At 39.3% G+C, this 53,748-nt stretch carries 66 protein-coding genes, 7 tRNA genes, 3 rRNA genes and 1 pseudogene (1 of these 77 cut by a window edge); 47 read left to right on the forward strand and 30 right to left on the reverse strand.

The window, feature by feature from the left end; translation table 11 throughout:
- The first annotated feature begins 303 nt into the window (after window positions 1-303).
- The 6 genes from HSM_RS04320 to HSM_RS04340 all read left to right on the forward strand — a co-directional run bounded on the left by HSM_RS04320 (window position 304) and on the right by HSM_RS04340 (window position 3,923).
- Entirely contained in the window at window positions 304-930 is a 627-nt protein-coding gene (locus HSM_RS04320) for a YchE family NAAT transporter (protein WP_011609388.1), read from the forward strand.
- 115 nt (window positions 931-1,045) lie between these two features.
- Window positions 1,046-1,954, forward strand: a complete 909-nt coding sequence (glyQ, locus tag HSM_RS04325; RefSeq protein ID WP_157857773.1) for a glycine--tRNA ligase subunit alpha — start codon at window positions 1,046-1,048, stop codon at window positions 1,952-1,954.
- Window positions 1,954-2,223, forward strand: a complete 270-nt coding sequence (locus HSM_RS04330) for a hypothetical protein (RefSeq protein WP_012341655.1) — start codon at window positions 1,954-1,956, stop codon at window positions 2,221-2,223. Before glyQ ends, HSM_RS04330 begins: the two co-directional genes overlap by 1 nt.
- 699 nt (window positions 2,224-2,922) lie before the next feature.
- Window positions 2,923-3,183 (forward strand): hypothetical protein, encoded by a 261-nt coding sequence (locus HSM_RS10800; RefSeq protein WP_143432548.1) that lies wholly within the window; start codon window positions 2,923-2,925, stop codon window positions 3,181-3,183.
- Entirely contained in the window at window positions 3,173-3,469 is a 297-nt protein-coding gene (locus HSM_RS04335; protein WP_143432549.1) for a hypothetical protein, read from the forward strand. Before HSM_RS10800 ends, HSM_RS04335 begins: the two co-directional genes overlap by 11 nt.
- A gap of 211 nt (window positions 3,470-3,680) precedes the next feature.
- Complete coding sequence (locus HSM_RS04340; RefSeq protein WP_143432684.1) at window positions 3,681-3,923, forward strand: hypothetical protein; 243 nt, start codon at window positions 3,681-3,683, stop codon at window positions 3,921-3,923.
- 163 nt (window positions 3,924-4,086) lie between these two features.
- Here the strand turns inward: HSM_RS04340 and hemL are convergent, their stop codons facing one another.
- Window positions 4,087-5,385 (reverse strand): glutamate-1-semialdehyde 2,1-aminomutase, encoded by a 1,299-nt coding sequence (gene hemL / locus HSM_RS04345; protein WP_012341659.1) that lies wholly within the window; start codon window positions 5,383-5,385, stop codon window positions 4,087-4,089.
- Window positions 5,386-5,787: 402 nt separating this feature from the next.
- Between hemL and HSM_RS04350 the strand changes: the two genes are divergently transcribed.
- From HSM_RS04350 to HSM_RS10565, 9 genes are all read left to right on the forward strand, one after another.
- Window positions 5,788-5,864: transfer RNA gene (locus HSM_RS04350), tRNA-Arg, on the forward strand.
- A gap of 21 nt (window positions 5,865-5,885) precedes the next feature.
- Window positions 5,886-5,961, forward strand: a tRNA-His gene (locus HSM_RS04355).
- Window positions 5,962-5,967: 6 nt separating this feature from the next.
- Window positions 5,968-6,044: transfer RNA gene (locus HSM_RS04360), tRNA-Pro, on the forward strand.
- Window positions 6,045-6,197: 153 nt separating this feature from the next.
- A 16S ribosomal RNA gene (locus HSM_RS04365) occupies window positions 6,198-7,738 on the forward strand.
- Window positions 7,739-7,813: 75 nt separating this feature from the next.
- Window positions 7,814-7,889: transfer RNA gene (locus HSM_RS04370), tRNA-Glu, on the forward strand.
- A gap of 185 nt (window positions 7,890-8,074) precedes the next feature.
- A 23S ribosomal RNA gene (locus HSM_RS04375) occupies window positions 8,075-11,067 on the forward strand.
- Window positions 11,068-11,191: 124 nt separating this feature from the next.
- A 5S ribosomal RNA gene (gene rrf, locus HSM_RS04380) occupies window positions 11,192-11,307 on the forward strand.
- Together the 16S, 23S and 5S rRNA genes with 5 tRNA genes alongside form the textbook arrangement of a ribosomal RNA operon.
- 61 nt (window positions 11,308-11,368) lie before the next feature.
- Window positions 11,369-11,445: transfer RNA gene (locus HSM_RS04385), tRNA-Val, on the forward strand.
- 165 nt (window positions 11,446-11,610) lie between these two features.
- Window positions 11,611-11,868 carry an Arm DNA-binding domain-containing protein gene (locus tag HSM_RS10565; RefSeq protein WP_075482039.1) on the forward strand — a complete coding sequence of 86 codons (258 nt, stop codon included), beginning with the start codon at window positions 11,611-11,613 and terminating at the stop codon, window positions 11,866-11,868.
- A gap of 180 nt (window positions 11,869-12,048) precedes the next feature.
- On the opposite strand, the gene HSM_RS04390 is transcribed toward HSM_RS10565, so the two are convergent.
- On the reverse strand, window positions 12,049-12,702 hold the full coding sequence (locus HSM_RS04390) for an IS1595-like element IS1016C2 family transposase (RefSeq protein WP_011608478.1): 654 nt from the start codon (window positions 12,700-12,702) through the stop codon (window positions 12,049-12,051).
- A gap of 40 nt (window positions 12,703-12,742) precedes the next feature.
- Here HSM_RS04390 and HSM_RS11150 point away from each other — a divergent pair.
- The 4 genes and pseudogenes from HSM_RS11150 to HSM_RS04410 form a co-directional block, all read left to right on the forward strand.
- A pseudogene (locus HSM_RS11150) lies at window positions 12,743-13,581 on the forward strand (tyrosine-type recombinase/integrase); the annotation flags it as partial.
- 233 nt (window positions 13,582-13,814) lie between these two features.
- Window positions 13,815-14,795: a putative oxygenase MesX gene (locus HSM_RS04400; protein ID WP_041605045.1), complete on the forward strand. Its 981-nt coding sequence runs from the start codon at window positions 13,815-13,817 to the stop codon at window positions 14,793-14,795.
- Window positions 14,796-14,874: 79 nt separating this feature from the next.
- Window positions 14,875-15,906 carry a methionine synthase gene (locus HSM_RS04405; RefSeq protein WP_012341662.1) on the forward strand — a complete coding sequence of 344 codons (1,032 nt, stop codon included), beginning with the start codon at window positions 14,875-14,877 and terminating at the stop codon, window positions 15,904-15,906.
- Between the two features lie 6 nt (window positions 15,907-15,912).
- Window positions 15,913-16,389, forward strand: coding sequence for a flavin reductase (locus HSM_RS04410; protein WP_012341663.1), 477 nt, complete (start codon window positions 15,913-15,915; stop codon window positions 16,387-16,389).
- Window positions 16,390-16,464: 75 nt separating this feature from the next.
- Here the strand turns inward: HSM_RS04410 and HSM_RS04415 are convergent, their stop codons facing one another.
- Genes HSM_RS04415 through aspS form a run of 3 tightly spaced genes read right to left on the reverse strand, consistent with a single transcriptional unit; the run spans window position 16,465 to window position 19,425 of the window.
- On the reverse strand, window positions 16,465-17,409 hold the full coding sequence (locus HSM_RS04415; protein WP_012341664.1) for a hypothetical protein: 945 nt from the start codon (window positions 17,407-17,409) through the stop codon (window positions 16,465-16,467).
- 8 nt (window positions 17,410-17,417) lie between these two features.
- The gene (locus tag HSM_RS10570; protein WP_157857764.1) at window positions 17,418-17,666 is read right to left on the reverse strand and encodes a hypothetical protein; all 249 of its coding nucleotides are present in this window, start codon (window positions 17,664-17,666) and stop codon (window positions 17,418-17,420) included.
- Window positions 17,659-19,425 (reverse strand): aspartate--tRNA ligase, encoded by a 1,767-nt coding sequence (aspS, locus tag HSM_RS04420; protein ID WP_012341665.1) that lies wholly within the window; start codon window positions 19,423-19,425, stop codon window positions 17,659-17,661. The genes HSM_RS10570 and aspS overlap by 8 nt, the downstream gene beginning before the upstream one ends.
- Window positions 19,426-19,585: 160 nt before the next feature.
- On the opposite strand from aspS, the gene cmoA reads away from it, so the two are divergent.
- A complete protein-coding gene (cmoA, locus tag HSM_RS04425; protein WP_041605047.1) occupies window positions 19,586-20,311 on the forward strand; it encodes a carboxy-S-adenosyl-L-methionine synthase CmoA in 726 nt (241 codons plus the stop codon).
- 37 nt (window positions 20,312-20,348) lie between these two features.
- Here cmoA and folD read toward each other — a convergent pair whose 3' ends face one another.
- Window positions 20,349-21,197, reverse strand: coding sequence for a bifunctional methylenetetrahydrofolate dehydrogenase/methenyltetrahydrofolate cyclohydrolase FolD (folD, locus tag HSM_RS04430; protein ID WP_012341667.1), 849 nt, complete (start codon window positions 21,195-21,197; stop codon window positions 20,349-20,351).
- A 192-nt stretch (window positions 21,198-21,389) separates the two neighbouring features.
- Between folD and HSM_RS04435 the strand changes: the two genes are divergently transcribed.
- Window positions 21,390-21,466, forward strand: a tRNA-Pro gene (locus HSM_RS04435).
- A 25-nt stretch (window positions 21,467-21,491) separates the two neighbouring features.
- A tRNA-Arg gene (locus tag HSM_RS04440) sits at window positions 21,492-21,568 on the forward strand.
- Between the two features lie 31 nt (window positions 21,569-21,599).
- On the opposite strand, the gene HSM_RS04445 is transcribed toward HSM_RS04440, so the two are convergent.
- The 11 genes from HSM_RS04445 to HSM_RS04490 form a co-directional block, all read right to left on the reverse strand.
- On the reverse strand, window positions 21,600-22,655 hold the full coding sequence (locus tag HSM_RS04445; protein WP_012341669.1) for a tyrosine-type recombinase/integrase: 1,056 nt from the start codon (window positions 22,653-22,655) through the stop codon (window positions 21,600-21,602).
- Window positions 22,559-22,858 carry a helix-turn-helix domain-containing protein gene (locus tag HSM_RS10575; RefSeq protein WP_075290674.1) on the reverse strand — a complete coding sequence of 100 codons (300 nt, stop codon included), beginning with the start codon at window positions 22,856-22,858 and terminating at the stop codon, window positions 22,559-22,561. The genes HSM_RS04445 and HSM_RS10575 overlap by 97 nt, the downstream gene beginning before the upstream one ends.
- A gap of 31 nt (window positions 22,859-22,889) precedes the next feature.
- Entirely contained in the window at window positions 22,890-23,987 is a 1,098-nt protein-coding gene (locus tag HSM_RS04450) for a DNA cytosine methyltransferase (RefSeq protein ID WP_012341670.1), read from the reverse strand.
- 44 nt (window positions 23,988-24,031) lie between these two features.
- Window positions 24,032-24,301 (reverse strand): hypothetical protein, encoded by a 270-nt coding sequence (locus HSM_RS04455; RefSeq protein WP_041605049.1) that lies wholly within the window; start codon window positions 24,299-24,301, stop codon window positions 24,032-24,034.
- Window positions 24,294-24,794, reverse strand: a complete 501-nt coding sequence (locus HSM_RS04460) for a DUF551 domain-containing protein (RefSeq protein ID WP_012341671.1) — start codon at window positions 24,792-24,794, stop codon at window positions 24,294-24,296. The genes HSM_RS04455 and HSM_RS04460 overlap by 8 nt, the downstream gene beginning before the upstream one ends.
- A 60-nt stretch (window positions 24,795-24,854) precedes the next feature.
- On the reverse strand, window positions 24,855-25,283 hold the full coding sequence (locus HSM_RS11265) for an LbetaH domain-containing protein (protein WP_012341672.1): 429 nt from the start codon (window positions 25,281-25,283) through the stop codon (window positions 24,855-24,857).
- A 318-nt stretch (window positions 25,284-25,601) separates the two neighbouring features.
- Window positions 25,602-26,240, reverse strand: coding sequence for a ribonuclease H-like domain-containing protein (locus HSM_RS04470; protein ID WP_012341673.1), 639 nt, complete (start codon window positions 26,238-26,240; stop codon window positions 25,602-25,604).
- A gap of 152 nt (window positions 26,241-26,392) precedes the next feature.
- Window positions 26,393-26,719 carry a hypothetical protein gene (locus HSM_RS04475; RefSeq protein WP_012341674.1) on the reverse strand — a complete coding sequence of 109 codons (327 nt, stop codon included), beginning with the start codon at window positions 26,717-26,719 and terminating at the stop codon, window positions 26,393-26,395.
- On the reverse strand, window positions 26,716-27,153 hold the full coding sequence (locus HSM_RS04480) for a hypothetical protein (RefSeq protein ID WP_012341675.1): 438 nt from the start codon (window positions 27,151-27,153) through the stop codon (window positions 26,716-26,718). The genes HSM_RS04475 and HSM_RS04480 overlap by 4 nt, the downstream gene beginning before the upstream one ends.
- Entirely contained in the window at window positions 27,150-27,434 is a 285-nt protein-coding gene (locus HSM_RS04485) for a hypothetical protein (protein ID WP_012341676.1), read from the reverse strand. Before HSM_RS04485 ends, HSM_RS04480 begins: the two co-directional genes overlap by 4 nt.
- A gap of 86 nt (window positions 27,435-27,520) precedes the next feature.
- Window positions 27,521-28,360 (reverse strand): phage antirepressor N-terminal domain-containing protein, encoded by an 840-nt coding sequence (locus HSM_RS04490; protein ID WP_012341677.1) that lies wholly within the window; start codon window positions 28,358-28,360, stop codon window positions 27,521-27,523.
- A gap of 533 nt (window positions 28,361-28,893) precedes the next feature.
- Between HSM_RS04490 and HSM_RS04495 the strand changes: the two genes are divergently transcribed.
- The gene (locus tag HSM_RS04495) at window positions 28,894-29,082 is read left to right on the forward strand and encodes a hypothetical protein (RefSeq protein WP_041605051.1); all 189 of its coding nucleotides are present in this window, start codon (window positions 28,894-28,896) and stop codon (window positions 29,080-29,082) included.
- A gap of 69 nt (window positions 29,083-29,151) precedes the next feature.
- On the opposite strand, the gene HSM_RS04500 is transcribed toward HSM_RS04495, so the two are convergent.
- Window positions 29,152-29,949 (reverse strand): hypothetical protein, encoded by a 798-nt coding sequence (locus HSM_RS04500; RefSeq protein WP_012341678.1) that lies wholly within the window; start codon window positions 29,947-29,949, stop codon window positions 29,152-29,154.
- A 400-nt stretch (window positions 29,950-30,349) separates the two neighbouring features.
- Between HSM_RS04500 and HSM_RS04505 the strand changes: the two genes are divergently transcribed.
- Complete coding sequence (locus HSM_RS04505; RefSeq protein WP_012341680.1) at window positions 30,350-30,535, forward strand: hypothetical protein; 186 nt, start codon at window positions 30,350-30,352, stop codon at window positions 30,533-30,535.
- Window positions 30,536-30,713: 178 nt separating this feature from the next.
- On the forward strand, window positions 30,714-31,079 hold the full coding sequence (locus HSM_RS04510) for a hypothetical protein (protein ID WP_012341681.1): 366 nt from the start codon (window positions 30,714-30,716) through the stop codon (window positions 31,077-31,079).
- A gap of 101 nt (window positions 31,080-31,180) precedes the next feature.
- Here HSM_RS04510 and HSM_RS04515 read toward each other — a convergent pair whose 3' ends face one another.
- The 4 genes from HSM_RS04515 to HSM_RS04530 form a co-directional block, all read right to left on the reverse strand.
- Window positions 31,181-31,810, reverse strand: a complete 630-nt coding sequence (locus HSM_RS04515) for a hypothetical protein (RefSeq protein WP_012341682.1) — start codon at window positions 31,808-31,810, stop codon at window positions 31,181-31,183.
- Entirely contained in the window at window positions 31,807-32,469 is a 663-nt protein-coding gene (locus HSM_RS04520) for an AAA family ATPase (RefSeq protein ID WP_012341683.1), read from the reverse strand. Before HSM_RS04520 ends, HSM_RS04515 begins: the two co-directional genes overlap by 4 nt.
- 63 nt (window positions 32,470-32,532) lie before the next feature.
- Complete coding sequence (locus HSM_RS10455) at window positions 32,533-33,165, reverse strand: KilA-N domain-containing protein (protein WP_012341684.1); 633 nt, start codon at window positions 33,163-33,165, stop codon at window positions 32,533-32,535.
- A gap of 277 nt (window positions 33,166-33,442) precedes the next feature.
- A complete protein-coding gene (locus HSM_RS04530; RefSeq protein WP_012341685.1) occupies window positions 33,443-34,270 on the reverse strand; it encodes a BRO family protein in 828 nt (275 codons plus the stop codon).
- 354 nt (window positions 34,271-34,624) lie between these two features.
- Here HSM_RS04530 and HSM_RS04535 point away from each other — a divergent pair, with 354 nt between their 5' ends.
- On the forward strand, window positions 34,625-34,840 hold the full coding sequence (locus tag HSM_RS04535; RefSeq protein WP_041605053.1) for a hypothetical protein: 216 nt from the start codon (window positions 34,625-34,627) through the stop codon (window positions 34,838-34,840).
- 488 nt (window positions 34,841-35,328) lie between these two features.
- Here the strand turns inward: HSM_RS04535 and HSM_RS04540 are convergent, their stop codons facing one another.
- Window positions 35,329-35,550, reverse strand: a complete 222-nt coding sequence (locus HSM_RS04540; RefSeq protein WP_012341686.1) for a hypothetical protein — start codon at window positions 35,548-35,550, stop codon at window positions 35,329-35,331.
- A gap of 11 nt (window positions 35,551-35,561) precedes the next feature.
- On the opposite strand from HSM_RS04540, the gene HSM_RS04545 reads away from it, so the two are divergent.
- The 3 genes from HSM_RS04545 to HSM_RS04555 all read left to right on the forward strand — a co-directional run bounded on the left by HSM_RS04545 (window position 35,562) and on the right by HSM_RS04555 (window position 36,761).
- The gene (locus tag HSM_RS04545) at window positions 35,562-35,750 is read left to right on the forward strand and encodes a YegP family protein (protein ID WP_012341687.1); all 189 of its coding nucleotides are present in this window, start codon (window positions 35,562-35,564) and stop codon (window positions 35,748-35,750) included.
- A gap of 416 nt (window positions 35,751-36,166) precedes the next feature.
- Window positions 36,167-36,463 (forward strand): type II toxin-antitoxin system RelE/ParE family toxin, encoded by a 297-nt coding sequence (locus HSM_RS04550; RefSeq protein WP_012341688.1) that lies wholly within the window; start codon window positions 36,167-36,169, stop codon window positions 36,461-36,463.
- 1 nt (window position 36,464) lies between these two features.
- The gene (locus HSM_RS04555) at window positions 36,465-36,761 is read left to right on the forward strand and encodes an addiction module antidote protein (RefSeq protein ID WP_012341689.1); all 297 of its coding nucleotides are present in this window, start codon (window positions 36,465-36,467) and stop codon (window positions 36,759-36,761) included.
- 27 nt (window positions 36,762-36,788) lie between these two features.
- Here the strand turns inward: HSM_RS04555 and HSM_RS04560 are convergent, their stop codons facing one another.
- Window positions 36,789-37,793 (reverse strand): hypothetical protein, encoded by a 1,005-nt coding sequence (locus HSM_RS04560; protein ID WP_012341691.1) that lies wholly within the window; start codon window positions 37,791-37,793, stop codon window positions 36,789-36,791.
- Between the two features lie 96 nt (window positions 37,794-37,889).
- The gene (locus tag HSM_RS04565; protein WP_012341692.1) at window positions 37,890-38,576 is read right to left on the reverse strand and encodes a LexA family protein; all 687 of its coding nucleotides are present in this window, start codon (window positions 38,574-38,576) and stop codon (window positions 37,890-37,892) included.
- A gap of 102 nt (window positions 38,577-38,678) precedes the next feature.
- On the opposite strand from HSM_RS04565, the gene HSM_RS04570 reads away from it, so the two are divergent.
- The 6 genes from HSM_RS04570 (at window position 38,679) to HSM_RS04595 (ending at window position 41,814) form a co-directional block, all read left to right on the forward strand.
- Window positions 38,679-38,906, forward strand: coding sequence for a helix-turn-helix domain-containing protein (locus HSM_RS04570; RefSeq protein WP_012341693.1), 228 nt, complete (start codon window positions 38,679-38,681; stop codon window positions 38,904-38,906).
- A 152-nt stretch (window positions 38,907-39,058) separates the two neighbouring features.
- Window positions 39,059-39,298, forward strand: a complete 240-nt coding sequence (locus tag HSM_RS04575; RefSeq protein ID WP_012341694.1) for a helix-turn-helix domain-containing protein — start codon at window positions 39,059-39,061, stop codon at window positions 39,296-39,298.
- The gene (locus HSM_RS04580; RefSeq protein WP_012341695.1) at window positions 39,288-40,112 is read left to right on the forward strand and encodes a hypothetical protein; all 825 of its coding nucleotides are present in this window, start codon (window positions 39,288-39,290) and stop codon (window positions 40,110-40,112) included. The genes HSM_RS04575 and HSM_RS04580 overlap by 11 nt, the downstream gene beginning before the upstream one ends.
- Entirely contained in the window at window positions 40,109-40,801 is a 693-nt protein-coding gene (locus HSM_RS04585; protein ID WP_011609555.1) for a replication protein P, read from the forward strand. The genes HSM_RS04580 and HSM_RS04585 overlap by 4 nt, the downstream gene beginning before the upstream one ends.
- Before the next feature lie 14 nt (window positions 40,802-40,815).
- Window positions 40,816-41,349, forward strand: a complete 534-nt coding sequence (locus HSM_RS04590; RefSeq protein WP_012341696.1) for a phage N-6-adenine-methyltransferase — start codon at window positions 40,816-40,818, stop codon at window positions 41,347-41,349.
- A 12-nt stretch (window positions 41,350-41,361) separates the two neighbouring features.
- On the forward strand, window positions 41,362-41,814 hold the full coding sequence (locus tag HSM_RS04595; protein WP_012341697.1) for a DUF1367 family protein: 453 nt from the start codon (window positions 41,362-41,364) through the stop codon (window positions 41,812-41,814).
- A 51-nt stretch (window positions 41,815-41,865) separates the two neighbouring features.
- Here HSM_RS04595 and HSM_RS04600 read toward each other — a convergent pair whose 3' ends face one another.
- From HSM_RS04600 to HSM_RS04610, 3 genes are all read right to left on the reverse strand, one after another.
- Window positions 41,866-42,480 carry a BRO-N domain-containing protein gene (locus HSM_RS04600; RefSeq protein WP_012341698.1) on the reverse strand — a complete coding sequence of 205 codons (615 nt, stop codon included), beginning with the start codon at window positions 42,478-42,480 and terminating at the stop codon, window positions 41,866-41,868.
- 554 nt (window positions 42,481-43,034) lie between these two features.
- Window positions 43,035-43,448 (reverse strand): type II toxin-antitoxin system HicB family antitoxin, encoded by a 414-nt coding sequence (locus HSM_RS04605; protein WP_012341699.1) that lies wholly within the window; start codon window positions 43,446-43,448, stop codon window positions 43,035-43,037.
- 22 nt (window positions 43,449-43,470) lie between these two features.
- Window positions 43,471-43,656 carry a type II toxin-antitoxin system HicA family toxin gene (locus tag HSM_RS04610; protein ID WP_011609549.1) on the reverse strand — a complete coding sequence of 62 codons (186 nt, stop codon included), beginning with the start codon at window positions 43,654-43,656 and terminating at the stop codon, window positions 43,471-43,473.
- A 190-nt stretch (window positions 43,657-43,846) separates the two neighbouring features.
- Here HSM_RS04610 and HSM_RS04615 point away from each other — a divergent pair, with 190 nt between their 5' ends.
- Together HSM_RS04615 and HSM_RS04620 are read left to right on the forward strand one after the other, a co-directional pair.
- Window positions 43,847-44,425, forward strand: a complete 579-nt coding sequence (locus tag HSM_RS04615; protein ID WP_012341702.1) for a recombination protein NinG — start codon at window positions 43,847-43,849, stop codon at window positions 44,423-44,425.
- Window positions 44,415-44,819 carry a hypothetical protein gene (locus tag HSM_RS04620; RefSeq protein WP_041605056.1) on the forward strand — a complete coding sequence of 135 codons (405 nt, stop codon included), beginning with the start codon at window positions 44,415-44,417 and terminating at the stop codon, window positions 44,817-44,819. The genes HSM_RS04615 and HSM_RS04620 overlap by 11 nt, the downstream gene beginning before the upstream one ends.
- A gap of 233 nt (window positions 44,820-45,052) precedes the next feature.
- On the opposite strand, the gene HSM_RS04625 is transcribed toward HSM_RS04620, so the two are convergent.
- Window positions 45,053-45,457 carry a type II toxin-antitoxin system PemK/MazF family toxin gene (locus HSM_RS04625; RefSeq protein ID WP_012341703.1) on the reverse strand — a complete coding sequence of 135 codons (405 nt, stop codon included), beginning with the start codon at window positions 45,455-45,457 and terminating at the stop codon, window positions 45,053-45,055.
- A 281-nt stretch (window positions 45,458-45,738) separates the two neighbouring features.
- Here HSM_RS04625 and HSM_RS04630 point away from each other — a divergent pair, with 281 nt between their 5' ends.
- The 9 genes from HSM_RS04630 (at window position 45,739) to HSM_RS10580 (ending at window position 52,244) form a co-directional block, all read left to right on the forward strand.
- The gene (locus HSM_RS04630) at window positions 45,739-45,975 is read left to right on the forward strand and encodes a phage holin family protein (protein ID WP_012341704.1); all 237 of its coding nucleotides are present in this window, start codon (window positions 45,739-45,741) and stop codon (window positions 45,973-45,975) included.
- The gene (locus HSM_RS04635; protein ID WP_011609542.1) at window positions 45,968-46,504 is read left to right on the forward strand and encodes a lysozyme; all 537 of its coding nucleotides are present in this window, start codon (window positions 45,968-45,970) and stop codon (window positions 46,502-46,504) included. The genes HSM_RS04630 and HSM_RS04635 overlap by 8 nt, the downstream gene beginning before the upstream one ends.
- Complete coding sequence (locus HSM_RS04640; RefSeq protein ID WP_012341706.1) at window positions 46,477-46,806, forward strand: DUF2570 family protein; 330 nt, start codon at window positions 46,477-46,479, stop codon at window positions 46,804-46,806. Before HSM_RS04635 ends, HSM_RS04640 begins: the two co-directional genes overlap by 28 nt.
- Window positions 46,760-46,978, forward strand: a complete 219-nt coding sequence (gene lysC, locus HSM_RS04645) for an Rz1-like lysis system protein LysC (RefSeq protein ID WP_041605057.1) — start codon at window positions 46,760-46,762, stop codon at window positions 46,976-46,978. The genes HSM_RS04640 and lysC overlap by 47 nt, the downstream gene beginning before the upstream one ends.
- 24 nt (window positions 46,979-47,002) lie before the next feature.
- Window positions 47,003-47,698: a terminase gene (locus tag HSM_RS04650; protein ID WP_012341707.1), complete on the forward strand. Its 696-nt coding sequence runs from the start codon at window positions 47,003-47,005 to the stop codon at window positions 47,696-47,698.
- Window positions 47,698-49,245: a hypothetical protein gene (locus tag HSM_RS04655; RefSeq protein ID WP_011609539.1), complete on the forward strand. Its 1,548-nt coding sequence runs from the start codon at window positions 47,698-47,700 to the stop codon at window positions 49,243-49,245. The genes HSM_RS04650 and HSM_RS04655 overlap by 1 nt, the downstream gene beginning before the upstream one ends.
- A gap of 1 nt (window position 49,246) precedes the next feature.
- Window positions 49,247-51,424 (forward strand): portal protein, encoded by a 2,178-nt coding sequence (locus HSM_RS04660; RefSeq protein ID WP_012341708.1) that lies wholly within the window; start codon window positions 49,247-49,249, stop codon window positions 51,422-51,424.
- Between the two features lie 345 nt (window positions 51,425-51,769).
- Window positions 51,770-51,943, forward strand: coding sequence for a hypothetical protein (locus tag HSM_RS10995; RefSeq protein WP_165942814.1), 174 nt, complete (start codon window positions 51,770-51,772; stop codon window positions 51,941-51,943).
- Window positions 51,944-52,055: 112 nt separating this feature from the next.
- A complete protein-coding gene (locus tag HSM_RS10580) occupies window positions 52,056-52,244 on the forward strand; it encodes a hypothetical protein (RefSeq protein WP_012341711.1) in 189 nt (62 codons plus the stop codon).
- A 22-nt stretch (window positions 52,245-52,266) separates the two neighbouring features.
- On the opposite strand, the gene HSM_RS04665 is transcribed toward HSM_RS10580, so the two are convergent.
- Window positions 52,267-52,467 (reverse strand): hypothetical protein, encoded by a 201-nt coding sequence (locus HSM_RS04665; RefSeq protein WP_041605059.1) that lies wholly within the window; start codon window positions 52,465-52,467, stop codon window positions 52,267-52,269.
- 551 nt (window positions 52,468-53,018) lie between these two features.
- On the opposite strand from HSM_RS04665, the gene HSM_RS04670 reads away from it, so the two are divergent.
- On the forward strand, window positions 53,019-53,748 hold the 5' portion of the coding sequence (locus HSM_RS04670) for a phage antirepressor N-terminal domain-containing protein (RefSeq protein WP_012341712.1). It continues 146 nt past the right edge of the window; the window shows 730 of its 876 coding nt (coding positions 1-730); it begins with the start codon at window positions 53,019-53,021; its stop codon lies beyond the right edge, outside the window.

Below are 53,748 nucleotides of genomic sequence, written 5' to 3' on the forward strand. Positions count from 1 at the left end.
GATCGGAATCACTGCTTTTTTGATGCGGATTTACTATGATACTTTTTAATGGTGATGGAACTGTAATATCATCACCAGCCCAGTATTAGTCTTAGGTGAAAGCGGTTAGAATACATTAACTTCTGTCCTTGAAAAAGAAATATTCATTGAGGGTGATAGAAGAAATTCACTGATGTATTAGGGGAGTTAGTAGGAATTTCGTTTTTTAGAGAGAGGAGAACATCAATATATGAAATATTCGTTTATTTCATAATGAATCGGCATATAATGTCAACCTTTCATGTTAAATAAAGGATTCGCATTATGGAATTTTCTGTTTATCTACAATTTTTTATTGGGTTAATTGCGTTGGTTAATCCAATTGGGGTTGTTCCTATCTTTTATACGATGACATCTGGTCAAAGTCGTGTTCAGCAAAGTCATACTGCTATGATTACTTGTTTTTCGATTGTCGTTATTTTATTGATCAGTTTTTATTTCGGTAATTTCATTTTAAGTTCGTTCAATATATCGATTAATTCATTCAGAATTGCCGGCGGTATTGTCGTTGTGATGATAGCTTTAACTATGATTAATGGAAAAATTGGTGATCACAAAATTAATAAAGAGGAACAAAAAGAGGATTTTAGCGAAAAAGATAATATTGCAGTCGTTCCGTTAGCTATGCCAATTTTAGCGGGTCCTGGATCAATTAGTGCTACTATTGTTCTAGGTTCTAGTCAGAGTTCATGGAGCGAATACTTATATTCATCTATTACAATCGCACTTTTTGGTTTAACTTGTTATATTTTATTTCGTTATTCAGAGCCAGTTATAGAAAAATTAGGTAAGACAGGATCAAATGTAATAACAAGGATTATGGGGTTATTGCTAATGTCTTTAGGTGTAGAAATTATCACTACCGGCTTAAAAAATATAGGCGTTTTTTAGCTTCAAAGTCATATTATCCGGTAAAAAATACACCGCACTTTTTTATGCTAAACATTGTTTTTTTTCAGTATAATAAAAAACGTTTTTTCACAACAATGATGGAACAATAATTATGATAAATACAAAATTTAATGTAAGAACCTTTCAGGGGATGATTCTTGCCTTGCAAGATTTTTGGGCAAGCAAAGGTTGTTCCGTAGTTCAGCCTTTTGATATGGAAGTAGGTGCGGGGACATCGCATCCAATGACTTGTTTACGTGCTTTGGGACCTGAGCCGATGGCATTTGCCTATGTACAACCCTCCCGACGTCCAACTGACGGTCGTTATGGTGAAAACCCGAACCGTTTACAGCATTATTATCAATTCCAAGTGGTGATCAAACCCTCTCCGGATAACATTCAAGAACTTTATTTAGACAGCTTAAAAATGCTCGGTTTCGATCCAACCCAAAATGACATTCGTTTTGTAGAAGATAACTGGGAAAATCCAACACTTGGTGCATGGGGTTTGGGCTGGGAAGTATGGCTGAACGGAATGGAAGTAACACAATTCACCTACTTCCAACAGGTCGGAGGCTTGGAATGTAAACCGGTAACTGGTGAAATAACCTATGGCTTAGAGCGTTTGGCGATGTATATTCAAGGTGTGGACAGTGTATATGATTTGGTATGGTCTGACGGTGAATTTGGCAAAACTACTTATGGCGATGTATTCCATCAAAACGAAGTAGAGCAGTCTACCTATAATTTCGAATATGCAGATGTAAATTTCTTGTTCCATTGTTTCGAACAGTACGAAAAAGAAGCTCAATACCTGATCGGTTTGGAAAAACCGCTACCACTTCCCGCCTACGAGCGTATTTTAAAAGCAGCACACAGCTTTAACCTGCTTGATGCACGCAAAGCGATTTCTGTCACTGAACGCCAACGCTACATCTTGCGTATTCGTGCTTTAACCAAAGGTGTAGCGGAAGCCTATTATGCCAGCCGTGAAGCATTAGGATTTCCGGGGTGTAAAAAATAATGACAAAACCGATTTTATATTTCGCCCACTGGTGCCCTGATACCGAACCGTTTGTCGCTGAACTAGAACGCTTGGGTGTGGAATTTGAAGAGTGCGACATCACAAAGTGCGGTGCAAATCTTAAACTTTTTTTACGTCTTCGTGACTACCACCCAGCCTTTAATCACGCCAAAGCCAAAGGCTATATAGGTATTCCGGCATTGTTGTTAGAAGGGGATAAAGTGGTGTTGGATTTAGCTGAGTTGGAGGGGATTTGGGGTAACGTATAGTAGAAATATTGCTCGGTTATTGAAAAAATAACCGAGAAATTTATGTTACAGATTTAGAAATTATCATAATCAAGGAGAAAAAATGAAATACGCCTTTATCGACTATGAAAACCTGAATTCATTAGATGGTTTAGCATTACAAGAGTATGATCGAATTTTTCTCTTTATTTATTCCAACATTTAAACGCTGCATAATCTAATTTTTTTCATTTAGACGGTTGCATTGGATTATCTGATGTGTATAATAGAAATCAAATAATCGTGTTTAACGGTTTGGTCTGGAAACTTCAACGTTAAAACACTTGTAACGGATAAGCCCTATAGCCAAATAGGGCTTTTTCTTTATCTGTACCTTTTAGCTTAGGGATAGTTACCGACAGGCGAAACCGCCGTTTACGGCGGTTGAGTTTTTAGAGCTGAAGCAAGGCAGAAATGCCGTAGCCTGAAGCCTAAAAATATAGCCCGACCGCACGCTTTTGCGTGGGGTAAGCCCCTAAACCATATAAACTGGTTGCTATTGTACCGCCTGACTTATACAAAGATCAAGTAAGATCTAAAATCCACGCAAAAAAAATTTTTTACTTATCTACTAAGATTGCTAAAATATATATGCTTTCAAAGCTGATTAGCCTTGTATTTTTACCTTTAAACATACAAATCTACAATATACAATTTACTTTTAAACAAGGAGAGAGTAAAATGTCATCAAATGGTTCAACAAGTTTACGAGTTTCAGGTGCAAGAAAGAGAATTGCGGAATCTCTCGCCCTTGAAATAAGTATTCAATGTGGAAAAGTGATCAAAGTAAGCGATGTTCTCAATTTTGTTCTTGATAGATATTTAAACACGGAAATGGTAGATGATTTCATTGAGAAGTGGAAAATTGAACAAGAAAAAGAAATTGCTTTACAATCCAAACGAAAAACTAGAAAAAAGAGAGGTAACGCCGATGAAACTTAAAACATTAGCAATGTCAGCTTTATTAGCTTTTGGTTTAGTTGCGTGCAACGATGCAAAAGATTATAGCGGTACATATACTCAAATAAATAACCCTAAAATTTCGTTCATTTTTGAAAAAGGTAAAAATGGAGACTATCAAGCAACTTTTGCTACCATTTTAGGAAAAAATAGTCTTACTGGTATTGTTAAAAATGGGGTTTTTTATAGAACGTCTGATAATGAAAAAGTAGGCGAATTCAAAGAAAATCAGTTTATTGACACAAGCGGAAGCCTGTATAAGAAATAAATTTTAGCAAGGTAAATCTCTTTTTTTATTCATAAAAAAAGAGCCTTTAACAGTATATATACTGTTGCGTGATTTGTCAATAACTAATTGATTTACAAGGGTTATTTTTAATTATGGCAATCATAACAACACAAGTATTATTCTCTCTTTTTGCTCAATGTGCTGCTAATGTAGCTCCTGAGACCTTACATTTTATCCAATGATCAGGGCTATGATGGTATTTGTAACTTTATTCAACATAAAAAACAGGGGCGGATTTGTCATGGAACAAACGGCAACTAGAAATTTTCCAGTAAGATTGGAAAGCTTAAAAAACAATATTCGTAGCCGTTGCGGTTTAAATAATATTGATATAAAAGAGGCTGAAAAATTGGTTGTTCTAGTAATTGATAAATTGCTTTCAGAAAAAGTAATAAAAATTGCTGATAACAAAGTAAGCTATCCTAAGCGATAGCAAAGAGTGAATTTTTATTATTTATGCCACTTTCTTTTAAGCAGAAAGTGGCTAAAAATTTAAATACTCGGATTGAATTTTTCTATCAAAATGCGAGCTGACATTCTGTATTACATGAAGATCTACATCACAATTAAACCAAGTTTATTATTTTGTCATGTCGTTAGGAAAATGATGATGAGCGTAAACTGGCAAAAGCAATATCCGCCGCTTGTAAAGTGCGGTCAATATCTGCGTCAGTGTGTGCTAATGACATGAAACCTGCTTCAAATGCAGATGGTGCAAGATAAACACCTTGTTCTAACATTTTGTGGAAAAATAAATTAAACCTTTCAATATCACATTGAATTGCTTGTTGGTAAGAGGTAACTTCATTTTGTGTTGTAAAGAAGATGCCAAACATTCCGCCTACATAATTGACTACAAGCGGGATATTATGTTGATTTGCTAAGTTTTTTAAACCTAATGCCAATTTTTTTGTGAGCATTGCTAAACGTTGTTCGTTACCTTCTTTTTTCAATTCATTTAAGCATGCGATTCCGGCAGACATAGCAATTGGATTTCCTGATAATGTTCCTGCTTGATATACGGGACCTGTAGGTGCAATATATTGCATAATTTCTTTTTTGCCTCCGAAAGCACCAACGGGCATACCTCCTCCAATGACTTTTCCTAATGTTGTTAGATCAGGTGTCACTTCATAGTAAGATTGTGCACCGCCTAAGGCTACACGAAATCCTGTCATGACCTCATCAATAATAAATAGAGAACCATATTCATTGCAAAGTTGACGCAAGCCTTGTAAAAAATCCTGTTTCGGAAGGATGCAGTTCATGTTACCTGCAACAGGCTCAACGATAACGCAGGCGATCTGATCAGGATATTGTTCAAAAGCATTTTTGACAGATTGAAGATTATTATATTCGCAAGTGATGGTATGTTTAGCAAAGTCTTCCGGAACACCGGGAGAGCTTGGTTGTCCCAAAGTCAAAGATCCGGAGCCGGCTTTGACAAGCAAACTATCCGAGTGACCATGATAACAGCCTTCAAATTTTAAAATTTTATCTCTTTTAGTATAGCCTCTAGCCAAACGAATAGCTGACATAGTTGCCTCTGTTCCCGAATTGACCATTCTCACCATTTCAATTGATGGGACTAATTGACAAATTAGTTCCGCAAGTTCAATTTCAAGCGGTGTAGGTGTTCCAAAACTTAGCCCATTTTCTGCTATTTTTAGTACCGCACTTAAGATTGATGGGTGGTTATGACCTAAAATCATTGGTCCCCAAGAACCTACGTAGTCAATATATTGTTTTCCTTCTATATCGAAAATATACGCACCGTTGGCTTTTTCTATGAACACTGGCGTTCCGCCCACACCTTTAAATGCTCTAACTGGAGAGTTTACTCCGCCTGGAATAACTTGTTGTGCACGATAGAATAATGTCGCTGAAGTTGTCATGATAAATCCTTTAATATATTGTTAAAAACACACTTTGTATTCTACTGTAAATGAAGATAAATTTATAAAAATATTTATAATACGAGGTTTTTAGATGTTCTTTTACATTATTTATTATGCACCCAATTGCTCAACAAATTGAATTAGTTGGTAAACACATTATCGTAAGCATTATTAAGGTGCAATTCTTCCTTATTTCGTAACGAATTTTGTCATTCCGTTGGGCTAAGAGAATGAAAAAAGAACGCAGAGAATAAAATCATGAAATGTAATATCACTTCATAAATTTTATTAAAAAAACGTCAGTTTGGATAAAAAATTATCTAATAATAAAAAAAAGTAAAAAAATGCTAGACAAGTAATTGTGAAACTCTTAATATACGCCCCGCAACGACGCGATGAGCGCTCGTAGCTCAGTTGGATAGAGCGTTGGCCTCCGGAGCCAAAGGTCGCAGGTTCAAATCCTGTCGAGCGTGCCAGGCGACGTTATATCAAATGTGGTGGCTATAGCTCAGTTGGTAGAGCCCCGGATTGTGATTCCGGTTGTCGTGGGTTCAAGTCCCATTAGCCACCCCAATTAGTCGGCGAGTAGCGCAGCTTGGTAGCGCAACTGGTTTGGGACCAGTGGGTCGTAGGTTCAAATCCTATCTCGCCGACCATTTTTGTTCTTTAACAAACTATCAGACAAACTGTGTGGGCACTTGTGAGACTGTATTAATAAGAGATTAAAAGAGTAAGATAAGTGCTTAAACTAGAGAAATTCATAGAGAAAAGATGGATGAAATAGTCAGTATTTATTGAGCGAAGAGATTAAAATGAAGAGTTTGATCATGGCTCAGATTGAACGCTGGCGGCAGGCTTAACACATGCAAGTCGAACGGTAACGGGGAGGGAGAATACTTTCTCTGCTGACGAGTGGCGGACGGGTGAGTAAAGCTTGGGAATCTGGCGAATGGAGGGGGATAGCCACGGGAAACTGTGGGTAATACCGCGTAATGTCTAAGGACTAAAGGGGTGGGACTGTGAGGCCACCTGCCATTTGATGAGCCCAAGTGGGATTAGGTAGTTGGTGAGGTAAGGGCTCACCAAGCTGACGATCTCTAGCTGGTCTGAGAGGATGGCCAGCCACACTGGAACTGAGACACGGTCCAGACTCCTACGGGAGGCAGCAGTGGGGAATATTGCGCAATGGGGGGAACCCTGACGCAGCCATGCCGCGTGAATGAAGAAGGCCTTCGGGTTGTAAAGTTCTTTCGGTGATGAGGAAGGCGATTAGTTTAAGAGATTAATTGATTGACGATAATCACAGAAGAAGCACCGGCTAACTCCGTGCCAGCAGCCGCGGTAATACGGAGGGTGCGAGCGTTAATCGGAATGACTGGGCGTAAAGGGCACGCAGGTGGTGACTTAAGTGAGGTGTGAAATCCCCGGGCTTAACCTGGGAACAGCATTTCAGACTGGGTGACTAGAGTACTTTAGGGAGGGGTAGAATTCCACGTGTAGCGGTGAAATGCGTAGAGATGTGGAGGAATACCGAAGGCGAAGGCAGCCCCTTGGGAAGATACTGACGCTCGAGTGCGAAAGCGTGGGGAGCAAACAGGATTAGATACCCTGGTAGTCCACGCTGTAAACGATGTCGATTTGGGGATTGGGTGAATACTTGGTGCCCGAAGCTAACGTGATAAATCGACCGCCTGGGGAGTACGGCCGCAAGGTTAAAACTCAAATGAATTGACGGGGGCCCGCACAAGCGGTGGAGCATGTGGTTTAATTCGATGCAACGCGAAGAACCTTACCTACTCTTGACATCCTAAGAAGCCGCCAGAGATGGTGGTGTGCCTACGGGAGCTTAGAGACAGGTGCTGCATGGCTGTCGTCAGCTCGTGTTGTGAAATGTTGGGTTAAGTCCCGCAACGAGCGCAACCCTTATCCTTTGTTGCCAGCATGTTAGGGTGGGAACTCAAAGGAGACTGCCGGTGATAAACTGGAGGAAGGTGGGGATGACGTCAAGTCATCATGGCCCTTACGAGTAGGGCTACACACGTGCTACAATGGCGTATACAGAGGGAGGCGAGCCTGCGAGGGTAAGCGAAGCTCAGAAAGTACGTCTAAGTCCGGATTGGAGTCTGGAACTCGACTCCATGAAGTCGGAATCGCTAGTAATCGCGGATCAGAATGTCGCGGTGAATACGTTCCCGGGCCTTGTACACACCGCCCGTCACACCATGGGAGTGGGTTGTACCAGAAGTAGATAGCTTAACGAAAGGGGGCGTTTACCACGGTATGGTTCATGACTGGGGTGAAGTCGTAACAAGGTAACCGTAGGGGAACCTGCGGTTGGATCACCTCCTTATAAGAGAAGTAATCACGAGTGTTCACACAGATTGTCTGATAGGTAAGAGAGGGCGGGAGAGCATCGTTGAATGTTGTCCCCATCGTCTAGAGGCCTAGGACATCGCCCTTTCACGGCGGTAACCGGGGTTCGAATCCCCGTGGGGACGCCATTTAAGGATACTTTTGAAGTGTCTCTAAAGAAGTTCTTTAACAATATAGAAACAAGCTGAAAACTGAGAGATTTTCGAGAGGAAGTCTGAGTAGGGTATACTTAGTCTGAAAGGTGGCTAAGTATGCTAGAGATACGAGAAGGGATGATGAAGTTATTGATAGAGCGGAACATTCAAGATTGTATGGTTAAGTGAATAAGCGCACAAGGTGGATGCCTAGGCAATCAGAGGCGAAGAAGGACGTGCAAATCTGCGAAAAGCTTGGATGAGTTGATAAGAAGCGAATAATCCGAGATATCCGAATGGGGAAACCCGATAGGCGAAGAGTCTATCATTTCATTATGAACACATAGTAATGAAAGGCGAACCGGGAGAAGTGAAACATCTAAGTAACCCGAGGAAAAGAAATCAAAAGAGATTCTGTGAGTAGCGGCGAGCGAAAGCGGAGGAGCCGGTTAGTGATAACGTAGCTGTTAGGGGAATGGACTGGGAAGTTCAATCATAGAGGGTGATAATCCCGTACCTTAAGGCGGCGCGGTGGTACTAAGCTAACGAGAAGTAGGGCGGGACACGAGGAATCCTGTTTGAAGAAGGGGGGACCATCCTCCAAGGCTAAATACTCCTGATTGACCGATAGTGAACCAGTACTGTGAAGGAAAGGCGAAAAGAACCCCGGGAGGGGAGTGAAAGAGAACCTGAAACCTTGTGCGTACAAGCAGTGGGAGCCGAGAGGTGACTGCGTACCTTTTGTATAATGGGTCAGCGAGTTATATTTTGTAGCGAGGTTAACTGAATAAGGGAGCCGAAGGGAAACCGAGTCTTAACTGGGCGTTAAGTTGCAAGGTATAGACCCGAAACCCGGTGATCTAGCCATGTGCAGGTTGAAGGTTGGGTAACACTAACTGGAGGACCGAACCGACTAATGTTGAAAAATTAGCGGATGACGTGTGGCTGGGGGTGAAAGGCCAATCAAACCGGGAGATAGCTGGTTCTCCCCGAAATCTATTTAGGTAGAGCCTTATGTGAATACCTTTGGGGGTAGAGCACTGTTTCGGCTAGGGGTCCATCCCGGATTACCAACCCGATGCAAACTGCGAATACCGAAGAGTAATGCATAGGAGACACACGGCGGGTGCTAACGTTCGTCGTGGAGAGGGAAACAACCCAGACCGCCAGCTAAGGTCCCAAAGTTTATATTAAGTGGGAAACGAGGTGGGAAGGCATAGACAGCTAGGATGTTGGCTTAGAAGCAGCCATCATTTAAAGAAAGCGTAATAGCTCACTAGTCGAGTCGGCCTGCGCGGAAGATGTAACGGGGCTGAAATATAGCACCGAAGCTGCGGCATCAGGAGCAACATTAATGGTTTTTAGGTAACGACTCACGAAGGGAGTGAGTTGGTTGAGTAAACGAAGGTTGAGTTGGATTGAGAAGCGACAAGAATCATTAATGTTGCTCCTGTTGGGTAGGGGAGCGTTGTGTAAGCGGAAGAAGGTAAATTGAGAGGTTTGCTGGACGTATCACAAGTGCGAATGCTGACATAAGTAACGATAAAACGGGTGAAAAACCCGTTCGCCGGAAGACCAAGGGTTCCTGTCCAACGTTAATCGGGGCAGGGTGAGTCGGCCCCTAAGGCGAGGCTGAAAAGCGTAGTTGATGGGAAACGGGTTAATATTCCCGTACTTTGATAAACTGCGATGTGGGGACGGAGAAGGTTAGGTTATCGGCCTGTTGGATGGTCGTTTAAGCCTGTAGGTGGGAAGATTAGGCAAATCCGGTCTTCTATTAAACGCTGAGGGGTGAAGAGGAGTTTCTAAGGAGACGAAGTAACTGATACCACGCTTCCAGGAAAAGCCACTAAGCGAAAGGTTTATTGGAACCGTACTGAAAACCGACACAGGTGGTCAGGTAGAGAATACTCAGGCGCTTGAGAGAACTCGGGTGAAGGAACTAGGCAAAATGGCACCGTAACTTCGGGAGAAGGTGCGCTTACGGTAATTGTAGCTCTTTACGGGTGAAGGTGAAGTAAGTCGAAGATACCAGCTGGCTGCAACTGTTTATTAAAAACACAGCACTCTGCGAACACGAAAGTGGAAGTATAGGGTGTGATGCCTGCCCGGTGCTGGAAGGTTAATTGATGTTGTAATCGAAAGAGAAGCAGCTGATCGAAGCCCCAGTAAACGGCGGCCGTAACTATAACGGTCCTAAGGTAGCGAAATTCCTTGTCGGGTAAGTTCCGACCTGCACGAATGGCATAATGATGGCCAGGCTGTCTCCACCCGAGGCTCAGTGAAATTGAAATCGCCGTGAAGATGCGGTGTACCCGCGGCTAGACGGAAAGACCCCGTGAACCTTTACTATAGCTTGACACTGAACATTGAATATTGATGTGTAGGATAGGTGGGAGACGAAGAAGTGTGAACGCCAGTTTGCATGGAGTCGGTGTTGAAATACCACCCTTTAATGTTTGATGTTCTAACGAAGTACCTGAGACGGGTACTCGGACAGTGTCTGGTGGGTAGTTTGACTGGGGCGGTCTCCTCCCAAAGAGTAACGGAGGAGCACGAAGGTTTGCTAATGACGGTCGGACATCGTCAGGTTAGTGCAATGGTATAAGCGAGCTTAACTGCGAGACGGACAAGTCGAGCAGGTGCGAAAGCAGGTCATAGTGATCCGGTGGTTCTGAATGGAAGGGCCATCGCTCAACGGATAAAAGGTACTCCGGGGATAACAGGCTGATACCGCCCAAGAGTTCATATCGACGGCGGTGTTTGGCACCTCGATGTCGGCTCATCACATCCTGGGGCTGAAGTAGGTCCCAAGGGTATGGCTGTTCGCCATTTAAAGTGGTACGCGAGCTGGGTTTAGAACGTCGTGAGACAGTTCGGTCCCTATCTGCCGTGGGCGTTGGAGAATTGAGGGGGGCTGCTCCTAGTACGAGAGGACCGGAGTGGACGCATCACTGGTGTACCAGTTGTTTCGCCAGAAGCATTGCTGGGTAGCTAAATGCGGGAGAGATAAGTGCTGAAAGCATCTAAGCACGAAACTTGCCTTAAGATGAGTTCTCCCTAATGAAGAGTTAGTAAGGGATGTTTGAGACTAAGACGTAGATAGGTGGGGTGTGTAAGTGTAGTGATATATTGAGCTAACCCATACTAATTTCCCGAGGGGCTTAACCATACAATCTTGAGTGTTTTGCATAGAGGAAGAAGCGGGACAGGATAGAGAGAGGAAGACTTGAAGTAGAGGCTTGTTTTTTTATTGAAGAAGAGATAGAGACGGGATATAAGAGAGAGGAATTTAACTTGGCGGCGATAGTGCGGTGGGACCACCTGACACCATGCCGAACTCAGAAGTGAAACGCTGTAACGCCGATGGTAGTGTGGGGATTCCCCATGTGAGAGTAGGGCACCGCCAAGTTTTTTATGAGTTTATTTTGTTAGTTTATTTATATTAGTAAGCTAACAAAACAAGTTTTTTTGCGACTATAGCTCAGTTGGTTAGAGCACCACCTTGACATGGTGGGGGTCACTGGTTCGAGTCCAGCTAGTCGCACCAAATGAATAAATCAATGTAACGCATAGTAACGCATTTCAACCCAAAAGCCTTGTATAACAAGGCTTTTTTGCTATCCGATTAACGCTAGTTGCGTCAGGATAAATCACATTGACCTTGAATAATAGCACCCATTTTAGTACCCACGCATTATAATTAGTTTGATTATTGAGTACTAAAATTATACAACCTCTTACAAATACACAAGTAGAAAAGGCAAAGTATATAACAGGAAACAGGGCAGAACTAAACGACTGTGAAGGCTTATTTTTACAGCTATACCCATCCGTCTCAAAAATTTGGCGATTTCGCTATAATCACCCTGTAACACAAAAAAGAACAAAGCTAACCATAGGTAACTACCCTGATTTTTCTATTGCTCAAGCAAGAGCAAAAAGAGAAGAGTTTAAAGCATTATTAGCATAATACATAGATCCACAGGCATATAACGAGCAACATAGAACAGAGCAAGAACAGAGCAAAAAAAGGACGCTTTTAGCAATTGCCGAGTAATGGAAAGATAAAAGCGTGAAAGAGATAGAACCTCTAACAATGGCTAAAAATTGGGAGCGATTAAATAATCATTGGGGCTGTATTAGATCAGCCCTAAATTCCACACCATTTTCGCAATGTTTTTAACTGCTCTTTTGGTGTTCCAAAGTTAAACCGAAATTCACATTCCTTCAAGAACAAAGGAAAGTTTTTTCGGTCAATTCCATTATATTTTCGGAGTATCCGTTTGGCTTGACTCCAAAAGTTTTCTATACCGTTGATGTGATTTTCTTTCACTGCAAACAACTCCGAATGATTGATGCGTTCGTGGTGAAATTGGCTCACATCAAGAGCATCATAGCTACGATATGTATCGGTATAAACCCAACTGTCAGGCTTGATTTTCCTTGTGATTACAGGCATTATCGTTTCGGTTTTGGTATTTTCTACCACCACCGTAAATACCTTTCCCTGTCGTTTTAACAAGCCAAAAACAGCCACTTTACCGGTTGCTCCACGCCCTCGTTTTCCTTTACGATGACCACCAAAATAGCTTTCATCAAGCTCAATCTGTCCATCAAAAACATCATCGGCTTCAAGGGCTAAATGATAGCTGATGACTTCACGAATTTTACGATAAAACAAGGCACTTGAATTTGGATTGATACCTAAAATATTAGCTGCTGATCGAGCTGTCACTTCTAACACAAAAAACTCAAGGAGCTTTTTCTGTATAGATTTCTTTAATTTACAATGAGTTATTTTCATTTTTATAGACTAGCATACTTACTAATCTAATACAGCCCCTAATCATTTATTTCCTCATTTGGGGGCTTACTCAATAGAGAATATTACCCCCCCTTTTTTTTTTACTAATTAATGCTGTCAAGCCTCTTTACGAGCAAGGTAAAAATGGCACTATGCACCGCATTATAAATTTAGTTAATCAAGTATTAAATTACGCTGTTAATTTGGGTGTTTTATCATTTAATCCTTGCCTACAAGCTAGCAAAGCATATCACAAAGAACTACCAAAAAAATCACCCTGCTATTCATTATTCTGAACTTCCCCTATTATTGGCTGATTTTGAACAATCTAACAGAGAGCTATTAACTAAATTTTTATTTAGGTGGTAATTGTTATCAATGGTACGCCCTGCTGCCGAAGCTGTTTCAGTGGAATGGAGTGAAATTGATTTAAATAAAAAATTTGGTTTATTATTTCTAAAGAAAAAATGAAGAAGGTTAGAACGGGGAGATTTTCGCATTCTGTACCCTTATCAAGACAAATGATAAAATATTTTAGAGCAATTGAAACCAATAACGGGACATCATAAATATGTATTTCCATCATTCACAAAACCTAATCAAACAATGAGTAAAGACACAATTGCTAATGCGTTGCGTGAAATAGGCTATCAAGGTAAACAAGACGCCCACGGATTAAGGACGATTGCAAGAACTTATTTAGAAGACAATATGATTGATTTTAGACTTGCTGAAAGTTGTTTAGCTCACAAGATAGGGGATAAGGTTAGTCAGGTCTATAACCGTGCTGACTACATCGAACAGCGTCGCCCAATTATGCAACTTTGGGGGTATGTGCACCAGAATTTTTTAATCAATCAAATTGACAGTAAAACCTAGAAAAATCAATGTTTCTAGGTTTTTTATTTATCAATATCATATGAATATCGATTCATTCTACTTATTTTGGCAATACTAACGAGGATGATATAGTAGTTGTGGTCAGTCCTCTGAGTAAAGCTGAGTAAAGGCAAAATATGAATTATTTTCATAGTCTTGGCAAAAAATCTCATTTTTCTTAAAAAATTTTTATGGTTTAATACACCATTATTCTAAAAATGAGAAAAATTAATATGATGACAACATTTGAATGCCGTGTACATACGCTTGAATTTGATGAAAATTACCAACCAGAAATGCAGAGTACCCGTTTAACGACCAACTTTGCTAACCTTGCGCGTGGCGAAAACCGCAAAGAAAATTTGCAAAATGTCATTGCAATGATTGATAAGCGTTTTAACGATTTGGCAAACTGGGATAATCCAACTAATGATCGTTATTCTGTGAAGTTAGAGATCGTGTCAATAGATATTGATATGGAGGGAAAAGGTAATTTTTTTCCAGCACTTGAATGGCTGAAAACCTATGTCATCGACCATAAAACTGGCAAAAAAATTGATGGTATCGTAGGCAACAATTTTTCGTCTTTCGTGCGTGACTATGATTTCAGCGTTTTGTTGTTAGAGCATAACAGAAACAAGGAAGAATTTACTGTACCGAAAGGCTATGGTGAATTGCATGGCAAGCTATTCAAACATCTGTTAACTTCCTCTGCATATAAAGAAAAATATAGTAAGCCTCCGGTGATTTGTTTAAGTGTTGCAACTACTCGTACTTACCGCAGAACCACAAATGTTCATCCGATTTTAGGGGTGGAATATCATCAAGATAATTATTCTTTAACTGATGAGTATTTTGCGAAAATGGGGTTATCTGTGCGTTATTTTATGCCACCAAAATCTGTTGCACCTTATGCGTTTTATTTTGATAGTAATTCAGATTTGTTGAATGATTACACCAATCTTGAATTGATTAGTACAATTGCTACAATGGAAGCTTTCCAGAAAATCTACCGTCCAGAAATTTACAATGCTAATTCTGTGGCTGGTCAAGTGTATAAAGGTAGCTTGACTTATCAAGATTACTCTGTGACCAAAGTAGAATATGATCGTGTTGAGCGTACACAGCTTGCAATCAAACAAGGTAAATATACTGAAGCACATTTTATTAAGCCATATAAAGCAATTTTAGATGCCTGGATGGCTGAAAAATAAATCAAGACAGTATTTTTATTTGATACATTCGTAGGGTGGGTTAAATTCCGCCCCTACACATTTATTTAGGAAAACCAAAATGAGCAAAATTCTTCTCCCAACCTCTACAGCCGGTAGTCTTCCAAAACCGGTGTGGCTTGCTGAACCTGAAAAACTTTGGTCTGAATGGAAATATCAGGGCGATGAACTTTTTCAAGCTAAAAGAGATGCACTATTAGTTTCCCTTGCTGAACAAGTTGCAGCAGGGATTGATATTATCAGCGATGGTGAACAAACTCGTCAGCACTTTGTGACTACATTTATTGAGCATTTAGAGGGCGTAGATTTCAATAAGCGTAAAACAGTGCGTATCCGTAACCGCTATGATGCAAACGTACCAAGCGTAATTGGTGAAGTTTCTCGTCCAAGCTCCGTATTTGTAGACGATGCAAAATTCTTACGCAAGCATACTGATAAGCCGATTAAATGGGCATTACCCGGTCCAATGACAATGATAGATACATTATATGATGCACATTACAAAAGTCGTGAAAAGTTAGCATGGGAATTTGCCAAAATTTTAAATGAAGAAGCGAAAGAGCTGGAAGCAGCAGGTGTAGACATTATTCAGTTTGACGAACCCGCGTTCAATGTATTCTTTGACGAATTGAATGATTGGGGCGTGGCAGCATTGGAACGTGCAGCGGAAGGATTAAAATGTGAAACTGCGGTGCATATTTGTTACGGTTATGGAATTAAAGCAAATACTGATTGGAAACAGACTCTCGGCAGTGAATGGCGACAATATGAAGAAAGCTTCCCGAAATTGCAACAATCGAAAATTGACATTATTTCTTTAGAGTGCCAAAATTCTTGTGTACCTATGGAACTGATTGAGCTGGTGAGAGGTAAAAAAGTGATGCTTGGTGCGATTGATGTAGCAACCAATATCATAGAAACACCTGAACAAGTAGCGGATATTTTGCGTAAAGCACTACAATTTGTAGACGCAAAAAATCTTTATCCTTGTACTAACTGCGGTATGGCACCGCTCTCACGTCAAGTTGCAAACAGCAAGCTCAATGCGTTAAGTCAAGGTGCGGCAATTATTCGAGCAGAATTAGCAGGTTAATCTGATATGGTAGAAGTCTCTCAATTTAAAGATGCAATGGCACAACTTGCCTCAGCAGTTCATATTGTGACCACAAGTGGTGAAACAGGGCAGCATGGCTTTACAGCATCAGCCGTTTGTAGCGTGACCGATTCACCGCCAACATTGCTTGTGTGTGTCAATAGCAATGCACGTGCCTATGAGCATTTTATAAAAAATAGGGTGCTAATGGTGAATACTTTGACTGCCGAACAATCTTCTTTATCAAATGTATTCGCCTCACCCTTAAGTCAAGAAGAGCGATTTGCTAATGCTTATTGGACAACATTGGCTACAGGCTCGCCGATGTTACAGGATGCACTGATTAATTTTGATTGCGAAATTACAGATATTAAGCAAGTCGGTACTCACAGTATTTTGATTTGTGAAATTGTAGCTATTAAACAAGGTGATAAGAAAGAAGCGTTGGTATATCACAATCGTTCTTACCGCATTCTTAAATGAAATTTGTAAATAAATCGTAAGTCTTATACCGTAACTTATAAGTCGATAAGTTACGGTGTTAATTTGAAAAAATCGCTATGATTTTATTAACTTTCTTAGAAAATATTTGAAACGATTGTATGTACGTCTATAAAGTAATTGTTCTCTTTTTTGATGTTTAACCAATAGTTGACTGTTATGTAGTTCTTTTTCTAATAGAGCTAGTGAGAAGAGTTGGTAACTTTGTTCTAAATATTGCATTGCTTCCAATTTATATTGCCTTCTTCTATTTAACTTGAAATCAGACAATGTAGTATTCGGCATTTGAGTATAAGATAATATTTTATGTAAAGGGATGAGTTCTAAATTGAATAAAAATGAGATAGTTTTTGGCAAATAAACAGAATGTTTATTTTGTTGTAACTCATAGTTACCAATCCCAAAATCTGCTTTCATAAATTTTAAGTGGTAATAGGCGAAAATATTTTTTCTAATATTTCTTTGACTAATGTCTAAAAATTCTGTTTCCTTGTTTTTTTTAAAGATGCTATCTTCATCTACTCTAAATAAACATAGATCACCATATAATCCACAATAAGGTGAGCTGTAAGAAATATAAAGTTCACCACAATGATCAATAATATTAATTCCTGAAACAGGTAATACATCATTGGGATAATTTTCTTTTAAGTCTAGGTAAGTCTGTTTTAGCAACGGTATTTTTTCTGCACAAAGAATTAAATCTCCGTCTATTTTTATAGCCCATTTCTTCGTAGTTTGACTTAATGAAAAGTTATAGTAATTAATCAGACTATGAGGATTATCAGGTTCTAAATTTTTATAGTTATCACTACCTTGAGGATAAACAACAGGTAAATAGTGAAAAGTTTTTATTTTATTAGGATAAAGTTTTGCGTATTGTTCAGCAATTTCACCCGTATTGTCTTGGCAATTATTATAGACAATCACCAATTCATCTAATAAAGGAAGCCAGCTTTCAATAGATTGAGCAAGAAACTCTCCTTCATTACGTAATCGCATAAAACCGCTTAAGCCTTCAGAACGAGTGTTGGCTTGAAAACGTGAAAAATCAATGGTAGGATTTTTGACTGACTGACTGACTGACTGACTGACTGACTGACTGACTGACTGACTGACTGACTGACTGACTGACTGACTGACTGACTGACTGACTGACTGACTGACTGACTGACTGACTGATTTAGCATATTGTTATTTCCGGTCTTTTTAGAGAGAAAAATGGTGGATAATTTCCACCATTTTTCAATATTATTCACTTCTAGTGACTTTAATCGCCAACTCTTCCAAAGCTTTTTCATTAGCAAGACTCGGTGCGTCAGTCATTAAACAAGCTGCGGCTGTTGTTTTCGGGAATGCGATAACATCACGAATATTATCTGTTCCGGTTAACAACATCGTTAAACGATCTAAGCCGAATGCTAAACCTGCATGTGGAGGCGTGCCGAATTTTAAGGCATCAAGCAAGAATCCAAATTTCTCACGCTGTTGATCTTCATCAATGCCTAAAATATGAAATACAGTTTGTTGCATTTTTGGATCGAAAATACGCACTGAGCCACCACCTACTTCATAACCATTAATGACCATATCATAGGCGTTTGCCACCGCACTTGTCGGATTTGCTTCTAATTGCTCCGGTGTGAAATCTTTTGGACTAGTGAACGGATGGTGCATTGCAGCTAAATTACCTTCTTCATCACGTTCAAACATTGGGAAATCAATAACCCAAAGAGGTTTCCACTCATCTAAGTGAGTTAAACCTAAATCACGACCTAGTTTCAATCGTAACGCTCCCATTGCGTCAGTAGCGGTTTGCCATTTGTCCGCTCCAAAGAACAAAATATCATCGCTCTGGGCAGAAGTGCGGTCAAAAATTGCTTTGATTTTTTCTGTCGTTAAGAATTTTGCAATTGGACTTTGTACGCCTTCTAATCCAGCGTTGATGTCATTAATTTTTACCCAAGCTAACCCTTTCGCACCGTAAATACCGACAAATTGAGTATATTCGTCAATTTGTTTTCGAGTGATATTTATACCGTTTGGTACACGGATGACAGCCACACGACCGTTCGAGCTATTTGCAGGGTCGCTGAAAACGTTGAAATCTATATCTTTCACAATATCAGCTACATCGACTATTTCTAATGGATTACGTAAATCCGGTTTATCTGAACCAAAGCGTTCCATTGCCTCTTGCCAAGTCATTGTCGGAAATTTGCCTAAATCAACGCCTATGGTATTTAGCCATAAACCATGCACCATTTTTTCCATAATTTCACGTACTTCCGGTGCAGTCATAAAGGAAGTTTCCACATCAATTTGAGTAAATTCCGGCTGACGATCTGCACGCAAATCTTCATCACGGAAACACTTCACAATTTGGTAATAGCGATCAAAACCGGACATCATCAATAGTTGCTTAAACAACTGTGGTGATTGCGGCAAAGCATAAAACTTGCCTTTATGTACTCGACTTGGAACTAAATAGTCTCGTGCACCTTCAGGCGTAGCCTTGGTAAGCATTGGGGTTTCAATGTCTAAAAAACCGTTTTCATCCATATAACGACGTACAAAAGCGGTAATTTTGGCACGGGTTTTTAAATGTTGAGCCATTTCAGGACGACGCAAATCAAGATAACGATATTTTAAACGCTGTTCTTCTGTATTATTCTGATTAAAATCTAAAGGAAGTACATCCGAAACGTTATAAACAGACAATGCTTTAGCTACAACTTCCACCTCGCCCGTCGCCATATTTTTATTAATTTGATTATCTGGACGAGCAATAACCTCACCTTCGATTTTAATACAAAATTCATTACGCAATGCACTGGCTTCCGTCAATGCTTCTTGATATTTCGGATCAAAACAAACTTGTACAATACCTTCACGATCACGCATATCAATAAAAATTAAACCGCCTAGATCACGACGTTTATGAACCCATCCGCTTAATATTACTTGTTGTCCAATATGGCTACGGTTCAATGCACCGCAATAATGAGAACGCATCATAATGACTTCCTTTATATCTGAAACTACTGAAATTAGTCGACGAATTATAGCTGAAATCTCGCTTATATTGAAAGAGCGGACGGAATTTATTTGAGTGAGACTTAAACTTCTTCTAAAATGACCGCACTTTTTTACACTTTTTTAGATGAACCATAAAATAATGAATAAAGATTGTATTTTTGCTGCACCCATTGAAAAACTGGGAGATTTTACTTTTGATGAAAATGTCGCTGAAGTATTCCCTGATATGATACAGCGTTCTGTCCCCGGATATTCCAATATCATTACTGCCATAGGCATGTTTGCCGAACGGTTTGTGACGGCTAACTCGCTAGTGTATGATCTGGGGTGTTCTCGTGGTGCAGCCACGTTATCTGCTCGTCGCCATATCACTCAGCCTAATGTAAAAATTATCGGCGTGGATAATTCATTACCGATGGTTGAACGTTGTCGTCAACATATTAACGCTTATCAGAGTGATATTCCCGTTGAAATTTTGTGTGATGATATTCGTAATATTAAAATTGAAAATGCATCAATGGTTATTTTAAATTTCACATTACAATTTGTACCGCAACAAGATCGTCAATTGTTACTGGAAAAAATATATCAGGGACTTAATCCTAACGGAGGATTGGTTTTATCGGAAAAATTTCGTTTTGAAAATAAAAAAATGGACGACTTGCTTATTGATTTACACCATCAATTCAAGCGAGCCAATGGTTACAGTGAATTAGAAGTAAGTCAAAAACGCACCGCACTTGAGAATGTGATGAGAACGGATAGTATAGAAACACATAAAGAACGCTTAAAGTCAGCAGGTTTCTCCCAAATAGAACTTTGGTTTCAATGTTTTAATTTTGGCTCTATGGTGGCGATAAAATAACAAAAAAACAGCCTCTGAAGTAAGAGGCTGACTAAGTTTAACTATGACTTTCATAAGCGAGTAGCGTATTAAACATAAGCATCGCAACAGTCATCGGACCAACACCTCCCGGAACTGGAGTAATGAAACTCGCCTTTTTGCTCGCTTCATCATATTGCACGTCACCGACTAACTTGCCATCAACTCGGTTAATTCCAACATCAATAACAATTGCACCTTCTTTAATCCATTCCCCAGGGATAATGTGTGGCTTACCTACTGCAACAACTAGAATATCCGCTTGGTGCACATGACTTTTCAAATCTTTAGTAAAACGATGAGTAACTGTAACTGTACAGCCGGCTAACAGTAATTCCAGTGCCATAGGGCGACCAACAATATTTGATGCTCCTATAATAACAGCATGTTGTCCGTACAGATCAACGCCTGTGGTTTCCAGTAATTTCATTATGCCCAAAGGCGTACAAGCACGTAAGGTTGGAATACGCTGACAAAGACGCCCAACATTATACGGATGAAAACCATCGACATCTTTTGTTGGGGAAATATGTTCAATCACTTTAGTAGAATTAATTTTCTCTGGTAATGGCAATTGCACCAAAATACCATCAATTTGCGGATCTTGATTGAGTTGTTCGATGAGAGTTAATAATTCTTGTTCGGTTGTTTCTGCCGGTAAATCATAAGATTTTGAATAGATACCGAGTTCCTCACAACTTCTACGTTTACTTCCCACATAAACCTGAGAGGCAGGATCAGCACCAACTAAAATAACAGCTAGTCCTGGTGCTCTTTTCCCTTGTTGAAGATAATGCTGAATTTTTTCAGCAACATTAAATTTAATGTTTTTAGAGAGTTCAGTACCTGAAATAATTTGTGCGGGCATTAATTCTTTCCTTCAAATTTGATCTCAAATGAGCAACATAACAATCATTTAAATTATTGAACATGAAAAACGCTGCTATTGTGTCAAAAAAAAGCGAGAAATGTAAGTCAATTTGAGAGAAATTTCATCAATCAAATAAAAAAGTGAAAAAGTAATTGACTGTTTATGAAAGAAAATTATAATGCACCTCATCGGCGAGTAGCGCAGCTTGGTAGCGCAACTGGTTTGGGACCAGTGGGTCGTAGGTTCAAATCCTATCTCGCCGACCATTTTTATATTTATTATTTTTTATATGCGCCCTTAGCTCAGCTGGATAGAGCAACGGCCTTCTAAGCCGTAGGTCATTGGTTCGAATCCAATAGGGCGTGCCATTTAAATCCTTATATATCAAGCAGTTATCACTCAGGCAATAAGTTTTAAATGTGTCACAGATTTGCTCTGTGCCGTAAATGTGCCATTAAATTCAACCTTGTTTGCGTGCTCTAGCAGATGATCTGCATTTAAGTGAGCGTATTTTTTTACCATTTCAAGCGTTTCCCATCCACCTAATTCTTTAAGTGTGAAGAGAGGAGTGCCTGCCTGAACGTGCCAACTCGCCCAAGTATGACGGAGATCGTGAAAGTGAAAATCAAGCAAAAAACATTTTCTAGCTGCTGCATTAAATGCTTTGCGGTTAATGTCATTTAGCTTATTATTCTCACGCCCAACAAACACATATTTTGCGTGTTTGCCACGTAATGACTTAAGCAATAAGATTGCTTCGTCGCTTAGGAGTAGTGATCGTGCTTTACCTGATTTTGCAACATCATTAGTCACGATCGCTACCTTACGCACAAAGTCTATTTTATCCCAAGTCATTGTCAGTATTTCCGTCCTGCGAGCACCTGTCATTAATGCAAACGCACAAATGGCTCTCATCCAATCACTATTTAGCTTGGCAAGTAAGTCTTTTGCTTGCTCTTTTGTGATCCATCTAACCCTAATAGGCGGTTCTGCATTTTTAGGTAGGTGTGGGACTTTGTCGACCAACCCAGCCTGATGAGCAAGATTTAAGATCCGTAAAATAGACTGTATATATTTGTTTTTGGTTGAGTTGGTGAGCGGTTTGTTTGTGTTCATATTCCGGGTAGGGATATGATTTAGGATTTCTTGAGTTGTTAAAGAGCTAAGCACCCGTCCTTGGAATTTCTCACGCCAATATTTAGCGTGTCGTTTTTTTGTGCTTGTATCTTTTAGACCTTCTGCAGAGCGTACATACAGCAGTAACGCCTCTTCAAAAATATATTCTGGCTTTTCGTTAAGCCTATCTATTTTCCACGTTTCTGCTTTAAGCTGATCGTGGTAATGTTGAGCTTCCTTTTTTACAGTTGTGCCAGCAGAGCGTCTAATTCTCTTACCGCTTGGGGTTGTGATATCAACCCACCATGGGCCATCTTTTGTTCTTCTGTAGATCGACATAGTGTTACCTCTTCGACCGACAAAGCTAATCGGTCGCTATTATTTGCTCGTTTTTTGAGTAAATCAAGATCTGATTTATGGATAAGCCAACGATTAGATCCTTTCATTCTAAAAAATCCCCAGTCATAGAGATGATTTCTAACCGCACTTTGACTAAGGTTTAAGTGTTTCGCGACTTGTTTTATAGTGAGAGTTTCTTCCATATTTCCTCCAAAAAATAAACCCTAGTGGTGGCTAGGGTTGTTTTAAATAATCTACTAGTCGCTCCCCAATCCATCGCATTACAGGGACTGCCATTGAGTTACCGATAGCTTTATAACGTGGACTATCGGGGCAATCATCAATCGGTTTGTTGCGATATGGGATTAGTGTCCAATTATCAGGAAAACCCTGCAATCTCTCGCATTCGGTTGGAGTGAGCTTGCGAATAATAGATGGTTGGCAAATGCAAGGTACATTATTTCCACCTGTCCCCATTCTTGCTTTTAATGTTGGTGATATTGGTTTATCTGCAATTCGCACAGCCTCTTCGCCTTTGACTTCGAATAACACCTTATACTGTGATGCAGTCATTGTAGGTGCGATACTAATTCCTACAGCATACTCCTTGTCTTTGCAAATTATTGATGGATACGCTCCATAAGAGCATCCACCAATATTTTGGGCAGAACTTTTCCCCTCTTCTTGGCTCTGATTAAAATCCCCTCGCAAGCTCTTTTGCTCAAGGAGTATTTGTGCGACACTTCGCCCTCTAGCACTAGCCACAAGGAACACTCTTTTACGTCGTTGGGCAACGCCGAAGTATTGAGCATTGAGGACTCGCCAACAGATAGTACGGGCTGAATGCACATAACCAGAGTTTGTCCATCTTGCCCCTGAAGGTTGTAATGGCTGACATTCTTGAGCCAGTCCAGCCAAAAAGTGTCCGAATGCGTTGTCCTTGGTAGATAAGACACCTTGTACATTTTCCCAGACGAGCACGCAAGGCGGTTGTCCATTTTGATTTCTGACATAATCTATTGCCTCTAAAATATGGATTAAAGCTAAAGTTAAATTTCCTCTCTCGTCATCAAGGCTTTCTCGCTTGCCCGCAACCGAAAATGCTTGGCAAGGTGTACCCCCAACTAACACGTCAGGGGCTTTGATTTCACGATTTAGGATTTTTTCAGGCAAGGCGGTCATATCGCCTAGATTTGGGATTTCAGGGTATCGATAAGCAAGTAAAGCGGACGGGAAAGGTTCAATTTCAGCAAACCATAAAGGCTTGCCTAAGCCTTGCCACGCCACACTTGCTGCTTCAATTCCTGAACAAATTGAGCCGTAGGTGAACATTGTTACTCCAATAAAAAGCCCTCAAAATTGAGGGCGTTGTGTGGTTATTCAGTTTCGGATGGTAGCGGTGGGATTTCCGCAAATTTATCAATTTGTTCTAATTCGAAAGTGGCATTAAATTCAGGTATGACCCAGACATATACATATTCATTCCCTAATTCATCACAGTAATTTGGTTCTCTCCTTGGTTTACGCTCTGCGTCTATGAATGTTAGATACCCAATTATTTTGGGATTATCTAAATGTGGTATATTTACATAAACAGGTTGATTGAGTTGAGGCAATGAGTTTCTTACACTAATCCATTTACTCATTTTTAACATCCTTAGGCGGTTGTGGGAGTGGTTGCCAATGAGTAACTTCAAAAAGTTTACTACTCATATTAAATTCTCCATCAACAAGTTCTGACAAAGTAATAGATTTATAGTCTCGGCTTGCATTTTTGAAATATACAAGCACTCTTTCGCCTGATTTTGGTAGTTTATCTTTAACACTAATCCAACCGTTAATCTCTAAGATTTCAGGTGAGTTGATAATTTCATCAATCTCATCGTAATATCCTGACTCCTTTTCCTCTTTAGTTAATGGCCTCTTACTTGAGATTGCTTTTCCCAAAATAACACCATAAACTGCAAATGGTAGGTAATATCCTTCATAATTTTCAAATTCATCCAAATCGTTCGCAAAATCGTAGGCATCAACAGCACTGTTTAAACAACTCTGTTTTGCTTGTTCCAGCGTTTCGTGCAACTCAACCGAATGAATATCGTTTGATACATCAATCGAAAAGTATTTTTTATTATTCATATTATTCTCCTTAGTGGTGTTATTGATTAATCTGTAATCTTAATTTCACGTTTAAGTGGATCATCTTCTTCTGGCGATCCATTTGTTATTTACTATCATGTTGTTTCTCCTGTTTAGTGGGTTTCTTCTAAAATTGGGGTGATTTTGTAGGCACGGATTTGTCGCCCCAGCATTTTTTTTCGGGACTTTGAATTGATATTCATAGCCTTTTTCCGGCGTTGTTGGGCTTTGTAATATCTTTGCATTAGCGAACACATAGACGTCGTCACGCACATGAGCGTAGCCACGAACCTTAGCATTCTCTGTTATCCACGCACAGTCGCCTATAATAGCGTCTTCATAGACTTCTGCGTTATCTCGTACGTAGGTGTCATCACATACAACCGCGTTGCCATATACCAAAGCCTTGTCACATACCACGGCGTTACCATGTATTCTAGCGTTACCGAATACTCTCGCATTGTCATACACTCTAGCATTGTCATACACCCAAGCATTTCCATCATGACTTAGATTTTCTTCTTTCTCAATATAACCGCCCAGCTTACCCGCCTTTATATCACCAAAAGAGATTAATGCTTTAATTCGGTAGAGTGTTTTACCATTCTGTTGAATAGTATCATTTTGAAGAAGTTCGTATTTTTTTTGAACTTGTCTTTCATATTAAATTTCCTTGTTTGTTAACGTCGTTTGTCGGATTAATTTTTTCAATCAACTCATTTCCGAAATAAGCTGATCGTAGTATTTTTGTGCGGCACTTACGCGTTCAATGAGGCTAGAATAGTCGCATAGAGAGTGTTTTTTTCATTATTCCACAAACGTCATTCTTTTGTAGATTTCTCTTACTCGTTCAACATCTTTTGCACAATATTGAGCTACTTCGTTGATTTTGCCGTCTTGGATGTATTGCCATACTTTTGATCCGTCAATATCGCCTTTTTGTTCAATATCAAGTACTTTGCATAATTTGTCGAGGGAAACAGTGTTTCCATAACCTGCCCATTCGGTCATGGTGTCATAGATATTGTGACGAAGTGGGGTGTAGCAAGGTTTGATACGGTTGATCACAGAGCGTTGAAAGATAAAGCGATCATCAAATTTAGTAATGTTATGTCCGATCATAAGTGGTGTAGCTTTAGTGATATGTTTGCGTAACCAGTCGTTAAATTGAGTTAAAATGCGAGTTTCCCGATCTGGTAATTGCCAATCTTCGCAATAGAACAAAACAGGTGAAGTGTCATCAACTGCTGCACCGATAACTACAATTTCACCAAATGCACCATCAAGAGCGGTCTTGTTGACGACTTCGGGTTTATTTTCTGCTAACCATTTTTCAATTGTTTCAGGGTTTTTGTAGTTAGCAGGGGCTTTGAGATTTTCACAAACATAGTTTTTGATTTCGTTGTTTTGTGTTGGGATTGTTTCAATGTCTAAATAGATTTTCATTTTGTTGCTCCTTGTTAGTTTTTTTTGATTTTAGTTTGCGTAAAAATCGGTTGATGTTATCGCAAGTTTTAAATTGAGAATGTGGACTGAATACACCGTGTTTTGGGTTTTCCCATTCTGGTTGTTTGTCAACATCTAGCATTATTAACCTCTCATTGTTTGTTTCCAGTAATCACTATCATCATTCTCTGCTTTCGCATAAAAAATTGTGCCTTGATCACTTTTTCTATAGCTTGTTGTCTTGTTTCGATAATATCCATCATCGCACCGCTCCCAAGTGCGATATGGTAATCTTCGCTATTGTCTAACTCATCATAAAATTGGCTGTAAATTTGGCTGTTTGGATCTTGTAGTTCCATCAAAACTTCGGTACGCACTCGTTTAAATTCCAAACTATCCTCAATGTCTTCACCAAAATATGCTTCTGCCATATGGTCAAAATGTCTATCTACCGCTTGAATTAATTGCATATCGTTCATTTTTTCTTTCCTTTTAAAAGTAGCGTTTTTAATTTTTCAATAGAGGCTAAGTCAAAGGTTAATACGCTGTGATGTCTTGTTTGGCGATCTAACTTAATAGATAAATTACCCTCTTCATCAAATTGACAATGTTGAACCTTGTGTATTGTTTTACCTCGCTCGCTCTTGATTACCGCACTTAACCTTGGATTTTTCCATTCAATAGCCAGAACGCCCAGTTTCTCCTGAAGCATAGGTAGTTTCTTTATCCCTTTTAATTCTTTTGTCATGTTGATGATGTCGATTGCTTTGTTTGTCGCTTTAATGGCGATGATTTCGCTCACCATCGGATTGCAAGTGCGGTACTCTCTCTCATCATCTACCCAAACTTCCCCATAAAATTTTTTACTGATTGGATTTTGTAAAATTTGGATTTTGTAGCTATTCATCTTCATTTCCCCTCCTTGTCATACTGTGCTTGTAGTTGTTCGGTGTATTTTTGCATGTAGTCTACATCGGCTTGGGTAGGCGGTGGCGGTATGTCGCCCTTGCGTGAAATCCATTCAATTCTTGCCATTTCTTCATCGTAGGCAAGTTGTGCTTCGGGGGAGAGTTTTCCATATTGAGCAAACGCTGGGTGAAAATAGGCAAAGACAAGTAGAGTGCTAAGAAAAATAGCCACGATAAGAACGATAAAGCCAAGCCATCTGTAAAATGAGATTAATAAATTATTCATTTTTTGTTTCCTTTTTGGTCAATTTACTGAATTTAGGTTGAGTGAAACCGCCACACTGGAAAAGTGCGGTCGGTTTCCTTTGAGGTTTAAAATCTTGGCAATGCCAAAGGATTATGTGTTGCTAATATTTCTTCGCCTTTTTGTAGCCACGGATTAAACTCATGAGCAACGTCATAAGACAATGCTCCAATATCGTTTCGAATGTGGCGTTCAAGTCCGAGCATTAAAAAGAGTTGACGATGAAAGATTTCTGTTTGTTCAGCAAGCTTTTTAGCTAGTCGAGTATGTTTCATAATCGCTTCGAATAATTCGGCGGAAATGGTAATTTCGTCTCTATCTGCGGTCTTAGGCGGTGTAATAATCAGCTCGCTCTCTAAACAAATTTTGTGAACATATTCGACCGCACTTTGTAATTTATCTGCGGGGATATCCTCAATACTTTCCACATTCATATAGTGATGAACAAGATTGTAGGCTTCGTTGTAGAGTAAGCCTTTTTTGCTAACGAGCATATTGACGGCGTTACGTAATCCTGTGCGGTCATCAACAGTCGTTTTGCGTTCGGCTTTGCCCTTGAACCAGTAATCGTGTAGAGCTGCATAGCACTCTTTTTTGTATTTGATGAGTGTTTCCCGAATTTCAGGCTTGCAGCGGTTCACGTCAATACCGAATAGCCAGCCGTTAAGGTAGTCAATCGGAAGGCAGAGCATTTCACGTATTTTACTATCTTCTGCAACCGTTGTTATGATAACAATAGTTGAATTTAGAATGTCATCACGCTTAATTCTTGAATATTGAGAAGCCCAATCTAAACCGATATTTTCGCAGATCGGTTTCATTGCGGTGTAATGTGTGCCGTTTTGCTCGAATGTGACTAAGGCTTGGTTGTTAAAAGAGATGGTTTGAGTGGAGACTTGTGTAGTCATTTTGTAATCCTTAGAGTCTATTTGTTTAAAACAAGCCACTTTCGACAGTGGCGTCGGGAGGTTCGAAAACCCACTCTAAGGTAAGGGCTGGACGTATTTCCTTTCGGTATTGTATTAGTCGCCCTCCCGACATAGTCAGGATTACGGATATAAAAAAATCGCCTAGTGGCGATTAGTGAACTATCCGCCTTAGAGTATGAGGTTTCGACACCTATGGGGGAATAGTAGGTTAAATTTCTTCGTTTGTCAATAGATAAAAATGTAATATTTATTACAAAAAGTACTTGCGTTAAAATGTAAGTAGTACTACAATAAACATATCTAAGGCAAGGTGCTTTAGATACAAGAAAACCCCGACTTGTTGGGTTCGGGGCATTCAAAATGGAGTTTAGGATATGTTGTTCAAAGCGTTAATCCTAATTATCCTCTTAATGGTGGCAATGCCAGCGTTCTAGGATAATCCATCGGGGGAGGGCATTCCCCCGATGACTCCAATCTTAAGCTAACTTAACCCAAAATGCAAGGAGTTTTCTATGGCAATGACAAGAGCTGAAATCAATGCAAAAAGCGATAAAAAGCGTGGTGTGCGGTTGCAATCTTATAAACTTCACGAAGATGTGATTGCATTGCTTGCCGAGCTTTCCAGCCAAACAGGGTTGTCTAAAACCCAAATTGTGACGCAAGGGATTAAGCTTTTTGCCGAAACAAAAAAGGTCGCATAACGTGCGACCAATCCCGACTTTCTGTTGAAAGTGGGAATATCCTAAATGATTGGGCGGTGGTTTGTCAATTTAGATTTTGTTCATTGAATTGTTTAATTTTAATATTTTGTAGATGACTGGCTCTTCATCAATATATTCAACTAAAACATCAACTAAGAAAATTTTATGGTACGGGTATTCTTCATTTAATATCATTTTTTCTTTGAGTGTCTTGTCTTCAAATTTTACTCGTACAGGCTTTTGTGATACTGCAGGAATAATAGCTCTATCGTGTGCTTTGCTTTGAGCATCTGCGGTGGATGACCAGTATAGTGTCGTGTTTTGTAAAGTGTTTTCTTCTCGCTCTTTGAGTAGTTTTAATTCTCGGTTAATATTGTTTTGTGCCAATCCTGCAAGTGCATTGTCTGCGTGTAGATGTATATGTACATCGCCTTGATTATTAGAAACTTGTAAATTGAATTGTGCTTTAGGATCGATTGCGATAGGCTCTAAAATGTTATTGGCATTTTTCAACATATTCGCAGTAAGGCGTTCAGGCTTTTCGCCTCTATTCATTGCCCAATCTAAAATATTTTTCAAGTGCCCTCCAAATTCAAGAATCGCATTTGCTTGCTCAATAAGTGGATATGTGCTTGATACTAGTGCTGCAAGCTCAATAAGGAAGCAGCCTTGTGTGATTTTTTCTACATAGATATGCTGTTCACAGGGTTCAATATCAATTTTGTTGTCTTGTATAAATTGGCGATATTCTGCAGCAATACCTTCCATACTTTGACAAAAAACTGATAGCTGCAATGGCTCGCTATTATCAATTTCGATTAGTAGTTTCATATTTTTATCTATTGTGTAATGTGTTTCAGCAACCATAACCCACCTCAAATTTTAGACACAAAAAAAGCCGTTATTGAACGGCTTGTAGTGCGGTTATCTTAATCCGAAGTGGGGCGGTTGTAAAGTAAAATTATTTTGAGATAGTGTACTATTTTCTTGTGTTATAGTGTACTATCTTTTATAATAGGCGACATCAGCACGGGGCTGATAACAGGACAAAGCCCCACCTGTTGAGATGGGGCTGATAACTTGGAGTCAAGACAAGATGAAAACCTTACAAATCATCTTAATCTTGATTGTGCTGTTGTTAGTAAGTTCACCAGCTTACTAAGCACTTAAAACCGATGGGGGAGTTCGCACCTCCCCCTGAGGTCTCCAACATTTTACCAAAGATAGATCCTGAAATTCAACCTAAAATTTACTTGGGGCTAAACCTATGACTATGACTAACGCTGAAAAAGTTGCCCGTTCCGATGCCAAGCGTGGCATTATGGCTAAAACCTATAAACTGCCTCAGTCGGTTGTCGCTGAAATTGAGCAGTTGAGTGAGCAATATGGTATTCCACAAAATCAATTATTGATACAGGCAATCGAAGCGTTTAAACAGGCAAAAGGGGCGTAAGCCCTTTTTTGCTAGTCGCCGTTCCAACGCTTCTAATCTGCATACTGTTTTGTTGAACTTTTAGTCAAAATTGTTTCCAACATTAACACATTGACTTTTATGTTTAAATTTAGTATAGTTTAAACACTGTATATATGTACAGTGTTTTTTTAATGTTATTTTTAAAAGGAGAACGCATATGTCTGGATTTGTTGATTTAACTTTAGAGTCTGGTGCAAGTATTACTGTTAGTAAAACGGCAGTTTTTTATCTTCAAGAAAGTAAAAATTCCCCTCAAACTACGTTATTACACTGCGGTGGAAGCGTAACACATCAAGTGAAAGGAGGTTATGAAGAAATTAGCGTTAAATTCCCTAATTTTATTCAAACTGAGCTTTCTGATGGGGTGAAAGTTGGCATTCATGATTACAATGTATCTTGCTTGGAAGAAAAGCAAAACGGTATTCAAGTACATGGTGTAGCAGTTTATTTTACTAGCGGTCCTATTGGGTTGGATGTAAAAGAAAATTACTCAGACTTTAAGAAGAAATTTCATCAAATTTAATTCATATTTAACCGCCTGTTTGGGCGGTTTTTTGTTGGTTTTATGCCGCACTTTTGGTTAAAGTGCGGTCAATTTTAGCTAAATTTAGATGTATATATATCTCAAAAAGGAATTTCATCATCAAGGTTATCTGCTAATGGGGGCGGATAAGATGATGAGGTTGATTGCCCATAAAGTTGTTGGTGGGCTTGATAATTTTGTTGTTGATCTTGTTTTTTGCGGTCGTCTTTATCTTTAATGTGTTCAATAAGCCATTTAATCCGTTCAGCTGGTTTATTTTCAAGATGCTCTGCCAAGGTTTTTTGGGTGTTGTGGAAGAATGGGCAGAGAATCTGAAAGCCGTAAGTGTCTGAACCGTCTTGTTTGGTGCGAAGGACTTTTTGCAGCATTAATCCAATATATTTGCCCTCTAATTGTGGTGCGTACGCTTTGTTGTCTTTAAATTGTCGTGTAAGTTCAGCCACTCTCGTGACCCCCATAATTGCTTGTATCATGTTGTGTCCGCTTTGTAGTGGGCTACCGTCTTTACCTTGATAATAGATTGAGAGGTAATTTCCTCTTAAGCCATCTTTTGTTTCAACAGTCAGTTCAAGGGATAATGCACCACTTTGAGACTGAACATATTCTGCACTGATAATTCTGCAAATATATGCTCCTGTTTCAGCGATAAAACTGGAATTACCAGCTTTGATCGCTTGTTCTTGATTGTAAGTGAATATTGTTTGTGTCATTTTTCGTTTCCTTGTGTTGGTTTGATGTCGTAGTAATCGCAAATCATTTCATCAACGGCGTTGAGGTCGTTTTCAATGAATTGCGTTTCAAATAATCCCATAGGGCTTTTTACTGGGTCGTTACCGTTGTTTTGCGTAGAGAATTGGAATTTCCAGTCATTTACTTGTGTGCGTAAACAGATAGTAACCATGCCTTCTAGCGTAATTTTTTCATCAAGCATTTTGCCAATGGTTTTGATTTTGGTTTTGCCAAATGGATCGGTTTCGACGTGCGATAAAATATAGATCCGCTTGTTCATTGGTAGCTTTAATGCGGTATTAAATACCGTCCATGCTTTTTCGCCAATGTCAGTAAATTTGTCATAGCCTCTTTCTTTCGCACGTCGCATAAATTCATTTGCCATAATGTATTGATAATCATCAATGATAATGATTTCACGCGGTGTTCTAGTCATAGCCTTGCAAATAGTTTCAGTATCATCACAGACAAAAATAGATCCGCTAGGGTTATCTCTTGTAATGGGTTGCCATTCTTTCGCCCTAAATGGAAGTGGTTTGCTAATTGACTGGATAAGAAGTGTTTTTTGTGGGTCGAGGTGGCGTAGGCTAGTTGATTTGCCCGAACCGCTTTCCCCTAAAATTAAGGTTGTTATGCTCATAATATTCCCCTAAAAAAAACCGCACTTTAAGTGCGGTGGATTTTGATGAAGTTTAGTTGTTGATTAAAGTATCTTGTATCGTTGTAGTCTTCGTTTTTGGTTAGAGTGTTGAGTTTTGTTTTTATTTTTTACTTCTAACAGTTTGTCAATTAATGGAAGCGTGTCTTTAATCGCTTTTTTTGTCCAATTCAAATTCAATTCTACAGAGTTGAAAATATCGCTTATGATAATCGGTTTGATTTTTTTAAGTAAGAATTCAACGCTTTCAGCAAAGCGAGTGAATAACATCCATACATCGATCATCTTTTTTAGTTCACTTTCAGTTAGTTCTAAAGTGAATTTGGGTTCAGGCATTGGTAATTTAAGTTGTGTTGTTTGGTTTTCCAGTTGGTTTAAAAACGCACGCAAAACCACAAGATGAAATTGTGGCGAAATCCACGCAGCGTAGGCGATGACGATTTCTTTGCAGGCGTATGTGCCAATGCCATTTTTGACAATTAAAACTGAGCTGTGAGATTTCTCACAGGTTGGATTTTCGCTTTCAATCTCTGCAATTAGAGCTTTTGTTTGATCATTTCGCAAAAAATAAGTAGGACGATGTTTTGGATCGTTTTCACTTGCCCTATGAAGATCTGCTAATGAATAAAGATTATTTAAAGTACGAATTGAGTTATTAAGAATTGCTAAATTAGTCATTTTGACTGCTCCTATTGGTTTTCTGAAATTGACCAGTTCTGACACTGGTGCCGAGAGGTTCAGAACCCTCCAATAGGTTAGGGTGGACGTATTCCCCGAAGGTATTGTATTAGTCGCCCTCTCGACGTTGCGAGATATCGGCATAAAAAAAGATCGCTTTTGGCGATCTGCTTACTACCGCCTATTGGAAAAAGGTTCTGACACCTTGAGGCAGATAGTAAGATAAAAGGGTGGGGTTTGTCAATAAAAAAGCCTGTGTTGTAAACAGGCTATTTTGTTATTTTCTTTTTTGTTTTCTAGGTTTATCGTATTTAATCATTTCACGATTTGCACCTTTTAGTGTTTTCTTCACTTCTTTAATATTCTGTTCAAGTTCAAGATGTTCAGGTGCAATCCCACTATTTTTTATCATCATATCCCGAACTTCTTTACCAACTTGAGAAGCGGTATTTTGTAATGCATTTAAACCACGTACATTCTTACTTTTAATTCGTTCTGCTGTTTGAGTTACTCTAAACCAGTTACCTGCAAGTTCAGTATTTCCCATAAAGTCATATAAAGTCCCTTTTTCATCAGGCATCTGTTTATGACGTTTAAGTTCAGCTAAGCCCATATTATACATACCACGGAATCCCGCATCTTTAAAAAGTCCAAAGTGTTCTGGTAAAAGCCCAGCACCTTTCGCAGAAGCTGACATAATTTGTTCTCCATCAGCTAATTTTTTACGGATTTCTAAACGCTGAATAGCGTTATCATCAATCGCATTTTGGACTAATTTATCTGCAACAGCAGCCAAGATTGTTTTTGCTTGAGCAACTTGTTCTTTTTTAGAATCTGCGTGCATTGTGATAAGAAAGCACGCAAAACGAGAGAGTTTATAACTTTTCACCTCTCTACCTTGAAAGACAATGTCAATCTGCGAGAAGTTATCCATTATGTCAATTTCAAGGTTGGCACAAGACGACATCGCTTTATTGATAACGCTTTTGAATGAGTTCCAAGACTCGTAACCAAGATGTAGCATAAAATCGTGGGCGTGCCAGTATCTAATGCCATTTTGGTGAGCATCATTTTCAAAGAGTTCTAAATCAAATTGTTCTGCCATTGTTTACCCCTATAAAAAAAGCCGTTATTGAACGGCTTGTAGTGCGGTTATCTTAATCCGAATTCGGGGCAGTGTCAAATAAAAAGTTTATTTTATATAAAATATCTCTTGCATATCAATTGGTATATTATATAATATACTTGTTTTTGAGATGGTTCAAAAATGAGAAGAGCGGCTCAAACCGCTCAACTAATGGAGATAGAAATAATGAAAACCGTACTTTTCATTATCATCTTGTTAGTGTTGTTATTGGTAAGTCCTAACGTTTACTAAACACTAACCCGGAGGGGGAAAGGTCAGATGTTCCCCCAATGGCTCCAATCTTAAGCTAACTTCATATAAAAGGCAAGCGTTATGGCTCAAATTTCCGAACAGTTGCGTAAGCGTAAAATAGAGACAGCACGACGATTTAACGATAAAGCCCTTGCAGAAGGTAAGGCACGGCGTATTTTAATGCAATTATCAGCCGAGGTAGCCGATGAATTTGACGCTATCTGTGCCGAATTAGGTATTTCCCGCCCTCAAGCAATCAAGGCATTGTGCGAGATGTATCGGGCAAAAGGGGCGTAAGCCCTTTTTTGTTGTCTAAAAAAAGCCCCTATCTCTAGGGGCAAACTCACATTACGGATTTCATATATTGATTATGTCAAAAGTACCGTTTTAACCACTCGGCGTGTGGAATGGTGTAGTGCGACCATTCAGAACGGCTCTCACAAGGAAAAATCTGAAAAAACTTGTAGGAGAAAGAGAGCCGTTTTGAATGGTTGCCTTTCTTTGACCTGTAAGGCTCAGGTGTTGTCACGTTTATTTTTTAACGAGTATATCGGTTACTCTCTTGTGCCTCACTATGCACGCCCAGATTTCGCCTAAACCTATTATTGGGTTATGTCTTTGTCTTACTAAAGCGTAAGCATAACGCTGTGGCAAGTGGGGGGTTTTATGGGCTTCCTCTTGTGTTTCCACTCTGACTTGCTTCACCATCGGGCAATAATAGGTTCTATCCAAATTGTGTCGAGATGAAATGAAAGCCTCTTGTGGATTTTTAGAGTATGATAGGTCTAACCTTGTGCCTGCTGATGATGTTCCTGAAAACGTTCCTTAAAATTGATTTTTTCATCAAATGGAATTTCTTCACATAGTTCACCATCATAGGTAGCTTGGGACATTGCCTTGATTTTTTCTTTGGCTTCTTCGGCGTTGTTGGCATATACATCACAGCACCAACTTGTGCCTTGGAACTGATAGCGAAAAAGGTATTTTTTCATTGTTTTTTCTTCCATAGGTATTCCTTATGCGATTTGAAACTTACTTAGACAAACGCCATGAGTGGCGTTGGCGTTTAAAGGCAAGTAATGGCAAAACAATGGCAGATAGCGGTGAAGGCTATAAGCAGTATTTTGACTGTTTACATGGAATTGATTTGGTACGACAAACCAATCAGTTCACAGATATTATTTGCCTTGGAGACGATAAACATTAATTCCAAAGCTCCGCAAGGGGCTTTCATTTCATCTCGATTTTTAAAGAGCGTTCCTTGTTACAGGATTTATTTTTGCCATTTCCAACCGCACTTGAGATTAGGTCGATACTCTTTCAGTTTCGTGCGATAAATCGTCGTTTTATCCATTTTTCAACGGTCAAATAAGTGCGGTTGGAAATGGCGTTGTTTTGTTTTGATGAGGTTATTATGTACCTAACGTTCACTAAAGTAAAGAACAAAAAGTACAAATTTTTAAATTAATTTATGTACTTTAAGTTATTTTATTGATTTAAAAAGAAATTTATTTTTGAAAAAAATGATTGATTGCTTGTTTTTTGAGCAACTTAATTAAAAGGGTGTGAATTATATTTCACAGTTTATTTAAAATAAGTATAATACTTGTAGCGGAGAGAAATATGATCCAAATAAAATCAACCACAATTTTTAAGAAATGGCTTGATGATTTAAAGGATTTGAGAGCAAGGGCAAAGATCCAAACAAGAATTAAACGCTTACAGCTGGGTAACTTTGGTGATGTAAAAACTGTAGGAGAAGGAATATTCGAATTACGCATTACTGAGGGCAAAGGCTATCGTGTTTATTTCAAAAATCAGAATGGTGTGATTGTAATTTTACTTTGTGCTGGTGATAAATCTACACAGGAAAATGATATTAAAAAAGCAAAAACTTTAGCAAAAGAATTGGGGGTATAATATGACTGAATTACAAGATTTTGATATAGCGGAGCATTTAAGAAATGAGGAAGAAATCCGTTTTTATCTAAATGAAGTGATGAAAGAGGGGGATGTAGATTTAATTCTTTCCGCACTAGGTGATATTGCCAAAGCACGTAATATGAGCCAATTGGCAAAAGAGGTCGGGGTAAGTCGTGAGGGATTATATAAAGCCTTTTCCGGCAAAGGTAACCCGACATTTTCTACTGTGCTTAAGGTAATGAAAGCATTGAATTTAAGCCTCGAGATTAAACAGTCTGCCGTCAGTTTGAGTTAAAGAAAAAACCGCCGAAGGGCGGTTTTGTTATTGATGCTCAATAACATCAAGAATAATTGCATCTTTAATTTTTTCATCAAGTATTTTGGCATTAATACTCAGTTTAACCGGTTTTCTTTCCCATTCTGCTTGCATTAGCAATAATTTGTTTTTATTACCCGCTAAAAACTGATCTTGAACAATCGCCTCAAATACAGCCTCAGTGTTCACGTTGCGAATTCGTACTTTAAAAAGTTCTGGGTCTGAAGAGTTTACTTGTTCAAGTCTATAAGTTCCATCAAGTCTTATTTCGGTTGAACGACGGCGTGCATTTTTAGTAAGCTCAGTCGTTATTTCAGGATCTAAAATACTATTACCTATTTCGACTTCTTTCACACCAATAAATGATTTAAATAAACACGTTTTTGCATCGTGAGCCTGACGATCAATATTTTCTAGAACAGCATTTTGTTTCACGATATTAGCAATAATCCCAGCTCGTTTTGTTTCCTCTTGCGACATTAGTTGTAAAGATTGAAGGTGCTCTTTATCTTCATCTTTTTTAATTTCAGCAAGGCGAACTTCTTTTCTATTATCTAAAAATCGTTTAATTCCTGAGCTTGTTGCCCAAATAGCAGCACTACCAAGCACAGTTATTGCAAGTGTTGTTGCATCCATTTTTGTAGCCAATTGCCCTATTTGTATCCATAAACCATCAAAATTAACATTCAATAGCGACGAACCACGCTCAACAGTAATTTTTAACTGCAATGCCTCACGTTCTTCTTTTGATAATTTCTGCGTATCAACATCATTATATTGAATTAGACGATAGGTTCTATTAATGTAATTTTGCATTTCTACAAAGCCTTTCATTATGTTTGGCGTGAGGCTTTGCTCAAACTTTTCACCCACTAAGCGAATACTTAGTGGAGGTAGTTTTTGTAGATCTATATTATCACTAATTAAACCTGTTTCGATATAATCCTCAAGAATTTTAAATAATTTATCTTCAGAACTGATAACAATATTATTCATTTCATTTAATTCCATATTTTAACTCCGTTCTTACAAACCTATAAATTAGATTTCTGCTGTATTCAGTTTCCACATTGCTGTGGCACAAGATTTATCTTTCAGTTTGCAACCCTACAAACAGCTCCTATGTTCAACGGCTTTGCCGATTATTTTTATTTTATGGTGTTTACTGCTTAACGTGCCGAAATTGTCGTTGAGAGGAACAAGTTTGAAATGTTTTCTGCCGTGTTCGTCTACTTCGCCAGTTTCTTTGTATTGTTTGAAAGTGGCTTCGTTATCTTCGTTGATTGCGACAACAAAATCACCGGGGACGGGATAGATTTCGGGATCGATTAATACCATATCGCCTTCTTGGAAGCGTGGTGACATAGAGTTGCCGACAATTTTTAAATAAAAGGCATTTTGACCTGCTTTGACTTGCGAGGAGATCATTTCGTATTGGGTTATTTCATCTGTATTACTCAGCAAATTCACTTCGGTAAAATAGCCTGCTTGTACTGGGCTGAGTAGGGGGTAGTAGAAGGATTTAACGACTTCTACAAATGTTGCATTCTTATCAAAATTTTTGACATCACCAAAAGTTAGCCATTCAGGGGTAACACTAAGAAAATCAGCTAATACATAAGTATTTGCAGTAGATGGCATGGTTTCTGCATTAAACCATTTACTCACAGCTTTAGGTGTCAGTTTTAATATATCTGCAATTTGTTTGCCACGTCCTTTGTTTGGAAGCCCTTTGTTCTTACAGGCTAAGTCTAATCTTTCCGCAAACGCTTTTCTAATTTCTTCTTCATTCATTCTTTTTTCCTCTTTGTACTGTTAGTTCAATTATAAAAAAAACTTGAAGTACTTTCAGTTATATTTTAATATGTACATTTAGTTCAGTATAAGAGGTAAAATATGACATCACTAGTACATATTCTTGATTTAGCAGGGATGCCTAAAGTTGCAGAATACTGTGGGGTTTCTCTGCGAGCTGCCTACAAATGGCGTAAAGCCAATGCCTTACCAAGAACTGAATATACAGGAGAAACAAATTATGCCAATGCAATTTCTGAAGCGATTAATGGTCAATTTTCTTCTGATTTTATTCGTGAAGTTGGCAGACCTAAGCCTGCTGAAACCTAATCTACCTCAAGAGGTATGCAAAGGCTCGCAAGGAATTAACAAAAAAATGCAAGGGCGATTGCGGATTTGATTTTTCGCAAATCTAGCAGTCGCACTACAGGAAAAATAAAAAGCCACTGTTGGAGCAGTGGCAAGGATTAGGAAAAATCGCTATGAATATTAATCCGAATGAAAAACAAAGTCAATCGCAGAATGCGAGGATTTTAGCTCATTTAAAAAATGGTGGGAGAATAACTTCGCTTGAAGCGTTAAATCAATTTGGCTGTTTGCGTCTTTCTGCTCGCATTAAAGATTTACGTGATTGTGGTCATGAAATCCATGCGGAATTTATTGAAGTGCCAAATGGTAAGCGTGTGAAACAGTATTTTATGGAGGCATTTCATGAGATTTAGTCAACACTTACGACAATTGGGTCAACCTATTGCGTATTATCCAAAAATGGCAAAACCCTTAGGCGGTGTGACTGCTGCGATTTTATTTTGTCAGCTTTTCTATTGGCAAGATAAAACCGACAATCCGTTAGGCGTGTACAAAACACAAGCTGAACTTGAACAAGAAACTGGATTAAGTCGCCGTGAACAGGAAACCGCACGCAAAAAATTAGTTGAATTGGGTCTTTTAATAGAAACTCACAAACGCTTAGAACATCGTATTTATTTTAAGCTGGATTTAGCGAAATTTGACGACCTAATGGCTACCATTTTTGAGGTAGAAAATCCGACATTACCCGATGGCGATAATGTACAACCCCGAATGGCGGAAAGCGACATTCGGGAAGTAGCAAAACCGCCATTCGTTAATACAAAGACTACTACAGAGAATACAAACAATAAAAAAGATTTAACTAACGTTAAATCCAAAAAAGCCACACCAAAACCGACCGCACTTGCTTTGCTTGCTGAATTTGGCATTACCGATCAGCTTGCTGAAGATTTTATTGAACAGCGTAAAGTCAAGAAAGCACCGATTACCCAAACCGTTCTTAACCGCTTGCAGACTCAAGCCGATATTGCCAAATTGCCACTTGTGGAGGTAGTGGCGATTATGATTGACCGCAACTGGACTGGCTTTAATGCCAATTGGGATTGGAGGGGCGAAAGCCAATTTTCAGGTAAAGCCGAGCCATCAAGCAAGCCTAAATTCAGCGATGAAAACACCACTTGGTGGCAAGGGCGAACCATTGAAATTTATGGAGATACGCTGTGAAAACCTTTGAAAATGCGACCGCACTTATTGGCAGTAACCCGAATTATTCTGCACCTGTAACACAAGGGCAAAAACAGGAAATTCCTGAGCAAGTAGCGAAGTATGTTGACCGATTATTTGTTCGTTTAAAAGCCATTTTTCCGGGCTGGAAAGCAGCGTTTAACTCTGATGCAGAGTACGAGGAAGCGAAGGCTACTTGGTTGCAAGCATTGGTGAATAATGGGATTACCAAAGCAGAATTATTTAAACGTGGTTTGCAGTTAGCAGAACGCTCAGAAAGTCCATTTTTGCCGAGTGTTGGGCAATTTATTGCTTGGTGTAAATCAGGCAATGAGTTTGAGGAGCTTGGTTTGCCTACGCCTGAAACGTTGTTGCAACGCTATCAAGCATTTCGTGCGAGTTGTGAGGAGCCGGAGAATTATCCTTGGCAAAGTGCGGCAGAATTTCACTTAGTTTGTCAGTTAAAACGGGCGATTTATCAGGAGAATTTAACCCATGAGAAGTTACTGAACAAAGCTCAGTCGTTGATTAAAGCCATGGCAAAATATCTCAAAGAAGGCGGTCAATTAGCAGCACCAAAGGCAAAAAAATTAACCGCACCGAAAGAGCCGAATTTAACGCCTGATGAATGTACAAAATACTTTGCAGAGCTACGTAAACAAATGCGTGGCATGACAAAAACGGTTTAGCAGGAGATGATAAAATGCGTGTTGAAAAAAATGCGTACCGCACACCTCGTTATGTTTTTAATTGGTTAGAACGTCGTTTTTATTGGTTTCATTTAGACGGTTGTGCGAATGAGCATAATAGCTTACGTCATCGTTGGATTGGCGAGGGTAGCAGTGTTGCAACAGATTTTTTAGCAGATGATTTGTTTGATCGCTTAATTGATGAAGTGGTTGAACAAGCGGAATTATTACGGATTTTCGTTAATCCGCCATACAGTAATCCTTTGCCGTTTGTACAACGTGCGGTTGAGTTGATGAAAGCGGGTTACCTTGTTGTTATGTTGTTACCGGCGGATAAATCGACTAAGTGGTACAACGTCATTCAGGATAATGCCACGGAAGTTATCGATATTATCGGCGGTCGAATTAACTTTATTCATCCTGAAACAGGTGAGGAAGTCAAAGGCAATAACAAAGGCTCAATGGTGGCAGTGTTCGATCCGTTTATTCAAGGATTTGTAACTCGTCAAGTGAGCTTGGATTTTGTGAAAGAGTGCGGTATTTCATAGTGAGATTTTTCAATGGCTAAATACCAAATGATGAAACTTGCAGGAGGGGTATTTTCTCCATTGAATGATACTGAGGCTGAACGCTTGAAATCTTTTCAGAATAACGAGCAATATGAAATTGAAATTAAAAGACAGCGTAATCCAGCATTTCATCGTAAGGTGTTTGCGTTTTTTAATTTCTGTTTTGAGCATTGGTGTGGTGAGCATTCCGATTGGAAGTTTCAAGATGAAATAGCTCAATTTGATACGTTTCGCAAGCATTTAACTGTATTGGCAGGGTTTTATGTTAAAACGTGGAATTTAAAGGGTGAGGTGCGTATTGACGCACAAAGTTTGAGTTATGCCAATATGGAGCAAGAGGAATTCGAGAAGGTGTATCAGGCGTTGATTAATGCGGCGTTAAAACACGTTTTCGGTCATACTCAAGACGAGAATATTATTAATCAGCTTTATTCGTTCTTTTAAAATTGAGAAATAAAAAACCGCACTTGGAAGTGCGGTCGGTTTTAAGTAAGTTTAGCGTGTTTTCAGTGGCAAGCGGTTTTCCTGTTTGAGGCTTGCCAGCATTCGTTTAATTGTCGGGTGGGTTTCTTTGATGTTCTGCTTGCAGAGGTTGTAATTAAACTGTGCGGAGCGTTCTTCAAAGCGGTCAAGGTCAAACCCGAAGGCTTTAAGCAGGAAATACACGCTTTCTTGAAAACGGGTAAACTGCATCCACGTGTTGATGAAGTTGCGTAATTCGCTTTCGGTAAAAGTAAAAGTGACTGTGGGTTCAGGTTCCGGCAAGGCAAACTGTTTCGGTTTTAGCTGATATTTCCCCGTTTTACGGATTTGCGGTAGCACTTCTTCAAAGACCCAGTTTTGAAACTCGACCGCTTCTGGTTTGTTTGAGCGGAAAATCACACGATAAAGATTTGGCTCATTGATAAAGATCATTTCCTGATCACCACTTGTGGTAGGGGTGGAAAGTTTTTCCACCCCCTGCGGATTGAATTTAAATTTGCTTACAGAGCGATTGCATAAGCCAAGAACAGATGCAACATCAAGCAAACAGAAAAATGGTTCAGAACCTAAAACGTGAATACGTACTGGGAAAGATTTGAAGTTGAATGTAGAGATTTGATGAGACATAAGTCTTCTCCTGATGTTTAGTTTAGTGTGGGTGATCGGGCTTCAACTACCGCATCAGACGGCGGAACTTATTTCCGAAAAGGTCTTGTATTAAGTTCTCTCGACCCGATCATTGAAAATTGTAAATTTTGGATACAAAAAAACCGCTTGTCTGACGGTTGCGGTTATCCGCTGATGTTTAGTGATTACAAGATTATAAAAATTAAGTTGGTTCGTCAAGAGCTTTTGATAGTTTCGATACGAACGGGGTTAGATTTGAAGTTGAAGGTAGAAATTTGAGTTGACATAGGTCAGTCCTTTTATTTTCGAAGTTTTACCCTATGGATAGGGCGAGCGAGAGGTTCGAAAACCTAAGGCAGGTCGGAGTTATTCCCCTTTCGGGTATTGTATTCCTCGCCCTCTCGCTCATTGAATAAATAGTTTACCGTTTTTTAGATACAAAAAAAACCGCAATGGATTTTAGGTGCTGCGGTTTCACCGCCTTAGAGGGTTTCGACGCCCTGTGAAAAATATCCTACGCCTAACAGAGGAGCTTGTCAAGCGTAGGGGATTGATTAAGCCGATAAAATCTTGTCAGCGGCGATTTGAGCCAAGAAACCGCTACGGCTTTTGTACTCTTTATGCGTTGCCACAAATTCATCAATACGCTTGATGAGATAAGCAGGCATTGTGATGTTGATTTTTTCGGCTTTGCCTAAGAGGTGAGTAATATCAACATCAACGAAACCGAAGAACATATCGTACTCGGTAAAGTCGGGATTTTGGCGGTGGTTATTGATTGAGGTTGGTAATGGAACTTCTTCGCCCATTTCAACCAATAATTCCAAATGCCCTTTGATGGCTTCTTTGGCGTTAGCATAGGCTTCTTCCAAAGTATCACCGGCAGAATGGCACCCCGGAATATCAGGGACGATAACGCCGAATGCGTGAGTTTCATCGCCCGGTTCGATTGCGATTGGATATAACATTTTATGCTCCTGTATAGCAGGGCTATTTCAGCCCCGCTTGTTTAAGTATTGAATGTTCCGTTCCTTTTTTTAAATCCTTTTCAGGATGTTGGACGGTAACAATCCCTTTTTTGGTTGGATGAGTGAAGTGGTGGTGGCTTCCTGTTGCGTGGTGGAATTTCCAGCCGTCCGCTTCAATCCGTTTAATAATTTGTTTGCTACTACTCACATTGCTTTGCTCCTCTGTATTGCTAATCAATGTGGTTATTATACCTATAATTTAGGGTGACGCAATAAAAATGTAGATTATACCCACAAATTTTAATTTAAGTGATTTAAAAATGAACAAATAAAGTAAAGGAGGTTGAAATGGTTTGTTATACGGTGTGGATAATGATATTGGCTTTGATAGGTTGAAAATGATTAAAAAAGTGCGGTCAAAAAAATGCAAGGTTTGCGGAAATGCGTTTAAAACTAATGATAGTTTTCGACGATGGTGTAGTCCTGAATGCGGGGTGAAATTAGCTCAAATGGCATTGGTGAAATCTCAAGAAAAGGAGAAGATAAAAAGGGAAAAGGAAGAAAGAGCAAAGATTAAGGCGGTTAAAGAGCGGTTGAAAAGTCGATCTGAGCGTTTAAAAGAGTTGCAAGGTGTATTTAATCGTTTTATTCGCTTGCGAGATAAGAATTTACCTTGTATTTCTTGTGGTCGCTATCATCAGGGACAGTGGCACGCTGGACATTATCGTAGTGTGGGTGCTTGCCCTGAATTGCGGTTTAATGAGGACAATGTGCATAAACAATGCAGTGTATGTAATAACCACAAAAGCGGTAATGTGATTGAGTACCGGATTAATTTGGTGGCTAAAATCGGGGTGGAAAGAGTGGAATTTTTGGAGAGAAAAGACCATTTACCGTTAAAGCTCGCAGATGATGAGATTAAGACGTTAATTCAGGTTTATAAGGCGAAGGTAAGGGAGTTGCAAGATGCACAATAGTCTAAATGATTTTAAGAAAAAATGCAGACAATGGGGATATTGGGCTACGCCTAGAATTGGTACGGAATATCCGAGTATATCACCGTCAATTCCGGTTCCGCAGGATAAATATTGTGGTAAAGTCGATCCAATTAATGAAGATCTTGCAATGGAGTTTGAACGTTGTGTGTTAATTATGCAAAAGGTAACTCGAGAACTTTACGATGTTTTCATGGTGACTTATGTTTATCGCTTGCCGTTGAGGAATGAATATGACAGGCGGAGAATTTTGGTGAGAAAAGGGATATGTGAAACCTTGGATATAAGCGAAACAACGTATAGAAAATATCTTTATACGGCTGAAATATCATTAAAGCTTATGTTAAGTCAAAATAGGTGTATTTTTGTTGCATAAACCTCCCTCAAGGCGGTTTATTCTTACCACAAACTCACAAGCTAACTTACAAGCAGCTTCTCAACAATTCGCAAACCTATCAAAATTAGACCGCACTTTAAAAGGCTGAAAAAACAAAGGGGAGCCTGACGCTCCCCACTACACGATTAAACCGACTTGTTATCGCCCTTGTTTAATCGACCAACTGTTTTTCAAATTGGTTTTACAAGCCCCTTTCGGGTACGGATTGGATTTTACTTTAATTTTAATGCTAATGCAGTACAGTTTTTAATCACTTGGAAATCAGTATCGCTAACAAGTGGCGAAATATAATCACGCTTACCGATTTTATAACGATCTAATCGGGAAATCGAGACGGTATAAATCATATCGCATTTCGCCCAGCACTGAATGTTTGCTTTATCAGGCAATGGATTGACAGGCAAAGCATAGTGATATTTTTCTAAGGGTTGAGGTTCTGTTGTACTGAGCGGAATAACCGTGACTAATTCTTTATTCCGTTTATGTTTTGCAATGACGACAACAGGACGAACTTTCGTCATTTCCGGTGATTGAAACTTTGAGAAATCACACATTAGCACCGATTTTTCTTTTGGTTGGTATTTTAGGCTCATTGTACTTTTATTGATATTTTTCATCGATCCTACATTACCGTAAAAAGAAGATCAACAGGAAGCAAGCCACGCTTTGAAACCGTGGTAAAAATCTTGGAAGCCTTTAACCTTAAATTAGTGCCGACAATAAAGGCATTGTAAGTTGATAATGATTAATTTGCAAAAAACCTTGCAAAAGACGCCGTAAAAGTGTAGTATTTCAGCTATGGTGCGGTTAAGTACACTTATAGCATAAATAAACATTTTTTACAGCCCTGAGCAGACATGCTCGGGGCTTTTTTATGGGATTTTTTTGGTGATTTATTATGAAAGATATGGGGACGCAAAGTTATTTGTGGTCGGGTCTCAGTGGGTTTATCGCTTGGCTGGGCGACCAGCAAAATTTGATGATGATAAGCCTTTCTATCGGGATTGTTACCGCTTGTGTAAATCTATATCAACGGTACAAGGAAAGTAAACTTCGTAAGCGTGAAAACGAACGTGCGGAAGAATTACATCGACTTAAAATGGCAAGATTACAAAAAGGATTAGATGATGAGTAAGTTGGTTAAAGTTGGTGGCATTTGTTCGGTGTCTGCCATTATTGCCTTGATGATGTTGAATTTTGCTGACAATTTTCGCACAAGCCAACAAGGGCTTGAGTTAATAGGACAGGTAGAAGGCTGTCGCCGTGACCCTTATCATTGCCCTTCTGATGTGCTTACCGTAGGAATTGGGAGTACTGTGGCAAGTAGCGGGGCAATTGAACCGCATAAGCGTTATTCAGATGCAGAAATTGCAAAGCGTTGGGTAAACGATATTCAAGTAGCAGAACGTTGTGTAAATCAGTTCGCTAACGGTCGGCTAATGCCTCAATCTGTTTTTGATTCAGTGGTTTCAATTACGTTTAATGTTGGGTGCGGTAAGTTATCTCGCTCGACCATGTTTCGTCAAGCAAATGAAAAAGATTGGAGAGGTGTTTGTAATGAATTTCCAAAATGGGTTTATGCAGGCGGTAAGCGATTACGAGGACTTGAAATACGTAGAGAGAAAGAGAAAGCGTTATGTTTGTCTGGGGTAAAACAACTTTAATTGCGATATTGGCTTTTTTGGGCTTGGGAGTTGCAATGTGGGTTCAGGTACAGAGGATTGATAGCTTAAAAGCCGACAACGCTTCCCAAGCCCAACTTATTATTCGACTGACTGAACAGCTGAAGATAGAGCAACAGGCAGTGCAAATACAGCAAAAGATAGCTAATCAATTTAAAGTAAAGATGGAACAGAGCAATGAACAGCTTAAGAATATCTTGCAACAAGAGACCTGTGCAAAAGTGGCATTGCCTCGTGATGTTATCAATATTATTAACCAATTGCACAACACCACCGCAAATTGAATATCTTTCTCCACCACAAGCCTACACTATTCCTTGTGAACGTTCTGCTTTTCAGGGGAAAACTTATGGTGATGCAATTAAGCATTTAATCAAAGTAATGGCTGAACGGGATTTATGTGCAAGTCAGATTGATAAGATTCGGGAATGGCAGATTGAGAATGCACAGCATTGAGATTTTAATGTTAATGGTTTAATTATGGCGAAAAAAAACTGGAAAGCGTTGCAAATTGAATATCTAAAAGCAAATGCCAAAACAGGTATTACTGTTAAAGATTGGTGCGAGAAGAAAGGATTAAAGTTCGCCAGTGCGAAACGTTATATAAAAAAGCCTGAAACCATGTTTAATCAGTCTGAAAGCCACCAAACAGTACGTAAAGAAAAACAAGCAGAAGCAATAATTCATCAAGAAAACTGCGAATTAAATTGCGAAACGGACGAAAAAACTGCGAAACGAAAACAACGCTCTTATGTGAATTCGCAGACCGCTCGAAAGCATGGTGGTTATGCTCGCTATTTCAAAGACAAATCTGCCTTTGATGTTGTAGTGGATTTTAGCCTTAAAGATGAAATTGATTTAATGCGACAGCGTGCGGTCAGTGCGGTTGAAAGTATAGAAAAATTTACCGCACTTTTAGCAAAAGCCAACACCGCAGAGGAAAAATCACTTTATGCGAAGCTGATTGAGTCCACTGACAAAGCACTTGAAAGAGCGGTCGGTCGCATTGAGAATTTAAATCACACGGACAATAACATTGCAAATCTCTTAAGCCAAATTGAATTACGTAAGGTTCAGTCTAAGAAAGTAATGGCGGAAACAGAAAAACTTAAGCAAGAGATGAATGCGAAAACAGCGGGACATCATAAGCTCGAATACCTTCAGGAGTTTAACTAATGCGTATTGTTTATCGTGCTTCAGAAACGTTTAAAAAAGTACATGCCTCAACTGCGTTGGTTAAAGCCATTCGTGGACCTATCGGTAGCGGTAAGTCCGTGGGGTGTGTGTTGGAAATGTTTCGTGTTGCACAACAGCAAGAGCCGAATGCACAAGGCGTGCGAAAAACTCGCTGGGCTTGTGTGCGAAACACCTATCCTGAATTAAAGGGAACGGTGATTAAAACCTTTCAAACGTGGATACCCGAGCAAATTTGCCCGATTAAATACGACAGTCCGATTACAGGTAAGATGAATATTAATCATCCTGATGGGAAAACACGTATTGAAGCGGAGTTTTTGTTTCTTTCGATGGATAAGCCAAAAGATGTGAAGAAACTAATGTCATTGGAATTAACTGGTATTTGGATCAATGAAGCACAATTTTTACCCGTTTCACTGGTAACAGAAGCGGTTACACGTACTGGTCGTTATCCTGAAAAGCGGGTTGAAGAAGGGTTTATGGGGGCGACGTGGAACGGTATGATTATGGATACTAACTCGCCCGATGATGACCATTGGTGGTATCAGTTTGAACAAGGGATTGATGAGGAAACTGAACAACCGTTAAAGCCTAAAGGGTGGGAGTTTTTTGTTCAACCCGGTGCATTAATTGATATTACAGGCATGCCTTTAGCGACATTATCTGATGAGATAAAACGCAATATTGAACAAGGACATTATGATGATTATTTAGGACATCGTTTTGTGGCAAATCCCATCGCAGAAAATGTTATTAATCACAAAAAAGGGCATGGGTACTGGTTTGATAATATTCAAGGTCAAACATTGAACTGGATCAAATCTCGGGTCTGTAATGAATTTGCAACCGTTCAACAAGGCAAACCTGTTTTTGGCGATCACTTCAATAAAGAATTACACGTTTCAACAGAAAAACTGGTACCGGTCAAAGGTTGGGAAACCTTTATCGGGTTGGATTTTGGTTTAACACCTGCGGCGATTATCGGACAAATTGCACCTATCGGACAGTTGCGGATTGTAGATGAAATTGTCGCAACAGGTATGGGGATTGAGCGTTTTATTACGGAGCAATTGTCGCCATTGTTAAGAAGCCGATATGCAGAGTGTGCTATTCAAATTATAGGCGATCCTGCAGGTGTTCAGCGAGCACAAACCGATGAACGCACGTGTTTTCAGTTGCTTGAGGAATATGGTTTTAATGCTCGTCCAGCAGAAAGTAATAATACGACAGCAAGACTTGAAGCAGTGCGTTGGTGGTTATCCCGTTTAGTAGGTAAAGGTCAGCCGGCAATGTTGATTAGTCCGCACTGTAAAACATTGATTAAAGGATATGAAACCGGCTATGCCTATCGTCAATTGAATGTGAGCGGTGAGGAAAAATATACTGAAACACCGGATAAAAATCGGTATTCACATCCGCATGATGCCAATCAATATCTTTGTTTAGGTGCAATGCCTAGCCTTTTTAAAGAGCAGGTTATCAATATTAAAACACATCAACCACTAAGCAATATTACAGGATATTAAAATGTCAGAACAACTTGCAAACGCCATTGAAAGCTATGGACGAACACTTCAAGGCATTTTACAGGAGCAAATTAAACAACGTCAGCCCATCGTGCAACGTTGGACGAAAGATATGTATCAATACCGCAATCAATATGAAAGTAGTGTTGACACAGGGAAATCTAAAGTCTTTGTGGGATATACGAGAGCAAAAACCGATGCGTGGTCGGCTCAGATGACAGATATGTTATTTCCAAGTGATGACAAAAACTATGGTATTTCGCCAACGCCAGTACCGCAAATTGCTCATCTTGCTAAACAGCCAGACAGCCAAGATCCAATGCAAATGCAACAAATCAACATGGCAAAAGAGCTAATGCAACAAGCCAAAGAGCGGTCGGAAGCTATGGAAAAATTGATTGATGATCAGCTGGCAGAATGTGACTATGCCTCTGAGGTTCGCCTTGCCTTGCATTATGCCGCTGTACTTGGAACGGGTATTTTGCGAGGTCCGGTAGTAGATACAATTGATGAGCGTATTTGGTCTGATGATGGAATGGGTAATTGGTCCGCACAAACCAAGTCTAAAATAGTGCCTAAAGTGCGGTTAGTGTTACCTTGGGATTTTGTGCCGGATATGACCGCACCTACATTAAAAGACTGCCAATTTGTCTTTGAACGTTCTTACCTCACTAAAAAACAATTGCAAAATCTGCTGAATAACCCTTATTACTTAGCCGATACGGTGCAAGCCTTAATCGAAAGCGAGGCAAGCGAAACGCATACCTCCAGCAGTGATATGGACGGTTATTTAGACACCCTTCGAACCTTATCCGGTTTAGAAAAAGCAAGTAATGATAAACGGTATGAGGTATGGACTTATCATGGTGGCATTCCTGTTTCTGTCTTAGAGCAAGCTAATCAATCTTTAGAAGAAGGCTATGCGTTGGAATTAACGGAAGAGCAAAAATCCGAAAAAGCGGAAATTGACGGCGTGATTGTAATGACCGGTAATGGCAAGATTTTAAGTGTGAATCTTAATCCGCTTGATACCGCAGAGTTTCCTTATTCGGTGTATACATGCGAACCTGATGTCGCTTGTGTATTTGGTTTCGGTATTCCTTATTTGTGCCGTGATGCACAGGAAATTCTTAATACTGCTTGGCGAGGAATGATAGACAATGGTGTGTTAACGATTGGATCGCAAATTGTCGTCAATAGTTCCGTACTTTCACCTGTCGACAAAAGCTGGGAAATTAAACCGAATAAATTATGGCGAACCAATGATAGAGCTTCTGCTAATGCAAGTTTTGAAGCTCAACGAGCTTTTGGCGTGTTTAATTTTGAAAGCAGACAACAAGAGCTTGCTAACATTATCCAACTGGCGAAATCCTTTATGGACGAGGAAAGCGGTTTGCCAATGATTGCACAAGGTGAACAAGGTCAAGTTACGCCTACATTGGGTGGCATGTCAATGCTAATGAATGCTGCTAATGCGGTACGCAGAAGACAAGTGAAAGAATGGGACGACCAAGTGACCAAACCGCTTATCCGCCGTTTCTATGAATATAATATGGCGATGGATGACGACCCGAACATCAAAGGCGATATGCAAGTAGTGGCAAGAGGGACGTCCGCCTTGTTGGTCAAAGAAACACAAACGGCACAGATTATTGATATTTTCCAAAAATTCGGCAATCACCCTCAATTGTCTTATGCGTTCGATTGGTATGACGGGGCAAAGACCTTAATGCAATCCATGAGTATGGGGGCGAAAACGATGCTGTTATCAAGGGAAGATTATGAGCAGAAGCTCCAGCAGATAGAACAAGCGAATGCGACGCAACCGCAAGATCCGGAAATTCTCAAATCTCAAATGCAAATGCAGTTAGCACAAAAAAAGCAACAGCATGAAATGCAGCTTGAACAGATGAAATTGCAACATGCCATGCAAATTGAGCAAATGAAAGTAGCCATCAAAGAGAAAGAGCTTGAAGTAAAAATGATGGAAATTGAAATGCGACAACATCAAGAGCAAGAAAGAATATCACTTGATGAACGTATCAACAGTGTCAAAGTCTCTTCCGATATGCAACGAGAAACCAGCAAGCAAATGTTAGATATGAAGAAATTCCAAGCGGAAATTGCTTTAAAACAACAACCTGTCGCCAATCCAACAGGAAACTATGGTGTAGAGTAATTATTGACATTGTAGAAGTTCAGTAATTCCAAAAAAAACAAACCCCAAGTAACGGCTAATTACTTGGGGTTTTTCATTCCAAATAACCAGAATATAAGGAACGAAGATTTATGGAAAGTTTAAAACTTATCCTATCAATAATCAAGGAGTTTAGAAAAATGACAGCACAACTATCCAATTTACGCTTTTGGGGGCTTTGGCTTATTGGTTTCTTGATTGCATTATCTATTTTTATCAATGCAGTGAAGTGGTGGTAACGTAATTCCCAAAAACAAACCCCAAGAGCCGCAAACTCTTGGGGTTTTTATTTCCCTTAACCTTAAGCACACAAGGAAAATAATCATTATGAATTTTAATATAGAGATTGGAAAAATGCTAGAAATTATTGCGAAATACCCCATAGCAGAACGCTTTGCTTATGTATTTACTATTTTGTTTTTTATCTCTGCGGTATTGTGGCTTTCCCCCGATTTTTTAAAAGCCCTAGCAGATTTTATCTTGACGATGAAAAATAGTTAGAGTAGTATTTACCCATAGAGCTTCAAAACTCTTTTGTAACAATCTAAAAAATTCAATCTATGGACAGGGTGGTGCGGAAATATCCAATACCCACGCCGTCGTTACAGCGGTTTTGAACACCCTGTCCGCCCACATTCTATTCAAAAGGAAATGTAACAATGTCAAATTCTACTCATGTGGTAAAGCCTTAAACGAATGGAAAGGCAAAAAGCCGGTATTAGAAGGTGTGATCCGCATTATGGAAGATAAAATGCAAATTGAATTACCGCTTACAGAACTACCAAAACTCACACAAATCTAACCGCACAAAGTGCGGTTAGATTTTACTGGCAGTCAGTTTGAATGCCATATTTTTCAGCGTAAAGCAAAATAGCCTCAGTAATCATTGCATTTTGAGCAAGACCCCGTTCAAGGCTAATTTTTTCGACGAGATCGAAAATGTCTTTTTTAATTTTAAAGGATTTGGTTTTTACGCCACGCTTATCATCAGAGCGTTTTTGAATTTCAGCGGTTGACTTTGCCATAAATATTCTCCATAATTAATTTTGAAGAACGAGAGAGGTTTCCCCCTCTCGTTGAATTATCATCAAATTAGTACGCTGGCAGGCTAATGACTAATAAGATGATAACTAGGATAATGTATTTAAACATTGTGTTATCCTCTTCAAAGTTGGGTGGATTGAAGGTCGCACCCAGCTCGTTTCCGCAGTATTGCGAAAACAAGAATATTATAGGTCGTTTTATATTTCTGGTCAAGGAATAAAACGACCTATTTTTTATTTGACTTTTAAAAATTTCAGTAGTAATATTCTTCTCAAGGCGTCGAAACCTAAACAAACAGCGGCAATCCGCACCCGACAGCATAGCGGTTTTTTTATGCGTAAAATTTGTGATCTGTTTCTTTCTCTCAAGAATTTTGATTACGCATACCCAAAATTTATCTATGTCGAGAGGGCGGAGAATACAATACCCGAAAGGGGAATAATCCCGACCGTCTGTTTGCGGTTTTCGAACCTCTCGGCACCCTATTGAATAGGGAAAACTAAACTTCGAAAAAACAAACAGGAGCAGACTTATGTCTAATCAAATTACTACTCAAACTCTTTCTTTCCATGGTTCAGATCTTATTACTCTCAAAGTTGAAAATGTTATCTACACCGCTATTCGTCCGATTGTAGAGGCAATCGGTTTGGACTGGGCAAGCCAATCCGTAAAACTAAACAAAAATAAAGAAAAATTCGGGTGTTGTGATATCGCAACACCTACAAATGGCGGATTACAAAAAATGCTCTGTATGCCAATCAAAAAACTCAACGGCTGGCTGTTTAGCATTAACCCCGAAAAAGTGCGGTCAGATTTAAAAGAAAAAGTGATCTGCTACCAAGAAGAATGTTTTGAAGCACTCTACAACTACTGGCACTTTGGCAAAGCCGAACGCAAAACGACTGTTAATGAACGCACCGGCTTACGCAATGCTGTAAATATGCTTGTTAGCAAAAAAGGCTTACTCTACAACGAAGCCTACAATCTTGTTCATCACTATATGAATGTGGAAAGTATTGAAGATATCCCCGCAGATAAATTACAAAGTGCGGTGGAGTATGTTCATAAAATCTGCTTGGAGGGGGAACTGATTATTGACTCACCGAAACAAGATGATGACCTTGCAGATAATCTAACGTTAACCTCAATGTGGTTCGCACTTTACAATTGTTTAGATTTGTTAGGGCAACTTGAACAACCTTTGCGAGCAATTGGCTCGCACTTCGGTTCAACGGCATACACTCACGCTACGGAATATCGCC

The organism is Histophilus somni 2336 (assembly GCF_000019405.1).
Classification (GTDB): domain Bacteria; phylum Pseudomonadota; class Gammaproteobacteria; order Enterobacterales; family Pasteurellaceae; genus Histophilus; species Histophilus somni.

What these genes read in the sequence shown, in the direction of transcription:
- lysC (WP_041605057.1), top strand. Translation starts at nt 46,760, where the DNA reads ATGTTATCAATATTATTAACCAATTGCACAACACCACCGCAAATTGAA.
- HSM_RS04495 (WP_041605051.1), top strand. Translation starts at nt 28,894, where the DNA reads ATGGCAATGACAAGAGCTGAAATCAATGCAAAAAGCGATAAAAAGCGT.
- HSM_RS04575 (WP_012341694.1), top strand. Translation starts at nt 39,059, where the DNA reads ATGAATATTAATCCGAATGAAAAACAAAGTCAATCGCAGAATGCGAGG.
- HSM_RS04570 (WP_012341693.1), top strand. Translation starts at nt 38,679, where the DNA reads ATGACATCACTAGTACATATTCTTGATTTAGCAGGGATGCCTAAAGTT.
- HSM_RS10800 (WP_143432548.1), top strand. Translation starts at nt 2,923, where the DNA reads ATGTCATCAAATGGTTCAACAAGTTTACGAGTTTCAGGTGCAAGAAAG.
- HSM_RS04330 (WP_012341655.1), top strand. Translation starts at nt 1,954, where the DNA reads ATGACAAAACCGATTTTATATTTCGCCCACTGGTGCCCTGATACCGAA.
- HSM_RS04475 (WP_012341674.1), bottom strand. Translation starts at nt 26,719, where the DNA reads ATGAACGATATGCAATTAATTCAAGCGGTAGATAGACATTTTGACCAT.
- HSM_RS04390 (WP_011608478.1), bottom strand. Translation starts at nt 12,702, where the DNA reads ATGAAAATAACTCATTGTAAATTAAAGAAATCTATACAGAAAAAGCTC.
- HSM_RS04340 (WP_143432684.1), top strand. Translation starts at nt 3,681, where the DNA reads ATGATGGTATTTGTAACTTTATTCAACATAAAAAACAGGGGCGGATTT.
- HSM_RS04445 (WP_012341669.1), bottom strand. Translation starts at nt 22,655, where the DNA reads ATGTCGATCTACAGAAGAACAAAAGATGGCCCATGGTGGGTTGATATC.
- HSM_RS04635 (WP_011609542.1), top strand. Translation starts at nt 45,968, where the DNA reads ATGAGTAAGTTGGTTAAAGTTGGTGGCATTTGTTCGGTGTCTGCCATT.
- HSM_RS04335 (WP_143432549.1), top strand. Translation starts at nt 3,173, where the DNA reads ATGAAACTTAAAACATTAGCAATGTCAGCTTTATTAGCTTTTGGTTTA.
- HSM_RS04505 (WP_012341680.1), top strand. Translation starts at nt 30,350, where the DNA reads ATGACTATGACTAACGCTGAAAAAGTTGCCCGTTCCGATGCCAAGCGT.
- HSM_RS04565 (WP_012341692.1), bottom strand. Translation starts at nt 38,576, where the DNA reads ATGAATGAAGAAGAAATTAGAAAAGCGTTTGCGGAAAGATTAGACTTA.
- HSM_RS04450 (WP_012341670.1), bottom strand. Translation starts at nt 23,987, where the DNA reads ATGTTCACCTACGGCTCAATTTGTTCAGGAATTGAAGCAGCAAGTGTG.
- HSM_RS04655 (WP_011609539.1), top strand. Translation starts at nt 47,698, where the DNA reads ATGCGTATTGTTTATCGTGCTTCAGAAACGTTTAAAAAAGTACATGCC.
- HSM_RS10995 (WP_165942814.1), top strand. Translation starts at nt 51,770, where the DNA reads ATGAATTTTAATATAGAGATTGGAAAAATGCTAGAAATTATTGCGAAA.
- HSM_RS04320 (WP_011609388.1), top strand. Translation starts at nt 304, where the DNA reads ATGGAATTTTCTGTTTATCTACAATTTTTTATTGGGTTAATTGCGTTG.
- HSM_RS04490 (WP_012341677.1), bottom strand. Translation starts at nt 28,360, where the DNA reads ATGACTACACAAGTCTCCACTCAAACCATCTCTTTTAACAACCAAGCC.
- HSM_RS04535 (WP_041605053.1), top strand. Translation starts at nt 34,625, where the DNA reads ATGGCTCAAATTTCCGAACAGTTGCGTAAGCGTAAAATAGAGACAGCA.
- HSM_RS04580 (WP_012341695.1), top strand. Translation starts at nt 39,288, where the DNA reads ATGAGATTTAGTCAACACTTACGACAATTGGGTCAACCTATTGCGTAT.
- HSM_RS04400 (WP_041605045.1), top strand. Translation starts at nt 13,815, where the DNA reads ATGATGACAACATTTGAATGCCGTGTACATACGCTTGAATTTGATGAA.
- HSM_RS04560 (WP_012341691.1), bottom strand. Translation starts at nt 37,793, where the DNA reads ATGGAATTAAATGAAATGAATAATATTGTTATCAGTTCTGAAGATAAA.
- HSM_RS04415 (WP_012341664.1), bottom strand. Translation starts at nt 17,409, where the DNA reads ATGCGATTACGTAATGAAGGAGAGTTTCTTGCTCAATCTATTGAAAGC.
- HSM_RS04600 (WP_012341698.1), bottom strand. Translation starts at nt 42,480, where the DNA reads ATGTCTCATCAAATCTCTACATTCAACTTCAAATCTTTCCCAGTACGT.
- HSM_RS10575 (WP_075290674.1), bottom strand. Translation starts at nt 22,858, where the DNA reads ATGGAAGAAACTCTCACTATAAAACAAGTCGCGAAACACTTAAACCTT.
- HSM_RS04555 (WP_012341689.1), top strand. Translation starts at nt 36,465, where the DNA reads ATGACTGAATTACAAGATTTTGATATAGCGGAGCATTTAAGAAATGAG.
- HSM_RS04455 (WP_041605049.1), bottom strand. Translation starts at nt 24,301, where the DNA reads ATGAGTAAATGGATTAGTGTAAGAAACTCATTGCCTCAACTCAATCAA.
- HSM_RS04625 (WP_012341703.1), bottom strand. Translation starts at nt 45,457, where the DNA reads ATGAAAAATATCAATAAAAGTACAATGAGCCTAAAATACCAACCAAAA.
- HSM_RS04460 (WP_012341671.1), bottom strand. Translation starts at nt 24,794, where the DNA reads ATGAATAATAAAAAATACTTTTCGATTGATGTATCAAACGATATTCAT.
- HSM_RS04515 (WP_012341682.1), bottom strand. Translation starts at nt 31,810, where the DNA reads ATGACACAAACAATATTCACTTACAATCAAGAACAAGCGATCAAAGCT.
- HSM_RS04520 (WP_012341683.1), bottom strand. Translation starts at nt 32,469, where the DNA reads ATGAGCATAACAACCTTAATTTTAGGGGAAAGCGGTTCGGGCAAATCA.
- HSM_RS04660 (WP_012341708.1), top strand. Translation starts at nt 49,247, where the DNA reads ATGTCAGAACAACTTGCAAACGCCATTGAAAGCTATGGACGAACACTT.
- HSM_RS04605 (WP_012341699.1), bottom strand. Translation starts at nt 43,448, where the DNA reads ATGTTATATCCAATCGCAATCGAACCGGGCGATGAAACTCACGCATTC.
- cmoA (WP_041605047.1), top strand. Translation starts at nt 19,586, where the DNA reads ATGAATAAAGATTGTATTTTTGCTGCACCCATTGAAAAACTGGGAGAT.
- HSM_RS04540 (WP_012341686.1), bottom strand. Translation starts at nt 35,550, where the DNA reads ATGGAAGAAAAAACAATGAAAAAATACCTTTTTCGCTATCAGTTCCAA.
- HSM_RS04620 (WP_041605056.1), top strand. Translation starts at nt 44,415, where the DNA reads ATGCACAATAGTCTAAATGATTTTAAGAAAAAATGCAGACAATGGGGA.
- HSM_RS04470 (WP_012341673.1), bottom strand. Translation starts at nt 26,240, where the DNA reads ATGAAAATCTATTTAGACATTGAAACAATCCCAACACAAAACAACGAA.
- HSM_RS04615 (WP_012341702.1), top strand. Translation starts at nt 43,847, where the DNA reads ATGATTAAAAAAGTGCGGTCAAAAAAATGCAAGGTTTGCGGAAATGCG.
- HSM_RS04590 (WP_012341696.1), top strand. Translation starts at nt 40,816, where the DNA reads ATGCGTGTTGAAAAAAATGCGTACCGCACACCTCGTTATGTTTTTAAT.
- HSM_RS04410 (WP_012341663.1), top strand. Translation starts at nt 15,913, where the DNA reads ATGGTAGAAGTCTCTCAATTTAAAGATGCAATGGCACAACTTGCCTCA.
- HSM_RS04630 (WP_012341704.1), top strand. Translation starts at nt 45,739, where the DNA reads ATGAAAGATATGGGGACGCAAAGTTATTTGTGGTCGGGTCTCAGTGGG.
- HSM_RS04485 (WP_012341676.1), bottom strand. Translation starts at nt 27,434, where the DNA reads ATGAATAATTTATTAATCTCATTTTACAGATGGCTTGGCTTTATCGTT.
- folD (WP_012341667.1), bottom strand. Translation starts at nt 21,197, where the DNA reads ATGCCCGCACAAATTATTTCAGGTACTGAACTCTCTAAAAACATTAAA.
- HSM_RS04545 (WP_012341687.1), top strand. Translation starts at nt 35,562, where the DNA reads ATGCGATTTGAAACTTACTTAGACAAACGCCATGAGTGGCGTTGGCGT.
- aspS (WP_012341665.1), bottom strand. Translation starts at nt 19,425, where the DNA reads ATGATGCGTTCTCATTATTGCGGTGCATTGAACCGTAGCCATATTGGA.
- HSM_RS04550 (WP_012341688.1), top strand. Translation starts at nt 36,167, where the DNA reads ATGATCCAAATAAAATCAACCACAATTTTTAAGAAATGGCTTGATGAT.
- HSM_RS04405 (WP_012341662.1), top strand. Translation starts at nt 14,875, where the DNA reads ATGAGCAAAATTCTTCTCCCAACCTCTACAGCCGGTAGTCTTCCAAAA.
- hemL (WP_012341659.1), bottom strand. Translation starts at nt 5,385, where the DNA reads ATGACAACTTCAGCGACATTATTCTATCGTGCACAACAAGTTATTCCA.
- HSM_RS04510 (WP_012341681.1), top strand. Translation starts at nt 30,714, where the DNA reads ATGTCTGGATTTGTTGATTTAACTTTAGAGTCTGGTGCAAGTATTACT.
- HSM_RS04595 (WP_012341697.1), top strand. Translation starts at nt 41,362, where the DNA reads ATGGCTAAATACCAAATGATGAAACTTGCAGGAGGGGTATTTTCTCCA.
- HSM_RS10455 (WP_012341684.1), bottom strand. Translation starts at nt 33,165, where the DNA reads ATGACTAATTTAGCAATTCTTAATAACTCAATTCGTACTTTAAATAAT.
- HSM_RS04500 (WP_012341678.1), bottom strand. Translation starts at nt 29,949, where the DNA reads ATGGTTGCTGAAACACATTACACAATAGATAAAAATATGAAACTACTA.
- HSM_RS04650 (WP_012341707.1), top strand. Translation starts at nt 47,003, where the DNA reads ATGGCGAAAAAAAACTGGAAAGCGTTGCAAATTGAATATCTAAAAGCA.
- HSM_RS04665 (WP_041605059.1), bottom strand. Translation starts at nt 52,467, where the DNA reads ATGGCAAAGTCAACCGCTGAAATTCAAAAACGCTCTGATGATAAGCGT.
- HSM_RS04640 (WP_012341706.1), top strand. Translation starts at nt 46,477, where the DNA reads ATGTTTGTCTGGGGTAAAACAACTTTAATTGCGATATTGGCTTTTTTG.
- HSM_RS04530 (WP_012341685.1), bottom strand. Translation starts at nt 34,270, where the DNA reads ATGGCAGAACAATTTGATTTAGAACTCTTTGAAAATGATGCTCACCAA.
- HSM_RS04480 (WP_012341675.1), bottom strand. Translation starts at nt 27,153, where the DNA reads ATGAAGATGAATAGCTACAAAATCCAAATTTTACAAAATCCAATCAGT.